General features: G+C 72.6%; 49 protein-coding genes (2 of these 49 cut by a window edge). 30 read left to right on the top strand and 19 right to left on the bottom strand.

What is annotated here, in order from left to right; genetic code table 11:
• The 6 genes from QJ852_24800 to QJ852_24775 all read left to right on the top strand — a co-directional run.
• A protein-coding gene (locus QJ852_24800; protein WGX96353.1) for an acyl-CoA dehydrogenase family protein crosses the window boundary here: on the top strand, positions 1-738 show its 3' portion. The gene continues 432 nt to the left of window position 1, outside the view; only the last 738 of its 1170 coding nucleotides appear in the window; the start codon falls outside the window, past its left edge; its stop codon occupies positions 736-738.
• Positions 738-1553 carry an SDR family NAD(P)-dependent oxidoreductase gene (locus QJ852_24795; GenBank protein WGX96352.1) on the top strand — a complete coding sequence of 272 codons (816 nt, stop codon included), beginning with the start codon at positions 738-740 and terminating at the stop codon, positions 1551-1553. The genes QJ852_24800 and QJ852_24795 overlap by 1 nt, the downstream gene beginning before the upstream one ends.
• Positions 1554-1569: 16 nt before the next feature.
• A complete protein-coding gene (locus QJ852_24790; GenBank protein ID WGX96351.1) occupies positions 1570-2751 on the top strand; it encodes a thiolase family protein in 1182 nt (393 codons plus the stop codon).
• Between the two features lie 3 nt (positions 2752-2754).
• A complete protein-coding gene (locus tag QJ852_24785) occupies positions 2755-3723 on the top strand; it encodes an amidohydrolase family protein (GenBank protein WGX96350.1) in 969 nt (322 codons plus the stop codon).
• Positions 3724-3790: 67 nt separating this feature from the next.
• Entirely contained in the window at positions 3791-5377 is a 1587-nt protein-coding gene (locus tag QJ852_24780) for an AMP-binding protein (GenBank protein WGX96349.1), read from the top strand.
• The gene (locus QJ852_24775; protein WGX96348.1) at positions 5374-6258 is read left to right on the top strand and encodes an LLM class F420-dependent oxidoreductase; all 885 of its coding nucleotides are present in this window, start codon (positions 5374-5376) and stop codon (positions 6256-6258) included. The genes QJ852_24780 and QJ852_24775 overlap by 4 nt, the downstream gene beginning before the upstream one ends.
• Positions 6259-6324: 66 nt before the next feature.
• Here the strand turns inward: QJ852_24775 and QJ852_24770 are convergent, their stop codons facing one another.
• A complete protein-coding gene (locus tag QJ852_24770) occupies positions 6325-7092 on the bottom strand; it encodes an SDR family oxidoreductase (GenBank protein WGX96347.1) in 768 nt (255 codons plus the stop codon).
• 96 nt (positions 7093-7188) lie between these two features.
• Here QJ852_24770 and QJ852_24765 point away from each other — a divergent pair, with 96 nt between their 5' ends.
• Positions 7189-7794 (top strand): hotdog fold domain-containing protein, encoded by a 606-nt coding sequence (locus QJ852_24765; protein ID WGX96346.1) that lies wholly within the window; start codon positions 7189-7191, stop codon positions 7792-7794.
• A 104-nt stretch (positions 7795-7898) separates the two neighbouring features.
• The gene (locus tag QJ852_24760) at positions 7899-9572 is read left to right on the top strand and encodes an NAD(P)/FAD-dependent oxidoreductase (GenBank protein ID WGX96345.1); all 1674 of its coding nucleotides are present in this window, start codon (positions 7899-7901) and stop codon (positions 9570-9572) included.
• 88 nt (positions 9573-9660) lie between these two features.
• Here QJ852_24760 and QJ852_24755 read toward each other — a convergent pair whose 3' ends face one another.
• The 3 genes from QJ852_24755 to QJ852_24745 are packed head-to-tail and all read right to left on the bottom strand — an operon-like array spanning position 9661 to position 12543.
• Entirely contained in the window at positions 9661-10416 is a 756-nt protein-coding gene (locus QJ852_24755; protein ID WGX96344.1) for an SDR family oxidoreductase, read from the bottom strand.
• Positions 10413-10892, bottom strand: coding sequence for an acyl-CoA thioesterase (locus tag QJ852_24750; protein WGX96343.1), 480 nt, complete (start codon positions 10890-10892; stop codon positions 10413-10415). The genes QJ852_24755 and QJ852_24750 overlap by 4 nt, the downstream gene beginning before the upstream one ends.
• Before the next feature lie 52 nt (positions 10893-10944).
• A complete protein-coding gene (locus QJ852_24745) occupies positions 10945-12543 on the bottom strand; it encodes a FadD3 family acyl-CoA ligase (GenBank protein WGX96342.1) in 1599 nt (532 codons plus the stop codon).
• 79 nt (positions 12544-12622) lie between these two features.
• On the opposite strand from QJ852_24745, the gene QJ852_24740 reads away from it, so the two are divergent.
• Positions 12623-13264, top strand: coding sequence for a TetR/AcrR family transcriptional regulator (locus tag QJ852_24740; protein WGX96341.1), 642 nt, complete (start codon positions 12623-12625; stop codon positions 13262-13264).
• Between the two features lie 497 nt (positions 13265-13761).
• Positions 13762-14979, top strand: coding sequence for a hypothetical protein (locus tag QJ852_24735; GenBank protein ID WGX96340.1), 1218 nt, complete (start codon positions 13762-13764; stop codon positions 14977-14979).
• Positions 14980-15036: 57 nt separating this feature from the next.
• Here QJ852_24735 and QJ852_24730 read toward each other — a convergent pair whose 3' ends face one another.
• Positions 15037-17526 (bottom strand): helix-turn-helix transcriptional regulator, encoded by a 2490-nt coding sequence (locus QJ852_24730; GenBank protein ID WGX96339.1) that lies wholly within the window; start codon positions 17524-17526, stop codon positions 15037-15039.
• 103 nt (positions 17527-17629) lie between these two features.
• Between QJ852_24730 and QJ852_24725 the strand changes: the two genes are divergently transcribed.
• Complete coding sequence (locus QJ852_24725; GenBank protein WGX96338.1) at positions 17630-18034, top strand: hypothetical protein; 405 nt, start codon at positions 17630-17632, stop codon at positions 18032-18034.
• A 116-nt stretch (positions 18035-18150) separates the two neighbouring features.
• Here QJ852_24725 and QJ852_24720 read toward each other — a convergent pair whose 3' ends face one another.
• Positions 18151-20760: a LuxR C-terminal-related transcriptional regulator gene (locus QJ852_24720; protein ID WGX96337.1), complete on the bottom strand. Its 2610-nt coding sequence runs from the start codon at positions 20758-20760 to the stop codon at positions 18151-18153.
• Positions 20761-20828: 68 nt separating this feature from the next.
• Positions 20829-21419 (bottom strand): helix-turn-helix domain-containing protein, encoded by a 591-nt coding sequence (locus tag QJ852_24715; protein WGX96336.1) that lies wholly within the window; start codon positions 21417-21419, stop codon positions 20829-20831.
• A gap of 96 nt (positions 21420-21515) precedes the next feature.
• On the opposite strand from QJ852_24715, the gene QJ852_24710 reads away from it, so the two are divergent.
• From QJ852_24710 to QJ852_24660, 11 genes are all read left to right on the top strand, one after another.
• Complete coding sequence (locus QJ852_24710; protein ID WGX96335.1) at positions 21516-23147, top strand: helix-turn-helix domain-containing protein; 1632 nt, start codon at positions 21516-21518, stop codon at positions 23145-23147.
• 120 nt (positions 23148-23267) lie between these two features.
• On the top strand, positions 23268-24236 hold the full coding sequence (locus QJ852_24705) for a fumarylacetoacetate hydrolase family protein (protein ID WGX96334.1): 969 nt from the start codon (positions 23268-23270) through the stop codon (positions 24234-24236).
• A 23-nt stretch (positions 24237-24259) separates the two neighbouring features.
• Entirely contained in the window at positions 24260-25060 is an 801-nt protein-coding gene (locus QJ852_24700) for a cyclase family protein (GenBank protein WGX96333.1), read from the top strand.
• 12 nt (positions 25061-25072) lie between these two features.
• On the top strand, positions 25073-26386 hold the full coding sequence (locus QJ852_24695; protein ID WGX96332.1) for an ABC transporter substrate-binding protein: 1314 nt from the start codon (positions 25073-25075) through the stop codon (positions 26384-26386).
• 88 nt (positions 26387-26474) lie between these two features.
• Positions 26475-27386 (top strand): branched-chain amino acid ABC transporter permease, encoded by a 912-nt coding sequence (locus QJ852_24690; GenBank protein ID WGX96331.1) that lies wholly within the window; start codon positions 26475-26477, stop codon positions 27384-27386.
• Positions 27383-28381 (top strand): branched-chain amino acid ABC transporter permease, encoded by a 999-nt coding sequence (locus QJ852_24685; GenBank protein WGX96330.1) that lies wholly within the window; start codon positions 27383-27385, stop codon positions 28379-28381. Before QJ852_24690 ends, QJ852_24685 begins: the two co-directional genes overlap by 4 nt.
• Entirely contained in the window at positions 28378-29106 is a 729-nt protein-coding gene (locus QJ852_24680) for an ABC transporter ATP-binding protein (GenBank protein ID WGX96329.1), read from the top strand. Before QJ852_24685 ends, QJ852_24680 begins: the two co-directional genes overlap by 4 nt.
• Entirely contained in the window at positions 29099-29806 is a 708-nt protein-coding gene (locus tag QJ852_24675) for an ABC transporter ATP-binding protein (protein ID WGX96328.1), read from the top strand. Before QJ852_24680 ends, QJ852_24675 begins: the two co-directional genes overlap by 8 nt.
• Positions 29803-30402: a carboxymuconolactone decarboxylase family protein gene (locus QJ852_24670; protein WGX96327.1), complete on the top strand. Its 600-nt coding sequence runs from the start codon at positions 29803-29805 to the stop codon at positions 30400-30402. The genes QJ852_24675 and QJ852_24670 overlap by 4 nt, the downstream gene beginning before the upstream one ends.
• Positions 30403-30407: 5 nt before the next feature.
• Complete coding sequence (locus QJ852_24665; GenBank protein WGX96326.1) at positions 30408-31949, top strand: AMP-binding protein; 1542 nt, start codon at positions 30408-30410, stop codon at positions 31947-31949.
• Entirely contained in the window at positions 31943-33115 is a 1173-nt protein-coding gene (locus QJ852_24660; GenBank protein WGX96325.1) for a thiolase domain-containing protein, read from the top strand. Before QJ852_24665 ends, QJ852_24660 begins: the two co-directional genes overlap by 7 nt.
• Positions 33116-33129: 14 nt before the next feature.
• Here QJ852_24660 and QJ852_24655 read toward each other — a convergent pair whose 3' ends face one another.
• Complete coding sequence (locus QJ852_24655; protein WGX96324.1) at positions 33130-34404, bottom strand: Glu/Leu/Phe/Val dehydrogenase dimerization domain-containing protein; 1275 nt, start codon at positions 34402-34404, stop codon at positions 33130-33132.
• Positions 34404-35609 (bottom strand): 4-hydroxyphenylpyruvate dioxygenase, encoded by a 1206-nt coding sequence (gene hppD, locus QJ852_24650; GenBank protein ID WGX96323.1) that lies wholly within the window; start codon positions 35607-35609, stop codon positions 34404-34406. Before hppD ends, QJ852_24655 begins: the two co-directional genes overlap by 1 nt.
• A gap of 119 nt (positions 35610-35728) precedes the next feature.
• Here hppD and QJ852_24645 point away from each other — a divergent pair, with 119 nt between their 5' ends.
• Positions 35729-36229: an Lrp/AsnC ligand binding domain-containing protein gene (locus tag QJ852_24645; protein WGX96322.1), complete on the top strand. Its 501-nt coding sequence runs from the start codon at positions 35729-35731 to the stop codon at positions 36227-36229.
• Positions 36230-36657: 428 nt separating this feature from the next.
• Here the strand turns inward: QJ852_24645 and QJ852_24640 are convergent, their stop codons facing one another.
• From QJ852_24640 to QJ852_24625, 4 genes are all read right to left on the bottom strand, one after another.
• Positions 36658-37500, bottom strand: coding sequence for a hypothetical protein (locus QJ852_24640; GenBank protein ID WGX96321.1), 843 nt, complete (start codon positions 37498-37500; stop codon positions 36658-36660).
• A gap of 28 nt (positions 37501-37528) precedes the next feature.
• Positions 37529-39439 carry a hypothetical protein gene (locus tag QJ852_24635; GenBank protein ID WGX96320.1) on the bottom strand — a complete coding sequence of 637 codons (1911 nt, stop codon included), beginning with the start codon at positions 39437-39439 and terminating at the stop codon, positions 37529-37531.
• Complete coding sequence (locus QJ852_24630) at positions 39436-41211, bottom strand: hypothetical protein (protein WGX96319.1); 1776 nt, start codon at positions 41209-41211, stop codon at positions 39436-39438. The genes QJ852_24635 and QJ852_24630 overlap by 4 nt, the downstream gene beginning before the upstream one ends.
• Positions 41212-41293: 82 nt before the next feature.
• Positions 41294-41989, bottom strand: a complete 696-nt coding sequence (locus tag QJ852_24625; GenBank protein WGX96318.1) for a helix-turn-helix domain-containing protein — start codon at positions 41987-41989, stop codon at positions 41294-41296.
• 59 nt (positions 41990-42048) lie between these two features.
• On the opposite strand from QJ852_24625, the gene QJ852_24620 reads away from it, so the two are divergent.
• From QJ852_24620 to QJ852_24605, 4 genes are all read left to right on the top strand, one after another.
• Positions 42049-43902 carry a hypothetical protein gene (locus QJ852_24620; protein ID WGX96317.1) on the top strand — a complete coding sequence of 618 codons (1854 nt, stop codon included), beginning with the start codon at positions 42049-42051 and terminating at the stop codon, positions 43900-43902.
• Positions 43903-44111: 209 nt separating this feature from the next.
• Entirely contained in the window at positions 44112-45935 is a 1824-nt protein-coding gene (locus QJ852_24615; protein WGX96316.1) for a phosphoenolpyruvate carboxykinase (GTP), read from the top strand.
• A 193-nt stretch (positions 45936-46128) separates the two neighbouring features.
• The gene (locus QJ852_24610; GenBank protein ID WGX96315.1) at positions 46129-46866 is read left to right on the top strand and encodes an SDR family oxidoreductase; all 738 of its coding nucleotides are present in this window, start codon (positions 46129-46131) and stop codon (positions 46864-46866) included.
• Positions 46863-47690: an SDR family NAD(P)-dependent oxidoreductase gene (locus QJ852_24605; protein WGX96314.1), complete on the top strand. Its 828-nt coding sequence runs from the start codon at positions 46863-46865 to the stop codon at positions 47688-47690. Before QJ852_24610 ends, QJ852_24605 begins: the two co-directional genes overlap by 4 nt.
• A gap of 142 nt (positions 47691-47832) precedes the next feature.
• Here the strand turns inward: QJ852_24605 and QJ852_24600 are convergent, their stop codons facing one another.
• Both QJ852_24600 and QJ852_24595 read right to left on the bottom strand, forming a co-directional pair.
• The gene (locus tag QJ852_24600) at positions 47833-50664 is read right to left on the bottom strand and encodes an FAD-binding and (Fe-S)-binding domain-containing protein (protein ID WGX96313.1); all 2832 of its coding nucleotides are present in this window, start codon (positions 50662-50664) and stop codon (positions 47833-47835) included.
• Between the two features lie 198 nt (positions 50665-50862).
• Positions 50863-51186 carry a hypothetical protein gene (locus tag QJ852_24595; protein WGX96312.1) on the bottom strand — a complete coding sequence of 108 codons (324 nt, stop codon included), beginning with the start codon at positions 51184-51186 and terminating at the stop codon, positions 50863-50865.
• Between the two features lie 418 nt (positions 51187-51604).
• Here QJ852_24595 and QJ852_24590 point away from each other — a divergent pair, with 418 nt between their 5' ends.
• Complete coding sequence (locus QJ852_24590; GenBank protein WGX96311.1) at positions 51605-52660, top strand: LLM class F420-dependent oxidoreductase; 1056 nt, start codon at positions 51605-51607, stop codon at positions 52658-52660.
• Complete coding sequence (locus QJ852_24585) at positions 52657-53472, top strand: crotonase/enoyl-CoA hydratase family protein (GenBank protein WGX96310.1); 816 nt, start codon at positions 52657-52659, stop codon at positions 53470-53472. Before QJ852_24590 ends, QJ852_24585 begins: the two co-directional genes overlap by 4 nt.
• Positions 53473-53520: 48 nt before the next feature.
• Here the strand turns inward: QJ852_24585 and QJ852_24580 are convergent, their stop codons facing one another.
• The 4 genes from QJ852_24580 to QJ852_24565 all read right to left on the bottom strand — a co-directional run bounded on the left by QJ852_24580 (position 53521) and on the right by QJ852_24565 (position 57036).
• Complete coding sequence (locus QJ852_24580) at positions 53521-53823, bottom strand: DUF4031 domain-containing protein (protein ID WGX96309.1); 303 nt, start codon at positions 53821-53823, stop codon at positions 53521-53523.
• 107 nt (positions 53824-53930) lie between these two features.
• Entirely contained in the window at positions 53931-54479 is a 549-nt protein-coding gene (locus QJ852_24575) for a C40 family peptidase (GenBank protein ID WGX96308.1), read from the bottom strand.
• Between the two features lie 334 nt (positions 54480-54813).
• Positions 54814-55485, bottom strand: a complete 672-nt coding sequence (locus tag QJ852_24570; protein ID WGX96307.1) for a hypothetical protein — start codon at positions 55483-55485, stop codon at positions 54814-54816.
• 111 nt (positions 55486-55596) lie between these two features.
• Positions 55597-57036, bottom strand: coding sequence for a glyceraldehyde-3-phosphate dehydrogenase (locus tag QJ852_24565; protein ID WGX96306.1), 1440 nt, complete (start codon positions 57034-57036; stop codon positions 55597-55599).
• 255 nt (positions 57037-57291) lie between these two features.
• Here QJ852_24565 and corA point away from each other — a divergent pair, with 255 nt between their 5' ends.
• Positions 57292-57671, top strand: the beginning of a protein-coding gene (gene corA, locus QJ852_24560) for a magnesium/cobalt transporter CorA (protein WGX96305.1). 769 nt of this gene lie beyond the right edge of the window; only the first 380 of its 1149 coding nucleotides appear in the window; its start codon is at positions 57292-57294; its stop codon lies beyond the right edge, outside the window.

Below are 57671 nucleotides of genomic sequence, written 5' to 3'. Positions count from 1 at the left end.
GACGGCGACGGCTGGCGGATCAGCGGTCAGAAGATCTGGACGAGCAAGGCCCTGGAGTCCTCGATGGCGCTGATGCTGGCGCGCACCGCCCCGGCCCCCGACACCGAGGCCGGCCGCTTCGACGGGCTCAGCCTGTTCCTGATCGACCTCGACCCCGATCACGTCGACATCCGCCCCATCCCCAAGGCCGGCCGCAACGCGGTCGCCACCTGCGAGACGTTCTACGACGACCTCCCCGTCGAGGGCTGGCGACTCGTCGGCGAGGAGGGCAAGGGCTTCAAGCACATCCTGGCCGGCCTCAACCCCGAACGGATCCTGATCGCCGCGGAGGCCACCGGCATCGGTCACGCCGCGCTGCGCCGGGCGACCGAGTACGCCAAGGTGCGCCGCGTCTTCGACCGCCCGATCGGCAGCAACCAGGCGCTCAGCCACCCGCTGGCCGACTCCTACGCGCGCTTGGAGGCCGCCTGGGAGCTGACCATGGTCGCCGCCGGTCGGTACGACGCCGGCCTGTCCTGCGGCGCCGAGGCGAACATGGCGAAGTACCTCGCCGCGGACGCGGGCTACGACGCCGCCGACCGCGCGGTGCAGACCCACGGCGGCCTCGGCTACGCCGAGGAGTACCACGTGGAGCGCTACTGGCGCGAGGCCCGGATCATGAAGCTGGCGCCGATCAGCCAGGAGATGTCCCTCAACTTCATCGCCCAGCAGGTGCTGGGCCTCCCGCGGAGCTACTGATGACCGGCGGAGAGGGTCGCCTGCAGGGCCGGATCGCCTATGTCCTGGGCGGTGGGAGCGACGGCCCGGCCCGGCCGGGCGAGGCCCTGCCGATGGGCAACGGGCGGGCCATCGCGCTGCGCCTGGCGGCCGAGGGTGCCACGGTCGTCGTCGGCGACAAGGTGCTCGACCGGGCCGAGGCGACCGTCGCGCACCTCGGCGGCCCGGGGCTCGCGGTCGAGGTCGACGCCGCCGACCCCGACTCCTGCCGGGCCGCCGTGGCGGCCGCGGTCGACCACGGCGCCGGCCGGCTCGACGTCGTCGTCTGCAATGTCGGACTGTCGGGCCGGGAGCCGCTGAAGGTGCAGAGCCTCGAGGACTGGGACCTCGCCTCCGACGTCAACGTCCGCTCCCACTGGCTGACCGCGCAGGCCGCACTCGGCCCGATGCTCGCCCAGGGCTCCGGGGCGTTCGCCTTCGTCGGGTCCACCGCCGGCGTCTACAGCAGCCGGCGCTCGCTCTCCTACGAGGCCACCAAGGCCGCCCAGCTCGCCGTCATGCGCCACGTCGCCGTCCGGTACGCCGACCGCGGGATCCGCTCCAACGCCGTCGTGCTCGGCAATATCGACTCCGCGCTGGTGCGCCGCGAGTTCGGCGACGCCCCGGGCGCGGCCCGCGCGGCCGTCGTACCGATGGGGCGTGAGGGCCGTCCCGAGGAGGCGGCGGGCGCCGTCGCCTTCCTGGTGAGTGACGACGCCGGCTATGTGACCGGCCAGAGCCTTCTCGTGGACGGCGGCGTGAGCGCGGCCTGGCCCGTCCCCCCAGTCGTGTCGTGAACAGGAGGAGCAGCAGATGAGCAAGGTCGTCGTCAGCGGTGTCGGAATGAGCCCGTTCGGGAAGTTCCTGGACCGGTCGATGAAGGACCTCGGCAAGGTCGCGGTCGACGCGGCCCTGGCCGACGCCGACATCGCGGTCAAGGACGTCCAGGCGATGTTCTTCTCCAACGCGCTGGCCGGTCTGATCACCGGCCAGGAGTGCATCCGCGGTGAGGTCGTCGGCTACCCGATGGGCCTGGCCGGGATCCCGATCCACAACGTCGAGAACGCCTGCGCGTCCGGCGGCAACGCGCTGCACCTCGCCTGGATGGCCGTCGCGTCGGGGATGTACGACACCGTGCTCGCCCTCGGCGTCGAGAAGGCCAACCACGAGGACCGGCAGCGCACCTTCAGCGCCTACGCCGCGGGCATGGACGTCGAGCAGGGCTTCGCGACCGGCGACGGCGCCGGCCAGGAGCGCAGCCCGTTCGTCGACCGCCAGGCACGGCTCGCGGCCACCCTCTTCGAGGAGCGGGGCGTGACGATGGAGGGCCTGGCCCGGGTCACGTCGCGGTCGCTGGAGAGCGCCCGGCTCAACCCCTTCGCGCACCGCCGATTCGGCGGCTCGCCCGAGGACGTCCTCAACGCCCGCGTCGTGGTCGAGCCGCTGACCGTGCTGATGAGCTCCCCGGTCAGCGACGGCGCCGCCGCGGTCGTGGTCACCAGCCGGCCCGAGGCGGTCGCCTCGGCCCGGTCGATCGACATCCTCGGCTCCCGGATGGCCACCCGGCCGCCGGCCGACCAGCCCGACGCGCCCAACGCGGTCGAGGCGTCGGCGCACGCGGCGTACGAGCAGGCCGGACTCGGCCCCTCCGACATGGACCTCGCCGAGGTGCACGACGCGTCGGTCGCCTACGAGCTGATGGCCTGGACCGACGTCGGGCTCTGCGCGCCCGGCGACGAGCAGCGCTGGGCGATGGAGGGCGTGACGGAGGCGGGCGGCGCGATGCCGGTCAACCGCTCCGGGGGCCTGGTCGGGCGGGGCCATGCGCTCGGCGCCAGCGGGCTCGCCCAGATCCACGACGTCGTCCAGCAGCTCCGGGGCGAGGCGGGCGACCTCCAGCTGGAGGACCCGCGCCGCGCGGTGGTCCAGATCGGCGGCGGCGTCGTCGACTGGCTGACCGCCGCGTCGAGCGTGCACATCCTGGCGAAGGACTGAGCGGTGGTCGACCTCGTCATCGACGCCCACATGCACGTCTGGGACGCCACCTGGCTCCCGGAGGGGCTGCGCCGGGCCTGGGCCCGGCAGGGCGCCGGGCGCCGACTGCCCGAGCGCGACCCCGAGGACATCCTCGCCCACGTCGCGGTCGGGCAGAGCGACCCCGACGCGATGCTCACGATGGCCGCCTTCGACCGGGCGGGCGTCGCCGCGGGCCTGGTGCCGGTCGTCGACTGGACGATCGTCGGCGCCCCCGGCGGCGAGCACCTGCCGATCCGTGACCTGAACGCCAGGTACGAGGACGTGTGCACCCGCCACGAGGGTCGGCTCTACTTCGCCGCCGGCCTCGACCCGCGGCACCCCGACGCCCGCGCCCTGTTCGAGGCCGCCGCGGCGCACCCGCACTGCCGCGGGTTCAAGCTGTATCCCGCCGCCGGCTGGGACCTGCGCGATCCCGCGCACGCCTGGCTGTTCGAGGCGCTGGTCGAGCGGGAGATCCCCGCCGTCATCCACTGCAGCCCGCTCGGAGGCGATCCCCTGCAGGTGATCCGCTGCCGACCGGCCGAGATCGGCGCCCTCCTGGCGTCGTACCCGGCGCTGCGGGTGTCCTTCGCCCACGCCGGCATCGAGGCGTGGTGGAGCGAGGCGCTCGACTGCGCGACCGGCTGGCAGCACGCCTACCTCGAGCTCTCGCTGTGGCAGCGGGTCGCCGCCGTCGACTACCCGGAGTTCCGGCGCCGGGTCCGTGCGATGCGCGCGCAGGTCGGCGCGCACCGGCTGGTCTTCGGCTCCGACATCATCCGCGGTCCCAAGGAGGACCCGGACGGCGCGGACCTGGAGCGCTGGGTCAGCATGGTCAGAGACCTCGCCTCGCCGTACGACGGCGATCCCGCGGTCCTCACCCACGACGAGCTCGGGCTCTTCCTCGCCGGCAACGCCATCCGGCTGTTCGACCTCAAGGAGTTCACATGAACCACCCCACCCGATTCTCCGCTCCCCCGCTTCGCTCCTCCGCGAAGAATCGACCGGGGACCCCGGCATGAGCGACACCCTCGGAGCCCTGTTCGCCAACGCCGGCCGGCGCTTCCACGACAACGTGGCGGTCACGGTCGGCGCGGAGCGCCGTACCTTCGGCGAGGTCATCGACCGCGGCTGGCGGCTGGCGCACGCCCTGCGCGAGCGCGGCGTCGCGCCCGGCGCGTTCGTCGCGGCCATGCTCGGCGCCAACCGGGTCGAGTCACTCGAGGTCTACGTCGGCCTGGCCCTGGGCGGCTACACCGCCGTCCATGTCAACGACCGGCTCACCGCGCCCGAGGTCGACTACGTCATCTCCGACTCCGGTGCCGTGGCGCTGGTGCACACCGACGGCGCCGCGGGCGTCGCCGCCGAGCTGACCACGACGAAGGCGCTCGCCGCCTGGTTCGCGATCGGCGGCGACGCGCCGGCCGGCGCGGAGTGCTTCGACGACGTCCTCGCGGCGGCGTCGAACACCCCGGCGCCGAACCCCGCGACGCCGGAGGACATCGCCCTCGTCGGCTACACCAGCGGCACGACCGGCTTCCCCAAGGGCGTCCTGGTCAGTCACCGCGCCGTCGTGAACTGCATCAAGCTGGTGCCCTACGCCTACCGCTTCCCGCTCCAGGGGCACGCCGCCTTCCCGGGCGGCTGGTCGTTCGTGTCCGGGCTGTGGGGCGTGATCTTCCCGCACTTCTACACCGGCGGCACGGTCGCCTTCATCGCCGGCGCCACTCCCGACGAGTGGGGCCGGCACATGGTCGAGAACAAGGCGACCTTCACGCTCGGCCTGACCCCGCTCATCCCCGGCCTGATGGAGGCACTGCGCCTCCACCCGGCCGCCCTCGACACCCTGCAGTCGGTCCTGCACTCCGGCGGCCCGCTGCCGCCCGAGCTCGCGTCCGACCTGGTCGGCCTCATCGACGACCGCCTGGTGGAGACCTACGGCATGACCGAGGTGGTCGGGCCGATCACCATCACCAACCGGTCCGACTGGCGAGGCCTCGGCGGCGCCGACAGCATCTTCGAGACCGTGGGCCGGCCGCTGCCGACCTCCTCGATGCGGGTCGTCGACGCCGACGGGAACCCGCTGCCCGCCGGCGAGGTCGGCGAGCTGGTGATCGAGGCCGACACCATGTTCTCCGGCTACCACAACCAGCCGGAGAAGACCGCGGCCGCGCTGCGCGACGGCTCCTACTTCACCGGCGATCTCGGCTACCGCGACGAGGCCGGCTACTACTACCTCACCGGCCGGGCGCAGGAGCTGATCATCAGCGGTGGCGCCAATGTGTACCCCGCCGAGGTCGAGCGCGTTCTCATGCTGATGGACGACGTCACCGAGGCCGCCGTCTTCGGGCTGCCGGACGAGCGCTGGGGCGAGGCCGTCTCCGCCGCCGTCGTCCTTCGGCCCGGGTCCGGCCTGACCGTCGACGAGGTGCGTGAGTTCGCCCGCTCGCAGCTGGCCGGTTACAAGAAGCCGGTCCACCTCTTCCTCCTCGACGAGCTGCCCCGCAACTCGGGGATGAAGGTCATGAAGCACGTCCTCAAGGAGCAGCTGGCCGGCACGACCGCGCCGGCCGACTCGACCGACACGACAGGAGGCCAGCCGTGAAGCTGGGCATCAGTGAGCTCTTCCCCGGGTCCGGGCCGCGCGACGGGCGCTGGTCGATGGACGCCGCGCAGCTGATCGAGGAGATCGGCTACAACTCCGTGTGGCTGCCCGAGCACGTCGTCTTCTTCCCGAGCTACAGCTCGCAGTACCCCTACGAGTCCGGCGGCGCCCAGGAGGTGCACCGGATGCTGGGCGTCCACGACCCCCTCGTGCTCGCCGGCGCCATCGCCGCTGCCACGACCACCCTGCGCATCGGCACCTATGTGTTCGTCGTACCCCAGCGCAACCCGATCATCACCGCCCGCCAGGTCGCCAGCATCGACCAGCTCAGCGGCGGCCGGTTCCAGTTCGGGGTGGGCGTCGGCTGGTCCGAGGAAGAGTACGCCGCGCTCGATGTCCCCTTCGAGCGCCGTGGCGAGCGGATGAACGAGTACCTCGCCGCCATGCGCGCCCTGTGGGACGAAGCCGAGGAGACCACCTTCTCCGGCGAGTTCGTCGAGTTCGAGCCGCTCTACTGCTTCCCCAAGCCGGCCCAGAAGCGACTGCCCGTCATCGTCGGCGGCAACAGCCGCGCCACCCTCGAGCGGATCGTGAAGTACGGCGACGGCTGGGCCGGCTACAGCCGCACCCACGAGGACATCAAGGTCTTCACCGAGAAGCTCAGCGTCCTGATGGAGGCCGCCGGCCGGGACATGTCCGAGCTCTCCCTGAAGGTCGGTCGCCGCAGCAAGGGCGCCACCGAGAAGGACTGGGAGGACGACCGCGCCTACATCGAGGAGGCCTTCCGCCTCGGCATCGACGAGGTCGTGGTGTCCCCGCGGATCGGGGACGCGAACTACGAGAAGGACATGCGGCGCTACGCCGAGATCGTCGGTCTCTGAGGACGGCCTATCGCTGCCGATCGGATCAACCAGGCTGATCCGATCGGCAGCGATGGCCTGGCGGCGCTAGATCGACCAGTGCATGCCGCCGTCGACGCTGAACAGGTCGCCGGTGATGTACGACGCCGGCCCGGAGGCGAGGAAGGCGACGAGGGCGGCGGCCTCCTCGGGGGTGCCGAAGCGGCCCGCGGGGATCCGGCTGCGGATCAGCGCGGCGCGTGACTCCTCGGTCGGGTAGCTGCGCCGGACCTGCTCGCTCTCGATCCGGCCGGGGGCGATGCAGTTGACGGTGACGCCGTCGGGGGCGACGGAGCGGGACAGGGCCTTCGACCAGAGGATGCACGCGGCGACCGCCGCCTGCGCGGCCGACACGACGCTCGGCTCCAGCAGTCCGACGAAGTTGACCACCCGGCCACTGACGCTGGACCGCAGCATCGGCAGGACGGCGTCGGTGAGGCGCCGCTTGGAGTGGAAGTTGAGCTCGAACTGCCGGTGCCACAGCTCCTCGGTGAGGACGTCGCCCGGCTGCTCGGCCGCACCGGCGACATTGGCCAGGACGTCCAGTCCGCCGCGCTCGCGGGCGACCGTGTCGGCGATCCGGGTGGCTGCCTGCGGGTCGGTGAGGTCGGCCTCGATCACGAGGGGGGACGCGGCCCCGCCCGCGTCGCCGGCCAGCTCGGTCACCTCGGCGGCGAGCTCGTCGAGGAGGCCGCGCCGACGGGCGACGAGGACGACGTCCGCCCCCTCCGCCGCGAGGGCGAGGGCGGTGGCACGCCCGATCCCGGCGCTGGCTCCGGTCACCAGGGCCACCCGTCCGTGCAGCTGCAGGTCCATCGGTTCCTCCTGTACACCTCTAGAAAATCAAGCAAGTGCTTGATACATTACTGGACGTCGACCGACGACGGAAGAGGTGCGGAGGAAGGTGGCGGCATGAAGGAGTCCCTGGCCCCGGGCGGGTGTGCGGCGACGGTCGTGGGCGACGTCGCCTACGAGACGCTGGTCGGGACGACCCGGGAGTTCCTCGACGCCTTGGCCGCTGCGGTGCCCGACGCCCCGATGGCCGACGAGCTGACCGTGGCCCTGCGGGACTGGGTGGCGCGCCTCGCCGACCGGGCTGCCGGGGTCGAGGACGAGCGGCTCTTCGGGCGATGCCCCGGAGCCGCCGCCCACGGGCAGTCGATGACGCCGGCTTACCGGGTGACGGCGGAGGACGACGCGGAGCTGCGTGGCGTCACGCGGTTCGGGGGCTACTTCCTCGGCGGCAACGGTGCCGCGCACGGGGGAGCCGTCCCGCTCCTGTTCGACGAGCTCTTCGGTCGGGTGATCAACGGGGAAGGGCGCGCGCCGGCCCGCACGGCGTACCTCCACGTCGACTTCCGCGCGGTGGTCCGGCTCGACCGCGATCTCGACGTCCGGGTCTGGCGGGACCGCCGGGAGGGTCGCAAGCAGTACGTCCGCGGGGAGATCCGCGACGACGGCGCCCTGTGTGCCGAGGCCGAGGCCCTCTTCGTCGTGCTGCGACCCGGTCAGCCGTGAACGCCTGAGCCGGACGGCGATCGCGCGCCATCCGCGGCGTTCGCCGGTGGCCGGCCCTTCGTGTAATGTGCAGCAAGCGCTTGATTCTATAAGGAGAACCGACCATGACCATCCAGACCGACCGGCAGCCGACGCCTGGTCTCGACTACCTGATCATCGGCGCCGGCGTCTGCGGGCTCTACCAGCTGCACCAGCTGCTCGAGCTCGGGGTGTCGGTGCGGGTCGTCGACGCGAACGCCGGTCTCGGCGGGACCTGGTACAACAATCGCTACCCCGGATGCCGGTTCGACTCGGAGTCGTACACCTACCAGTACTCCTTCTCCCAGGAGCTCCTCGACGAGTGGGACTGGAAGGAGCGCTTCGCGGCCCAGCCCGAGACGCTGTCCTACCTCGAGCACGTCGCGGACCGGTTCGACCTCCACCCCCACATCAGCCTCAACACCCGGGTCGAGCGCGCGGAGTGGATCGAGGACGGCCTGCACTGGCTGGTGACGATGGCCGGCGGCGAGCAGGTACGGGCCCGCTTCGTGCTCTGCGCGATGGGCCTGCTCTCGGTGCCGACCTATCCGCGGGTCGCCGGGCTCGGCACCTTCGGCGGCGTGGAGACCCACACCTTCGACTGGCCCGAGGACCTCGACGTCACCGGCAAGCGGGTGGCCGTGATCGGCACCGGCGCCAGTGGTGTGCAGGTGATCACCGACATCGCGGACAAGGTCGAGCAGCTGACGGTCCTGCAGCGCGACGCCAACTGGTGCGCACCGCTCGGCAACGAGCCGATCTCGCCGGAGGAGATGGCTCGCCTCCGCGCGTCGTACGACGAGATCTTCGCCTGGTGCCGGGAGACCCCGGCCGGCTTCGTGCACCGTCCCGACCGCACGCTCTCGACCGACGTCACCCGCGAGGAGCGGCTGCGGCACTGGAACGACCTCTACGACAACGGGCACGGGGCGGCGCTCTACATGGGCAACTACCGCGACACGATGATGGAGGCGGGGCCCAATCGCGAGCTCTCGGAGTTCGTCGCCGACCGGATCCGCCAGCGCGTCGAGGACCCCGAGGTCGCCGAGCTGCTCATCCCGAAGGACCACGGCTTCGGCAACAAGCGGGTCGCGGGAGAGTCCGGCTTCTATGAGGTCTTCAACCAGGACAACGTCGAGCTGGTCGACCTGATGGCCCACCCGATCCGCGAGGTGACCGAGACCGGGATCAGGCTCGACCTCGCCGACGGTGGCGTGCGCGACCTCGAGCTGGACGTCATCGTCTACGCGACCGGCTTCGACGCCGTGACCGGACCGTTCGACCGGATCGACTTCCGCGGCGTCGACGGCGTGCGGCTCAAGGACCAGTGGCAGGACGGCCCGGAGACCTGCGTCGGGATCCAGGTCACGAACTTCCCCAACCTCTTCATGCTGGTCGGCCCGCAGTCCGGCTCCGCGACGGCCAACTTCCCCCGCGGCATCGAGGACGTCGTCAACTGGATGACCGAGACCGCGCGCCACATCGAGGCGAACGACGTCGTGCGCTTCGAGGGGCGGCGGGAGGCGGAGATCGCCTGGGTCGAGCACGTGCGGGAGATCAACAGCCTGCTCCTGCTGGCCCATTCGAAGTCCTGGTTCAACGGACACAACATCAACCTCGACCGCGACGACAAGCCGCGTGTCATGGTCTACCTCGGGGGCGCGCCGCGCTACCGCCGGCGGCTCCAGGAGGAGATCGAGGGCGGCTATCCCAGCTTCGAGCTGCGCACGGCGCGCGAGGCGGCGCCGGCGGTCTGCTGAGGCCCGGTCGGCCGCGCAACGACCGAATTCGCTCCGCCGAGGCGGTCCGGGCGACGAATTCGGTCGTTGCGCCGCACGCAGACCCGGCTCACACCCCGTAGCCGCCGTCGACGTCCAGCTTCTGACCCGAGACGAACCCCGCGCGGTCGCTGGCGAGGAAGCCGACCGCCTCGGCGATGTCGACCGCGGTGCCGAAGCGGCGCAGTGGGATGTTGCCGCGGGCGACGTCGAGCGCATGCTCGTCGAGGTCCCCGGAGCCGATCAGCCGCTCGGCCATCCCATCGGTCAGCATGCCGGGGCCGACGCAGTTGACCCGGACGCCGAACCGGCCCTCCTCGGCCGCCAGCCCGCGGGCCAGGGCCTCGACGGCTCCCTTCGGACCGGCGGAGAGGCCGTCGCGCACCGGATAGCGCCGGGTCGCGGCCGTCGTGACGACGGTCAGGGAGCCCTGCGCCCGCCGCAGCGAGGGGAGGACGGCGTGGGCGAGGTTGAAGAAGGCGACGACGTCCTGGTCGACCTGCTCGGCGAACTGCCGGGGCGTGACCCGCGAGAGGTGGACCATCGGCACGTGCGGCCCGGCCGTGTGGACGACCGTGCGCAGGTCGCCGTGCTCGGCCACCAGCGACCCGACCAGGGTCGCGGTGGCGTCGGGGTCCGTGAGGTCGCACGCGGCGCTGGCGCACACCCGGTCGCCGAGCTCGGTGACCAGGGCGTCCGGCGCGGTACGCCGATGCAGCAGCAGGAGCGCCGCGCCGTCATCGGCCAGCCGGCGGGCGACCGCCTGTCCGATGCCGCCGCTCGCGCCGGTGACGAGAGTGAGGCCGTAGTCGGCGGAGCGGGTCATGGGTGGACCTCCGGAGTGAGCCGGACGCCGCGGGACCAGGCGTCCAGGTGGTGGCGCAGCAGGGCGGGCAGCTCGACCGAGCCGAGCTCGGGAGAGACGGTGACGATCCGGATCCGCGCCCGCGCGACCACGCCCTCGTCGGCGGTGCGCACCATCCGGTGCAGCATCTCGAACGAGCGCCGTCCCACGGCGCCGAGCCGCAGCTCGAGCCGGATCTCGTCGAACAGGCCGACGGCCGCGACGTAGTCGCACGCCGTGTGCGCGGTGACGGTCCAGAAGCCGTGTCGCCGCTTCAGCTCGTCCTGGCGCAGGCCGTTGCTCCAGAACCACTCGCTCTGCATCCGCTCCATCCACGGGAACCAGGCCGCGTAGTAGAGGATCCCGGCCGGGTCGGTGTCGGCGTAGCCCAGCCGGAAGGTGGTCGCGTGCAGGGCCGGGCCACTGCCCGCGTCCACGCCGGCCGCCGCACTCTCCACGTCAGACAACCTAGCATTTGCTTGGTTCGCGGCCGAGGGGCGCGGCCGCGGGTCAGGCGTCGGACCGCAGGTCGGTCTTGAGCACCTTCCCGCTGGCGTTGCGCGGCAGCTCGGACACGAAGACCACGTCGCGCGGCGCCTTGAAGTTGGCGAGCCGCTCGCGGGCCCACGCGACGAGGTCCTCCGCGTCGGCGTCGGCACCGGGCCGCAGGACGACGTACGCGCGTCCGACCGCCCCCATCCGCTCGTCGGGTACGCCGATGACGGCACTCTCCATCACCGCTGGATGCGCGGCCAGGGTGTTCTCGACCTCGGCCGGGTAGACGTTGAAGCCGCCGACGATGAACATGTCCTTGATCCGGTCGGTGATCTTCAGGCACCCGTGCTCGTCGAGCCGGCCGACGTCGCCGGTGTGCAGCCAGCCGTCGGGGTCGATCGCCGCAGCCGTGGCCTCGGGGTCCTCGAAGTAGCCGAGCATCACGTTGGCGCCGCGCAGCCAGATCTCGCCGTCGGTGCCCGTCGACACGTCGGCGCCGGCCTCGTCGACGACACGGACCTCGATGCCGTCGACCCCGGGTCCCGTGGTCTCGGCGATGTGGCGCGGATCCTCGCCGGCCCGGGACCGCGTGGCCACGACGCACTCGGTGAGGCCGTAGGCCTGGGCGACCTCGTCGAAGCCGAGCACCTCCTGCATCTGCTCGAAGAGCGTCTCGGGGACGCTGGCCGCGCCGGCGATGGAGAAGCGCAGGGAGGACAGGTCGAACTCGGCGCGCCGAGGGTGGTTGATCAGGGTGATGAAGATCGTCGGGGCGCCGGGGAGCACGGTGATCCCGGCGTCCTGGATGAGCTGCAGGAGCGCGTCGGGGTCGAAGGTGAGGACCGGGTGGATGGTCGCTCCCGCGGTCAGGCACGCGATCGCGCCGGCCTTGTAGCCGAAGGAGTGGAAGAACGGGTTCACGATCGCGTAGCGGTCGCGCTCGCCGAGGCTCGCGCCGCGCGCCCAGACCTCGGCCGTGCCGATCGTCTGGCGGTGCGCGCTCATCACGCCCTTGGGCAGGCCGGTCGTGCCCGAGGTGAAGAGGATGTCGGCGACGGTGTCGGGGGTGACCTCGGCGGCCAGCCGCTCGATCTCGGCCGGGGGGACCCGCTCGCCGGCGGCCAGGAAGTCGGCCCACGCCACGGTGCCGGGCCGCCCGGCGGCGTTCATGTCGACGATCGCGCGCAGGTGCGGCAGGCCGGCCACGACCGGATGTGGATCGCCGGACCCTCCGTCGTCGCTCGCCGACTCGGCCAGCAGCACGGAGTAGTCGGTGCCGAGGAAGCCGTCGCACACGACCAGCGCGACCGCCCGCGAGCGCTCCAGGACGACCCGGGCCTCGTGCCCGCGGTAGCGGGTGTTGAGGGGGACCACCGACGCCCCGAGCTGCTGGGCGCCGAGCAGCGCGAGGAGGTACTCGGCGCGGTTGGGCGCCCAGATCGCGACCCGGTCGCCCGGCTCGACGCCGAGGGCCCGGTAGCCACGGGCCGCCGCCACGACCAGGTCCCGCAGACCGGCGTAGGTGATGATGGTGTCGCCGTCGACGATGGCCGGGTGGTCGCGGTGCTCCGCGGCTGCCTGCTCCAGCAGTGCGGGCATCGTGGTGGGTGTCATCGGCGGCCTTCCGCTCGTCGCTCCATTAACCAAGTGCTTGTTAGGTATCGTAGGCGCAACCGTGGGAGAGGATCGAGGCATGGCCACCACCAAGGGGGGCGCCGCCACCGCCCGCAAGAAGAGCGCCGGCAGCGGCGCCGGCACCGGTTCGACCCGGCGCGCCCAGCTGCTCGCGATCGCCGCCGAGATGTTCGCCTCCCGCGGCTACACGCAGACCACCGTCCGCGACATCGCCGACGAGGCGGGGATCCTGTCGGGCAGTCTCTACCACCACTTCGCGTCCAAGGACGAGATGCTGACCGAGATCCTGCAGGAGTTCATGGGCAGCCTGCTGGGGCAGTTCCGCTCCATCGCCGAGGAGGCGGAGACCCCCCGCGCCGCGCTCGACGGCCTGGTGCGCAGCTCCTTCGAGACCATCCACCGCACCCCGCACGCGGTCGCGCTCTACCAGAACGAGGCGAACTTCCTCGGCAGCACGCCCGAGTTCGCGTTCGTCACCAAGGCCAGCCGCGAGGTGGAGAAGGTCTGGCTCGACGTCCTCCGTGCCGGCATCGCCTCGGGCGACTTCCGGGCCGAGCTCGAGCCGACCACGACATACCGCTTCATCCGCGACGGGGTGTGGTCGACCGTGCGCTGGTACGACCCGCGCGGACGGCTGCAGCACGGCACCCTCGCCGACCAGTACCTCGCGATCCTGGACGGCGGCCTGCTCACCTCCTGAGCAGTCCGCGCGGGCGTGGGTGCGGCAGAGATCGAAGGGCGGCGCCTCCAGCGCTTTCCGTGGACGCCGGCAAGGCGCCATCGCGACAGGCACGACGCGTTCGAGCCCCCGGCCGCGCTTCGCCAGGGCCAGGGGGCGGCTGCATCCGCAGCTCGTCGGGACGCCGTCACGACGGGTCGTCCTCGGCGGACGTCCCGGGACCGTCGTCCAGGACAGGTCCAGCCGGAGCCCGGCGGCGGCGCCGAGGCGCTCGAGTTGGGCGACGGACGGCTGCGTGCTGCCCTTGAGACAGGTGTCGATCTGGGCGCGGCTCACGCCCGAGCGGCGGGAGAGCCCGGGCTTGCTCGAACCCGATCGCTCCAGGATCCGCTCGATCGCGGAGGCGGCGGACATGGACCCGGCATACGTACCGGATGCGATACGCACCTGGGCCCGGTGAGGACCCGAGTAGTTCTTGCTCATCGCAGCCGTGCGCTCGCGCTGGAACCCTGCGCGTCATGTCTGCACGCTCACATCTCCGGCCTGGCACGATCGGTGCCGCGCTCGCGCTCGCCCTCGTTTCCGTCTCCCTGGCGGCGACACCGGCCGCGCGGGCCGTCGAGAACTCCGCGACGGTGAACTTCACCGACTGCGAGGTCCACAAGTCTCCCTACACCACGAACCAACAGATCGGCGGTGAGACGAACTGGACCACCACGTTGCGGCTCGACCACCCGGGCCCGATCCCGGTGGATGACGAGGTCACGGTCGAGGCGGAGCTCGGAGCGCTGCCGGCGGGCACCATGCCGGAGAGCATGGACGATCTGCGGGTCCAGGTCTACTACCTGGAGCTGGTGAACGGCATCGGCGGTCCCCTGCGGCTCTACAGCGACAACTGGATCGGGGACTGGGACCGGAACACCCCTCTCGTGCTCCCTGAGATCGAGCAGGAGGACACCTACTCCGTCGCGGGCCTGTGGGAGCACCGTCCCAAGAAGATCTACCTGCTCTTCACCGGCAAGGACTCAGGGGGCGAGTTCGTCGAGTACTCCTTCGGATGTGACAACGTCGTCAACCCCCAGCCGATCCTGACCACCGCTGTCTACGACCTGTCCGCCACGCCCGCGCTCCTCCTCGATCGGGGCGGCGCCCAGTCCGGACAGACGGTGTCCTACACCGGTTCGCACCTGCTGGCCGGCGCACCGGCCATGCCGCGAGCACGAGCGAGTGTGACCGTGGCGGGCATCTCCGCGGGAACGGTCGAAGTCGACGACTCCGGGGCGGTCCAGGGATCGTTCGTGGTGCCCGCCGGCCTCAGCGGCACCGTCGAGGTCCGAGTGACGAATGGCGCGAGGTCGGCTGGGGCGGCGCTCACGATCTCGTCGTCGGGTCCGGGCGGTATCGACCTCAACAACCCGGCGACCTGGCATCCGAATGCCCAGACGGGAGTGGTCGACGGCCAGGCGAAGGTGAAGCTGGCGGCCAAGAGGGTGCGGTCGGGCAGCGCCGTCAAGCTCGGTGGGTCCGGCTATGCCTCGGGCGAAGCGGTCGTCATCCGGGTCAAGGGTGGCAAGGGCGCAGGCAAGAAGCTCTTCACGAAGGTGGTCTACGCCAATGCGGCGGGAGCCATCAAGGGCAAGGTCAAGCTCAAGAGAGCTGCCAAGGGGAAGTGGCGCATCACCGCGATCGGTGTCGCGAGCGGCCGGGGCGGTACAGCGAAGCTCACGGTGCGCTGACGGCAGAGGCCGGATGGGGAGCTGACCGACCCTCATCCGGCCGGCCGGTTTCCGGTGCTACGTCGTCAGGAGGACGGCGAGCTCATCGCGGCCCGAGACGCCGAGCTTGCGATAGACGCGCGCCAGGTGGTTGTCGACCGTACGGACCGAGAGGCCGAGCTGTTGACCGATCTCGCGGCTGCGAACGCGACGAGCCGCGAGATGGGCGATCTCCGACTCGCGCGGGCTCAGGACCACCGCCCCCGTGGGCCAGGTGCCGAGCCCGTACGTCGAGCGCAGCAGGACTCCGCGACGCAGCGAACGGTCCGCCGACTGATGGCGTCCGGCCTCGCGATGCGCGCGAGCGCTCAACTCCCAGGCATCGGCGGCGCGCCCGACGAGGCCGGTCCCCTCGAGCTGCTCGGCTGCCCGCTCGAGGGCCTGCGCGGAGCCCGACTCGTGTGCTTCGATCCGATGCGCCAGCAGCGCCGCGATCCCGCCTCGATCGGCGTGCGCGATCAGTTCGCCGGCCAGGGGCGACGAGCGGGTGAGCATCCAGGCGTCGTCGAGGGCGAGGATGCCGAGGTGCCCGTGCATCTCCCCCAGCGCCCGGTGGGCAACGGCCACCAGCGCGGCGACGTCCCGATGCCTGTCCGCATGGGCCCGCGCCCGGTGCAGTCCGACCTTCACGTCGGCCTCGGCAGTGCCGTCCGTGGTGCCGTCCGCCGGCCGACCTCGGCCCCGGCGGACGGCCACCGCCTCCACCAGGGCGTCCGCGGTGTCGCGCAGTCCGGTGAAGTCACGCCAAGCGAGGTGGCGCGCCGCGCGGTGCGCCAGCATGGCCGCGTCGTCCAGCCGACCGGTGTGGAAGGCCAGCTCGGCCGCGGCGTACTCCCACATGCCGAGCTCCGGGTCCGCGGATCGGGCCGCCGCATCCCGCCGCGCGGTGGCGAGTTCCTGGGCGGCGGTCAGGTCGGCGTCGAACACGAGGGCGAGGAAGCGGGAGAGCTCGAGGAGGCTCGCGGCATGGGCTGGGGCGATCCGCGTCGTGGCCAGCGCGGCCAGGCCGGCGTCGACCTCGGCGTGGGCCTCGGCGCGGCCTCCGTCCATGCTCGCGATCATCGCGCCGATCACGGCCTTTCCGACGGCCCTGGCGGCGTCCACGTCGTTGACGTCGGTGAGGGGCGCGGACACCTCGCCCCCCGCACCGGCCATCAGGCGCCACTTGACGAGCTCGGCATGCAGCAACTCCTGGGCGTCGGGGTCGTGCAGCGCCGCCGCCACCGTCGTCACCTCCACGACAGCCCGCGCCGCGTCCCCACGCCGGACCGCGTGCAGCAGACCGAGCTCCTGGCCCACGCGAAGCAGCCAGGCGTCGCGCTCCGGGGTCGGAGGAGCGGACGTGAGGGCGGCCTGTGCCGCGCCCAGGTGTCTCTCGGCGTCGAGCACCTGATCGTCCGCGGACGCGCTCGCGCCGCGCAGGACGAGACCTGCGGGGTGATCGCCCGGCACCGCCTCCAGCACCTCGCGACGCTCGGCGTCGGTGAGCAGCGGATCCTGGGCCGCTGCGAGCGTCGGGTCGACCGCCACTCGGTGTCCGGCCCGTACCGCGAGGAGCGTGGCTCGTGTGGACCAGTCCTCGCCGCTCGCGCTCAACAGATCGTGGGCCTGCGCCGCCCGGAGGCGCCACAGTGCCGAGGGCATCGCGTCCAGCACCACGACGCGGTCCAGCTCGCGCGCGAACCTCAGCGCGCCCGCGTCCTCGGCGATGAGGCCGACGGACAGCGCTGTGTCCATGCCGGACAGCGCCGCGGCGCACGCGGGCAGTCGCTCGGAGACGGCAGCGACCTCCGCGGCTCGCCGTACCTCGGGCGTCCAGGTGGCTGGATCGATGCTCCAGCGGCGGACCTCCGCCGTGATCGGGAAGGGGCGGTCGATCGCGAGACCGCCCGGCGTCATCCGAGGCTGGAGCCCGGAGCCGAGCAGTGCCGCCGCCACTGCCGGGCGGCCGTCCGAGCAGGCGAGGAGGTGGGCGCCAGCGGCGGCCGTGAGCTCGCCGCCGAGGAGCTCGGTCGCCATGGCGAGGATCTCGTCGGGCGCCGCCGGCGGCATCTTCCGCTGCACCCATCCGAAGGTGTCGGTCCGGTCGCGCAGCGGCGGGGGAAGGGCCGACGGAGCTTCCGTGACCAGCACCAGCGGCACGCCGGCGCGGCTGAGGTGGCTCACCAGCACCCCGGAGCCGGTATCGAGCAGGTGGGCGTCGTCCACCACCACGATCGAGGCCGTCTCCGAGGCCAGATAGGGAGGCAGCCGGGTATAGGCGCTCAACGCCGGGTCGTCGCCGGGGCGCACGCCGGCCTCCAGCAGCAGCGGTGCGAAGGGGGCGAGCGGCACCGCCGTGCCATCGCTCCCACTCACCTCGGCGACTCGACGTCCCTCGGAGCGCAGACCGTCGGCGATGCCCCGGGCCAGCCGGCTGCGTCCGGCCCCGCGCGGGCCGTGCAGCACCACCGAGTGACCCTCGCGCATCCGGTCGAGTACGTCGGCGATGAGACTGTGCTGGCTCACGCGGCGATTCTGGAGGCAACCTGGCGTGGTCGGCACGGACGGACGAGCAGATGAGTAGGTCCTACTCATCCCGGACCCGGCGCCGGCCCACGATGCTCAGCGCATGGATCCTCGCCGCCGTTCCCGTGGGTTGCTGGCCACCACCGCACTGCTCGTCGTCGGTGCCCTCTCGGCCTGTGGCGACGACTCTCCTGGAGTCTCCGATGCCGGGGGCGGACATGCGAGTGCGCCCCCGGCCGACGCCCGGGCAGGTGAGTCGCGGGCCGATGGAGCCGGTGTCGCGAACAAGCTCGAGGGGCTCGGCAGCGTCCTGGAGATCTCGCTCCCGGAGGCCGGGTCGTATGAGCTCGAGGGAGACACGTTGCTCATCCGGTTCAGCTCGGGAAGCAAGGACGACGTGACGGCGCACTGCTTGATCGCTCGAAGCGCGGCGCAGGGCCTCGGGCTCCCCGAGGACCACCGGCTGGTGATGGGCTACCCCGACGGCGAGAGGGAGTGCGCGTCCTGACGGCGGCGGGCCGTGGGCCCGTCGTGACGGTGGATGCCGACTCCGATGAGGTGCCGGCGATCGTGCGCCCTGCCTCGTCGGGAGATCGCTGTCGTGAGGCGCGTCGCCCGGCGCCTTCAGGGGCCGAGAAGCGCACGTACCTCTGCTCGGCTGGAGACGCCGAGTTTCCGGTAGACCTTGGCCAGATGGTTGTCCACGGTCCGCACGGAGACCACCAGCCGGGTCGCTATCTCGGGGCTGCTCAACCGCTGGCGCACCAGGTCGACGATCTCCTGCTCGCGGGCGGTCAGAGGGACCGCCTCATCGGGCTCAGTCCACCTGCTGGGCGCGTCACCGGCCTGCTGGAGGGATCGCCGCAGCCGGCGGTGGGCCAGCAGCTCTGCTTCGTCGCCGCGGGTCGCGGGCCAGCGCTCCGCCTGGTGGAGTGCGTCGATCGCCGCCGCGTTCATCCCGGCGGTGGCGAGGCGCCGCGCGGCGTCCCTGACCAGCGCGGGACGCCGCTCGGTCAACGCGAGCGCAACATCCCGGAGGGCGGCGTAGAGCCCCAGGTCCGGGCCCACCCGGTCCTGGATCTCCTGTAGCAACGGCACCGCGTCACTCGCCCGACCGACGCGGACGCACACCGCCAATGAGATGGCGGCCACCAGGTCGTGCCCGGCCTCGCTCGCGCCTCGGCAGGCGCCGACGGCCAGCCTGGAGGCGGTCTCGGCGTCACCGGCGTGGACCGCGAGGTAGGCCCGGGCCTCCAACACCTGAAGCGCCGTCTTCGGGTCGCCGAGCTGGGCCGGCAGCAGGTCGTCCAGCAGCGACCGGGCGGCCTCGGCCTCACCGCGCTGTGCCTCCACGTTGGCGCGCAGGGCGAGTGCGAATCCGAGGAATCCCAACGGATCGCGCCAGCGGAGCTGTTCGGCGGCGAGCTCCGCCAGGTCCAACGCCTCCGTCAGGCGGCCGTTGTACATCCGGTGGATGCCGAGGGTGAGGGACCACATACCGGCTGCGTCGGGCGTGCTGACCACCCGCTGCTCCTCGCAGACCGCGGCGGCTGCATCGCCCTGGCCGAGGGAGAGCAGCATGAAGTACCGCTGCAGGTGCACCATCGCAGAGGCGGACGGATCGAGGATGCCTTGCTCTCGCTCGATGCGAGCGAGTACGTCGGCAGCCTCGCCCGTCACCCGGCCGCTCATCGAGTCCAGCATGACCGCGGAGATCGCGCCCCGCAGCGCGACCTCGGGGGAGATGTCGGCGGCGGTCGCGGTGTCGTTCGTGCCGCCGTCCTCCTGATCCGGAGGCGAGCCGTGGCTGGCGATCTGGCCGGTGAGGATGCGCCAGGTCCTGATCTCTGGCCCGAGGAGTGCCCGGTCCCGGGCGGTGAGCTCACCCGATGCCGCCTCGGCCAGGGCGAGTGCACCCGGCACATCGAATCGGCGGTAGGCCAGGTGGGTGCCGCAGCGCGACACGAGGAGCGCCCGTTCGGCCGAGGTCGTCGCGGCGGCGCGCGCGGCGTCGAATGCGGTGTCGGCGTCGTCGAGGCGGCCCAATGCGGAGAGGGCACTCGCGTCGTCGATCAGTACGCCGAACGGCGGCGGACTCGCGCCGAGGTCACGACGCAGCCGCCCACTCAGGTCGTGGGCGATCGCGTGCTCGCCGATCGCGAAGGCCCGGCGCACCGCCCACTCGAGGTCGGGAATCGCGGGGCCGGCGGCCGAGTCGCAGCGCAGTCGTACCGCCGTGAAGCGCAGGTCGTCGTCGGCGCTGGCCCCCAGCCGGTCGGCCACGACGCAGGTGAATCGTTCGCGCTCCTGCGCGGAGAGGCCCTCTCTGACCACCTCTCCGACCGAGGGGTGGGACGGGCTCAGGACGTTCCCCGGCCGCAGGTCCACCAGCCCCCGGGCGACCAGCTCGTCCACGTGCCTGTCTTCCTCGGGCCGGATCAGCGCCGAGCGTGGAGCCGAGGCTCCGAAGGTGACCAGGCGCAGCACGGCCAAGGACTCCGGGTCGAGCCCGACCAGGCGGTCGCCGATCGAGGAGTGCACGCCGCGGGGCAGGTCGACGGCGCCGATCTCGACGCCGGGATCCACGTGGCGGATCAGTCCACGACGCTCGGCGAGCGTCACGACCTCCCGTAGGTAGAGCGGATTGCCCCCTGTCTGCTCATGGAGCCGACTGACGTCGTCGGGGCGTGCCGTCGTGTCGAAGTGACGGCGCAGGAGATCGTCGGTCTGGGCGCGGGTGAGTCCGCCGACCTCGAGGGTGTGCACGGCGTTCTCGACGGCGAGGCGAGCGAGTGGGCCGCTCAGCTCGTGTTCGGTGCGTGCCGTCATGATCGTGGGTACCGCGAACGCCCGGACCAGCTGATAGGCCACGGCAGCCGAGGTGTCGTCGAGGAGGGGCGCGTCATCGATGACCAGGATGACGGCGCGAGCTCGGGCGCCGAGGGCCGCGATGAGGTCGCGCGCGGTCAGGCCGGCGGGTGCGTGCCGCCGTACGCCGAGCATCGGCAGGGCCGGCAGGAAGGGGGCGAGCGGGGCATCTCGCAGCTCGGCGAGTCCCACGATCGCCACCGTGGCCACCTCGGGGTCGGCGCACTGCTCGGCGACGCGCCGGGCGATGGTGGTCTTGCCGACTCCGGACGCTCCGCGCAGCAGAACGGCTCGAGGCGGGCGAGCGAGAAGCGCGTCGCCCGCCGCGGTCTCGATGGCGGGTCGCGCCAGGATCGGCCACGTCATGCGCGCCAGGGTAGTGACGGCGCTGCCTGACCGGGGCCACTTCTCGCCGGCTCGACCGGCGGCGCTGCTCAGCGACCGGACCGGCTGGCGCCGTCGAGGAGCAGGTCGAGCAGTGCCAGCAGGCGCGGCCCCAGGTCGAAGGGCGGCGGCCCGTCGCCGATCCAGGCCCGGAGTACGGCGAAGTAGCCGGTCGCGAGGGTCAGGCCCATCAGCTGCTGGTCGATGTCGTCGCGCAGGTCCTCCGGGTGGCGCCGGATGACCGCGAGGAACTCGTGGCTGAGCGGGTGGTCGTCGAGCAGGTCGAGCTCGCGCAGCGCCGCGCCGATGATCGCCGTCGTCGCGACCCGGGAGGTGTCGCTGATCGCGGCCAGTTCCCGGGTGATCGCGGCCAACTCCTCGCGGAGCGTGCCCGAGCCGTCGCGGGGCGTGCCGTGGAAGGCGCGCGCCCGGCGCCGGGCCGACCACTCGTCGAGGAAGGCGGTCTTGCGCTCGAAGTAGTTGAAGACGGAGGTGCGCGCGACGTCGGCGCGCACGGCGATGTCGTCCATCGTCGTCGCGTCGTAGCCCTGCTCGACGAACAGCTCGATCGCGGCGTCGAAGACGCGGTCGCGCCGCTGGCCGACCCGGCGGGCGCGGGCGGTGACGGGCTCGGATCCCATCGGATGCCTTTCGTGACAGGTGCGGCTCCCGCTGCGTACACTGCCAGAGGTTGAACTCGGGTACAACTTTGTATGCTGATGCGAGGAGGAGCCGTCGTGAGCGTGGACCTGCTGTCGCCGCCGTCCTCCGCCCAGTACCTGCGCTGGCTGCTCGCCGCGAAAGACCCGACCCAGGCCCTGCAGCTCGCGGCCGACCACGTCGCCGCCGTCCTCGACTGCCCGGTGTCCTGGGCCGGGCTGGTCGAGGGGGAGTACCTCGTGATGGGGGCGCACCACGGGGTCGCGTCCACCGAGATGGCGGCCGCCTGGCGGCTCAAGATCGGCGAGGGCATCGGCGGTCGGGTCGCGCTCGAGCGCCGGCCCCAGATGAGCCGCGACTACCGTCATGACTCGCGACGGGTGCCGTTGCTCAAGCGCCTCATCGACAACGAGGGCATCCAGGCCACCCTGATCGTCCCGCTCCTGGTGGCCGACTCCCTGCTCGGCGTCCTCTACGCCGCCCACCGGAATCCCTACCCGTGGACCGACGCCGAGGTCGAGATGCTGGAGGAGATCGCCCACGACCTCGGCGTGCGGCTCCACCAGCTCGATGTCGACGGCCGTCGCGGACAGCTCGCCGAGGCCGCCGAGCGGCGGGCCGAGCGGGCGACCCGGGAGCAGCGCGCCTGCGCCGACCTGGCCAACGGCTTCGCGACCCACACCGACCCGGTCGGCTCGCTGGATCTGCTGGCCCGCGAGATCGGCGGCCGGGTCGAGCTGCGCCAGGCCGACGGGACCCTGGTCCGCGCGGCCGGCGAGCTGCGCCAGGGCAATGCGCGGGTGATCCGGCGCACCGAGCTCGTCGACTGCGGCGGCCTCACGGTCGTGGTCATCGACACCCGCGACCCCGACGAGCAGCGCCAGGCCTTCGTCGACCTGTGCATCAGCCTGTTCCGGCTGCAGGTCCTGCGAGTGGGGGAGCGGGAGCGGACGGCGGAGCGGCTGAACGGTGAGCTCTTCGACGGCCTCCTCAGCGGCCGGATCGGCGACCCCGAGGAGCTCCGGGCCCGGGTCTCGATGATGGGCATCGATCTGGGCCCCGGCGCGCAGGTCCTCGTCGCCGGCGGGCGCGACCACGAGCCCGTGGGCCGCGCGGAGCTCGACTCGCTGCTGCGGGCGGTCTTCCCGGGGGTGGTCACCTTGGAGCGCGCCGGGCGCGCGGTCGCCGTCCTGCCACCCACCGGCCGCCCGGCGGCGCGGGTGCGGGCGCAGCTCACCGACGTGCTGAGCCGCTCGCGTCGCGGCTGGACCGTCGGGCTCGGACGCAGCTGCGCCGACCTCCGCGACTTCTCGACGTCGTACGACGAGGCGCGGGCCGCCTGCGAGCTGGCCGTCCGCGGCGCGGCGGGCGGCTCCGTGGTCACCGCCCACGAGCTGGGGATCCTCGGCATGGCCAGCCTGCCCGCCACCCATCTGGAGACCACGGTGCGCGACGTGCTGGGGCCGTTGCTCGACCTCGACCAGCGCCGCGGGACCGACTTCGTGCCGACCCTGCGGACCTACCTCGCCCACGACCGACACCTGCCGGACACCGCCGCGGCGCTGCACGTGCACTACAACACGGTGCGCAACCGGATCGCGCGGATCGAGGACGTGCTCGGGGTCGACATGCGCGACGTCGACCACCGCTTCCGGCTCGAGACGGCCTTGCGGATGCACGCCCTGAGCACCGCGCTCGCCGGCGCCTGAGCCCCGCGCGGCGGCTGGCACGGCGTGACACCCGAGCCGCCGGACTCTGTCAGGCGACGCTCTAGGTGACGGCCGTCACGGCCGTGAAGGTGATCCCACCCGATGGAAGGAAGGGTCACCTTGAGGCTCATCACATTCACCACGACGGACGGGGCGACGCACGTCGGCGCCCTCGCCGGCGACACCGCGATCAGCCTGACCCGGGCGTCGGAGGGCGATCCGCGGTTCGCGTCGATGCTCGACCTGATCCGGGCCGGCGCTGCGGGCGTCGAGGACGCGCGCGAGCTCTGCGACTCGCACCCGGCGCACGCGGTCCACGCGCTCGACGACGTGACGCTGCGGGCCCCGCTCCCGAACCCGCCGCGCCTGCGCGACTGCTCGCTGTTCATCGCCCACCTCCAGCCGGCCTTCCGGGGGATGGCCCGCTCGATCGCGGCCGAGGCCGCTGACCCCGAGGCGGAGTACGAGCGGCTGGTGGCGACCGGCAAGTTCGACACCCCGGAGGTGTTCTCCCGCGAGGTCATCTACTACAACGCCGACCACACGGCCGTGAGCGGGCCGGGCGACCTGATCGTCGCCCCCGCCGAGACCCGGCAGCTGGACTACGAGCTGGAGTTCGCCGCCGTGCTGGGCCGCACCGCCCGCGACGTCGCGGAGGCGGACGCCGCCGGCGTGGTCTTCGGCTACACGATCTTCAACGACTGGAGCTGCCGCGACCTGCAGAGCGTCGTCATGGAGTCGCAGCTCGGGCCGTCCCGCGGCAAGGACTTCGACGGCTCCAACACGCTCGGCCCCTGCATCGTCACGCCGGACGAGCTCGGCTCGCCGTACGACCTCGAGATGACGGCGCGCGTCAACGGCGAGGTCTGGTCGCACGGCTCGACCTCGACGATGCACCACTCCTTCGAGAAGGCCATCGCGCACTTCTCCCGCAACCGCACGGTCCACGCCGGTGACGTGCTCGGCACCGGCACCGTGATGTCGGGCAGCCCGGTCGAGATCGGCAAGCGCCTCAAGGACGGCGACGAGGTCGAGCTCGAGGTCCAGGGCATCGGCGTCCTCCGCAACCGCGTCCAGCTCCCCTACTGACCCCTCCCGAAAGGCATGCCGACATGACCACGATCGTCGATCTCTCCCGCACCCTCGATCCCGCCTACCGCGACATGGTGCCGCCGGCCTACGAGCCGCTGGCCGCCGTGCTCGCCCCCAAGATCCACTACCTCGCCCCGGGGGGCGAGGGACTCCAGCGCACCATGGACATCTTCGGCTGCCCGGCCGAGCACCTCCCCAACGGCGAGGGCTGGGGCGAGGACTGGCTGACCGAGATGAACACCCATTGCGGCACCCACGTCGACGCGCCGCTGCACAGCGGCAGCCTGATCGAGGGCAAGCCCGCCCGCACGATCAGCGACATCGACCTGTCCGAGCTGTACCGGCCGGGCATGGTGCTCGACGTACGCCCCTGGGCCGCGCCCGGCGAGGCGATCACCATCGAGGCGCTGGAGGGGGCGATCGCGGCCACCGGCCGCGAGGTGCAGCAGGGCGACGCCCTCCTGCTCCGCACCGGGCAGGAGCGCTACACGCCGGCCGACCCGGAGTTCTTCAACTACCCGGGCATGAACGGCGACGGCACCCGCTATCTCACCGGTCTGGGAGCCACCATCCTCGGCACCGACGCCATGGCCTGGGACCGCCCGTTCCCCGTGATGAAGGCGGCCTACGAGGCGACCGGCGACCCCAAGGAGCTGTGGGACGGCCACTTCGCCATCGCCGACAAGGAGGCCTTCATCATCCAGCAGCTCGACAACCTGCAGGCGCTGCCGCTGACCGGCTTCCACGTCGGCTTCTTCCCGATCAAGCTCCCGAAGACCAGCGCGTCGCCGTGCCGGGTCGTCGGCTTCCTCGACAACTGACTGGAGACCACGATGTTCCACGCCCCGAGGCCCGCCGTGCGCGGGCTCGCCCTCAGCGCCGCCGCGGCACTGATGCTCACCGCCTGCGGCGGCGTCGTGAAGGACGAGAAGTCGGCCGACGACCGGGTCGCCGACATCCCCGACGCCGAGCTGGTCGCGCCGATCGCCGGGATGGAGTGCACGGAGGGCGCGCCGCCCGCCGGCGACCCCATCGTCGTCGGTGGCTCGCTCAGCCTCACCGGGCCGCTCGCGCCGACCGGCACCCTGCATGACGAGGTGGCCGACCTGGTGGTCGACTGGGTCAACGACTGCGGCGGGATCGACGGCCGCCCGCTGGAGTGGAAGGTGATCGACGACCAGTCGACGCCGGCCACCGTGACCTCCAACTACGAGCGCCTGATCGGCGACAAGGTCGACTTCGTGATGGGCCCGTACGGCGGCGCGGCGACACTCGCCGGCGCCGGCCCGGTCACCCGCGCCGGATATGCCTATCCGACCGCCACGAACGGCGCGCCCGACAAGCTCATCGGCGAGAACCACTTCCCGGCCTGGCAGATGGGCGGCGTCGACGACCCGGCGCAGATGTTCGACGCGCAGGCGCAGACCCTCCTCGACGCGCTGGAGTCCAGCGGCAACCCGCCGCAGTCGGCGTTCTTCGCGACCGCGAAGTTCCCGACCACGCTGAGCTATCGCGGCTCGGTGGTCGCGGCGCTCGAGGACGCGGGCACGACGATCGAGGGCGACGTGGAGTACGACCTCGGCACCACCGACTTCAGCTCGATCGCGATCCGGATCCAGAACGCCGATCCCGACCTGGTCTACCTGGGCGGCATCGGCGCCGACGTCACGAACCTCTACCAGGCGTTCGACGCCATCGGCTACGAGCCGCGGTCGATCTACGTCTCGCTGCCGGCGCCGGCCGCCGTCGCCGCACTCGGGGACAAGGCCGACGGCATGATGATCTCCTCGATCTACGAGGACAACCCGCCGCTCGGGGACACCCCGATCGCCCGGTACTTCACCAAGGCCTACAGCGAGGTCGCCCAGAAGGACGACCTGTTCCCCTTCGTCGAGACCCAGGCGGCGGCCAGCCTCGCGGCCTGGCAGATCCTGCTCACCGGCATGACCGAGGGCGGCATCGACAACGCGGCCGTCATCGCCTGGCTGAACGCCCACGAGGTCGAGACCGTCGTCGGGACGCTCAACTTCGACGGCTTCAACAACTACGGCATCGACATCAACCGGGTGGCCCAGGTGCAGGACGGCAGGCGCGTCCTGGTCTGGCCCGAGGACGTCGCCGGCGCCGAGCTCGACTACAACCCCTGATCCCTCCGCGCCGTCGTGGTGGGCCCCGTCCGGGGCCCACCACCGGACCGACCACCGGACCGACCACCGGATCGACTGGGAGACCTCCATGTCCGTTTCCTCGCTCGCGCTCGCCCAGACCCTCCTCAACGGAGCGCTGCTCGGCTGCCTGTTCGGCAGCATCGCGCTGGGCCTCAGCGTCAAGTGGGGCCACCTCGGGGTGGCCGACTTCTTCCACCTCTCGCTCACCCTGCTCGGCGCCTACCTGACCTACAGCCTGGTGACCGAGCTGCTGTGGGACCCCTTCCTCACCCTCGCGGTCACCGTGCCGGCGTTCTTCGCGGTGGGGGTGGGCGTGCAGTGGCTCTTCCACCTCATCGACGCCCAGCCGTTCACGACCCTGCTCATCACCTTCGCGCTGTTCATCGTCACCGAGAGCGTGGTCTCGATGATCTGGAGCCCTGACCTGCTGAACCTCCGCCCGCTCCTCTCGGACGGCTTCACCACGAGCATCCGGCTCCCCGAGCCACTCCCGCAGCTGGCCGTCCAGCCCATCGACCTGGTCGCGCTCGTCTGCGCGGCGCTCATGGTCGGCCTGGCGGCGTACGCGCTGCGGAGCACCCGCGCCGGGCGGGCCGTCCAGGCGATGCGCCAGGACGCCGCGATCGCCGAGACCCTCGGTGTGCGCGTGCTCCCGCTGACCCTCGCCGTCTCGGGTCTGGCCGCGGCCACCGCGGCCGTCGCGGGGATGGTGGTCAGCCTGCGGATGCCGTTGACGCCGACCCTGCCGCTGCAGTGGATCGGCATCGTCGTGGTCGCCACCATGCTCGGCGGCCTCGGCCGCCCGCTCGGCGCACTCGTCGCCGCGGTCGTGCTGATGATGATCCAGAACGCCTGGTCGCTCTGGTTCCCGCCCCAATGGGCGCCCGCCGTCACCTTCGGTGTGCTCTTCCTCTTCCTCGCCCTCCAGCCGCTCACCCGCGTCGCGCGGGAGCGCATCACCTCCGGGAGGACCGCATGAACGACCTGCGCGACCTCGCCCTGTGGCGTCAGTTCGCCGCGGTGGCCGGCTGTGCCGTCGTCGCCGCCGTCGTCGTCCCCGCCGTCGGATCCAACTTCGTCATCGCGTTCGGGTTCCAGTTCGTCACCTGGATCGTGCTCGCCCTCAGCTGGGGCCTGTTCTCGGGCAACACCGGCTACGCGAGCTTCGGTCACGGTGTCTTCTTCGGCATCGGGACGTACGCCGCCGCGGCCGTCTTCCGACACACCGACGCGCCCTTCGTCGTGGCGCTCGTCGTGGCCGGCCTGGCGGCCGGGGCACTGGCTCTCGTGGTCGGCCTGGCCGTCTTCGCATCGTCCCGGTTCTCCGGCGACCTCTTCGGCCTGATCACCCTGGCCATGGCGTTCATCGTGGTGACGGTGGTGTCCAACGTGTCCTTCCTCGACGGCGGCACGGGAGTCTTCGTCCGTGAGCACGTGATCGGGTCGTGGGCCGGCTCGTCGACCGCTCACCTGCTGGTGATCGCTCTCGGGCTCGCCGTCCTCACCGCGGGCATCGCCATCGCCACCTCGAGCACCCGCTGGGGGGCCGCGCTGCGGTCGATCCGCGACGACGAGCAGGTCGCCGAGTCGCTCGGCGTACCGACCTACCGCTACAAGGTGCTCACCTTCGTCGTCAGCGCGATGCTCGCGGGACTGGCCGGCGCGCCGCAGGCGATCTATCTGGGGTACGTCGAGGTCGGGGCGGTGTTCAGCCTGAACATCCCGCTGCTGGTCATCATGATGACCATCCTCGGCGGCATCACCCGCTGGTGGGGGCCACTCATCGGCGCGGCCTCCGTCGTGATCCTGCGCGAGGCCCTGCTCGACCTCGGCTCCCCGGAGCTCTCGCAGATCATCCTGGGCGGCGCGCTCGTCGTCGTCATCGCCCTGCTGCCGCACGGCGTGTCCGGCGCGATCCCGCGCCGGCGCGGCGCCCGGCGGCGGACACCGGCCCTGGAAGGAGGGACACGATGAGCCTGCTGCGTTGTCGTGGCATCACCAAGCGCTTCGGCGGGGTGAAGGCCCTCAGCGAGGTCGACCTCGAGGTCGCCGCCGGCGAGATCGTCGGCCTGGTCGGGCCGAACGGCTCGGGCAAGACGACCCTGCTGAGCACGATCGCCGGCTCCCTGCCGGTGACGGCCGGCACCATCGAGTTCGACGGACGCGACGTCACCCGCGCGAGTGCGCACCGCCGGGCGCACGCCGGCATCGCCCGGACCTTCCAGGTCCCGCGTCCCCTCGGCTCGTTCACGGTCGAGGAGAACGTCGCCACCGCGTCGATGTTCGGGCGCCATGCCACCGGCCGGTCCGCGGCCCTCGACCGGGCCCGGGACGTCCTTGACGCGGTCGGCCTGGCGGCCCATGCCGGTCAGCCGGTCGACGCCCTCACCCTGCACGAGCGCAAGTTCCTCGAGATCGCCCGCGCGGTCGCGCTCGACCCGTCCCTCATCCTCCTGGACGAGGTGCTCGGCGGGCTCAACCCCAGCGAGGCCGCGCTCGGGATGGAGCTGATCGCGAGCCTGCGCGAGCGCGGCATGGCGGTGATCTACATCGAGCACAACGTGCGTGCCGTCTCCACCCTCGCCGACCGGATGTACGTGCTCAACCAGGGACAGAACCTGGCGGACGGCGCGCCGGCCGACGTGCTCGACGACCCTCGTGTGATCGAGGCCTACCTGGGAGGACCGGTCGATGCTTGAGGTACGGGACCTGGTCGTCAACTACGGCGAGGCGGCGGCCCTGCGCGGCGTGAGCCTGCGGGTGGCGGCGGGGACGACGGCGTCACTGATCGGCTCGAACGGCGCCGGCAAGAGCACTCTCGTCAAGGCGCTGTTGGGCATGCAGCCGGTCGCGTCCGGGCAGATCCTGCTCGACGGCGAGGACATCACCCGGCGCTCGGCGGCGGACCGTCCCGCGCTCGGGATGGCGATCGTCCCCGAGGGCCGGCGGCTGTTCAAGGAGATGACGGTCCGCGACAACCTCCGGCTCGGGCTGCACCATCCGGCCGCGCGCGGGCGGTCGGACAACGGCATCGACCTCGCGCTCGACCTGTTCCCGATCCTGCGCAAGCGCTCCCGCCAGCTGTGCGGGACGATGTCGGGCGGCGAGCAGCAGATGGTCGCCCTCGGGCGTGCCCTGGTCTCGCGTCCCCGGCTGCTCGTCCTGGACGAGCCGTCACTCGGCCTCGCGCCGATCGTCGTGGCGCAGGTCTTCGACGTCATCGAGACCATCGCGGCCCAGGACGTGACGGTGCTGTTGGCCGAGCAGAACATGCATCGCGCCCTCGGGCTCTCCGAGCACGGCTACGTCCTCGCCGACGGACGGATCGTGCTCGAGGGGACCGGCGAGGAGCTGCTCCGCTCGGACCGGGTCCGCTCGGCGTACCTGGGGGAGCAGTGACCGGTACGCCGCCCAGCCCGGCGCTGCTCGGCCGCGCACCGTGGACGACGGCCGGCGCCCTGTCCCGCGACCAGCGGGACTTCGCCGCCCGGGTCCGGGACGACTGGGCCGACGCGGGACTCGGCATCGATCCCGTCGACGCCGAGGGGCGGCTGAGCGGGCCCTTCGACCTGATGGCGGCGAGCCCGCGGGTCGGGGAGGCGGTCCTCGCCCTCGCCGCGCGGTTCCGGGAGGGCGAGCTCAGCGACGTCGAGCGCGAGCTGGTCATCCTGGTCGTCGCCGCCCTCGACGACTGCGCCTACATGTGGGCCGGACACGAGCCGCTCGCCCGGCAGGCCGGCGCGCCTGCGGACGTCATCGCCGCGATCCACGACGGGAGCCCGTGCGCGTCGGGCGCGCACCTGGTGGTGCGCACCGTCGCCCACGACCTCTGCGCCCACGGCGACCTCGCGCCGCACGCGTTCGACGACGCCCTCACCCAGCTCGGCTGGCCGCGGCTGCAGGAGGTCGTCTGGCTCGTCGGCCTCTACCGCGCCCTCGCCACCGCGATGCGGGTCGCCCAGGTCGGGCCCGACCCGGCGCTCTCGGAAGGATGATGCAGATGCCCACCGATCCCGTGCTGCGGGACTACCTGCTGCCCGCGCTCGCCCGGTACGGCGAGCGCCGGGCCGTCGTCGCGGGCGGGCGCGCCTGGAGCTATCGCGAGCTCGACGACCGGGTGCGCCGGCTGGCGGGACGCCTGCGAGCGTGGGGCGTCGGGCCCGGCTCCCCGGTGGCGCTCGCCCTGCCCAATGCTGTCGAGTACGTCATCGCGGACCTCGCGCTCGCGCTGCTCGGCGCGGCCAAGGTGCCGATGAACATGATGCTGTCCGACGAGGAGCAGGCCCATATCCTGGCCGACTCCGGTGCCGTGCTGTGCGTCGTGGACCACCGCCGGGCCGACGCCCTCCTCGCCGTCGTCCGCGACGGCGGGGGCCGCGCGCCGCGGCTGCTGGTCGTCGGGGGCGCCGCGGACGGCTGGGCGGACGCGCTCGACCATCCGCCGCTCACCGACCTGCCCGACGTCCCCGCTCCGGCGCGGGCACTGCTGATGTACACCGGCGGCACCACCGGCCGCCCCAAGGGCGTGGTGCACACCCAGCGCGGGATCGCGATGAACCTGCTCTCCCACCTCGTGGAGATGGAGCTGGCCGCCGACGACGTGCTGCTGCTGACCTCGCCGCTGCCCCACAGCGCGGGCTTCCTGCTCCAGGCGGCGCTCGCCAAGGGGGCGACGGTGCTCCTTGAGGAGGGGTTCGACGTCGGCGCGGTCGTCGACCGGATCGAGCGCGACCGGGTCACCTATCTCTTCCTCGTCCCCACGATGATCTACCGGCTGCTCGACGCGGTGGTCGAACGTGGTGACGTCGACACCTCCTCGCTGCGCACCATCCTGTACGGCGCCGCGCCGATCACCTCCGACCGGCTGGAGCAGGGCCTGCGGCTGTTCGGCCCGGTGTTCATGCAGCTCTACGCCCAGTCGGAGGCGCCGAACTTCCTGACCCGGCTGCGCCGCGACGACCACCGGCTGGACCCGGCCGGCGCCTCCCGACTCACCAGCTGCGGCCAGGCGGTCGTGATGGCCGAGGTCCGGGTCGTGGGCGAGGACGGCTCTCCCTGCGGGCCCGGCGAGGTCGGCGAGGTGACCGCCCGCTCGCCGTACACGATGGAGGGCTACCTGGCCCGTCCTGACGAGACCGCCGCGGCGCTGCGGGACGGCTGGCTGCACACCGGCGACCTCGGCTACCTGACCGACGACGGATACCTCCATCTCGTGGACCGCAAGAAGGACATGATCATCACCGGCGGTCTCAACGTGTACTCCAGCGAGGTCGAGCAGGTGCTCGCGCGGATCCCCGGCGTGCGCGAGGTCGCGGTGGCCGGCGTCCCGCACCCCGACTGGGGGGAGGCCGTCGTCGCCTTCGTGGTGCCCGACGACCCGGGGGCCCCCGGCGTCACCGAGGAGACGATCGCGTCCGCGGCCCGCCAGGGGCTGACGACGTACAAGCGGCCGAAGGCGGTCGTGCTGGTGGACACGCTCCCGACGACCGCCGTCGGGAAGATCGACAAGAAGCAGCTGCGAGGAGGCTGGCAAGGATGGTGAGCAGGGACGAGGCGCTGATCCTCGGTTGGGGCCACACGGTGTTCGGCAAGCACGAGGAGGCGACGCTGGAGTCGCTCGTCGTGGAGGCGGGCCGGGCCGCACTGCTCGACGCCGGCATCGAGCCGGGGCAGGTCGACCTGGTCGTGCTCGGCCAGTTCAACTCCGGTCTGCAGGCGCTCGGGTTCCCCTCGTCGCTGCCGCTCCAGATCGACGACGCGCTCTTCGGCGTCCCCGCACTGCGCGTCGAGAACGCCTGCGCGTCAGGATCGGCCGCCGTGCACACCGGCCTGGGCCACCTGCTGTCGGGACGGGCCGAGCACGTGCTGGTCATCGGCGCGGAGAAGATGACCGGCGTCCCGGCGCAGACCGTCGGCGCGGCCCTGCTCGGCGCCGACTACGACGCGGCCGGGACCACGTCGACGACGGGCTTCGCCGGGCTCTTCGCGGACGTGACCCGCGCCTACGAGGAGCGGCACGGCCCGGTCGGCGACACGCTCGGCGCGATCGCCGCCAAGAGCCACCGGCTCGCCGCGGCCAACCCGTTCGCGCACCTGCGCAAGGACCTGGGGGTCGAGTTCTGCTCGACCACCTCGGACCGCAACCCGATGGTCGCGGAGCCGTTGCGACGTACCGACTGCTCGCCGGTGTCCGACGGCGCCGCGGCCCTGGTGCTCGGCCGGCGCCCCACCTCCCGTCGACACGACGCGGTCCGCGTCGCCGGCTGGGCGTTCGCCAACGACCACCTCCCGACTGCTCGTCGGGACCCGCTCGCCTTCGCCGCCACCGAGATCGCCTGGCAGCGGGCGCTCGCGGACGCCGGGATGACCCGCTCCGACCTGGACCTGGTCGAGCTGCACGACTGCTTCACGATCGCGGAGCTCCAGCTCTACGAGGTGCTCGGCCTCGCGCCCCGCGGCGAGGGGCGCCGCGTCCTCGACGACGGCACGGTGCTCCCCGGCGGCGCGCTCCCGGTGAACCCGTCGGGCGGCCTGAAGTCCAAGGGCCACCCGGTCGGCGCGACCGGGGTGTCCCAGCACGTGTCCGTCGCGATGCAGCTGACCGGCACCTTCCCGGGCGTCCAGGTGGAGGGCGCCCGGGTCGGTGCGGTGCACAACATGGGCGGCCTCGCGGTGGCCAACCACGTGTCGGTGCTCGCCGCGCTGTAGCTGCCCGGGCGGGCTCAGACCAGCTGGTCGAGCGCGATCTCGAACGCGGTCGCCGCCACCGAGGTCGGGTACGCCGAGCGCGCGTGGCACCGCTCCAGCGCCGCGCGGATGGTCCGGGAGACGTCGCCGAAGACGGCCTCGTCGGACACCTCCGGAATGCCCTCCATGAGCAGGGTGAAGGTCCGGGCCATCCCGCAGTTCGCGATGAAGTCCGGGATCACCGCGACGTGCTGGTCGGCGAACTCGTAGGTCGGCCCGTAGAAGATCTCCGGGTCGGCGAAGGGCACGTTGGCGCCGGCGGAGATCAGCTCGAGGCCGCCGGAGACCAGGCGCTTGACGTGCTCGGCGGTCACCAGGCGCGAGGCGGCGCAAGGTAGGAAGATCTCCGCGCCGAGGTCCCAGATCGCGTCGTCCAGCGCGTCGAACGGGACGAGATCGTCGGCGCGCAGCGCGTTGCCCTCCTTGGCGAGGAAGAGCGCGCGGACCTCGTCGGCGGTGAGACCCTCGGCGTTCATCAGGCCGCCGTCGCGGTCGATGATGCCGACGATGCGGGCGCCCGCCTGGGCGAGGTAGTAGGCAGCGGCCGACCCGACGTTGCCCCAGCCCTGGACGATCACCCGCTTGCCGGCGAGCTGCTGGCCGCGGTCGCTGCCGTACGTCGCGTAGTAGTGGACGACCGACTCCGCCACGCCCCAGCCGGTCACCAGGTCGGCGACGGTGTACTTCCGGTCCCGGTCGGGCGTGTAGCGCGGATCCTCGACGACCTTGGAGACGCCGAGCCGCAGCATGCCCACGCGCTGCACCAGCTCGCGCTCGTCGGCGGCGAAGTGGCCGTTGACGATGCCCTCCTGCGGGTGCCAGAGGCCGTAGCGCTCCGTGAGCGGGATGACGTCGTGCAGCTCGTCGACGTTGAGGTCGCCGCCGGTGCCGTAGTAGGTCTTCAGCAGCGGGGAGACGGCCTTGAACCAGCGGGCCAGGACGCCCTCGCGGCGCGGGTCGGCCGGGTCGAAGTCGATGCCCGACTTGGCCCCGCCGATGGCGGGGCCGGAGACGGTGAACTTCACCTCCATGGTCTTGGCGAGCGCCTCGACCTCGCTGCGGTCCAGGCCGGCGCGCATCCGGGTGCCGCCGCCGGCGGCGCCGCCGCGCAGCGAGTTGATGACCGCCCAGCCCTTCGCCTCGGTCTCGGCGTCGTGCCACTCGAAGACGATCTCGGGGGCCTTGGACTCGAAGCGGCCGAGCAGCTCCAGCATGCCGGCGCCGGTCGTCGTCCCCGCGGTCGTCGTCATCAGAAGTTCCCCCGTCGTTCCTGCTCGCGCTCGATGGCCTCGAACAGCGCCTTGAAGTTGCCCTTGCCGAAGCCCAGCGAGCCGTGCCGCTCGATGAACTCGAAGAAGACGGTCGGCCGGTCGCCGAGCGGCTTGGTGAAGATCTGCAGCAGGTAGCCGTCCTCGTCGCGGTCGACCAGGATGCCGCGCTGCTGCAGCTCCTCGACGGGCACCCGGACCTCGCCGATCCGGGCCCGCAGCTCGGGGTCCTCGTAGTAGGAGTCCGGCGTCGCCAGGAACTCGATGCCCTCGGCGCGCAGCCGGTCGACCGTGTCGAGGATGTCGTTGGTGGCCAGCGCGAGGTGCTGGGCGCCGGGGCCGTCGTAGAACTCGAGGTACTCGTCGATCTGCGACTTCTTCTTCGCGATCGCTGGCTCGTTGAGCGGGAACTTCACCCGGTGGTTGCCGTTGGCGACGACCTTGGACATCAGCGCGGAGTAATCGGTGGCGATGTCGTCGCCGATGAACTCGGCCATGTTCGTGAAGCCCATGACCTTGCGGTAGAACTCCACCCAGTCGTCCATCCTGCCGAGCTCGACGTTGCCGACGATGTGGTCGAGCGCCTGGAACAGCCGCTTCGGGGCGCCCTCGCGCTTCCGGAAGGACGACGTCCGCGCGACGTAGCCGGGCAGGTACGGGCCGTCGTACCGGCTGCGGTCGACGAGGGTGTGCCGGGTGTCGCCGTACGTCGCGATGGCGGCGATCCGGACGGTGCCGTGCTCGTCGGTGAGGTCGTGCGGCTCCTCGACGATCGTGGCGCCGACGGACCGGGCGTGGGCGATGCACTTGTCGACGTCGGGCACCTCCAGTGCGATGTCGACGATGCCGTCGCCGTGCTTGCGGTGGTGGTCGTGCAGCGGGCTGCGCGGGTCGACGCCGCCCTTGAGCACGAACCGCACCGCGCCGCTCTTCAGGACGAAGGCCACGTGGTCGCGGTTGCCGGTCTCCGGTCCCGCGTAGGCCACGAGCTCCATCCCGAAGGCGGAGACGAAGAAGTGGGCGGACTGGGTGGCGTTGCCGACCACCCACACGGCCGCGTCCCAGCCGGTCACCGGGAAGGGATCCTCGTGGTCGTCGTACTCGACGAGGCCGACGAGCTGCTTGAGCGTGTCGAGGTCCAGCTCAGCGAGCCGCTCCTCGCTGGTCAGGGTCTCCTGGAGGGACATGCGAGGAGCACAGCAGAGCGCCGATCGGCCCCACAACCTGTCCAGCAGAAGATAGGCAGAGTGGCCCCGTCTGCTCCATCTGCGGGTCCACAGGTGGGCAGAATGGCTAGATTGGACGCATGCTCGCCCTGGATCGGATCGACCTCGCGCTGCTCGCCGCCCTCACCGAGCACCCCCGTGCCGGCGATCTCGAGCTGTCCCGCCGGACCCAGGTCGCCCGGGCCACGGTGCAGAGCCGGCTGCGGCGGATGACCGAGGCCGGTGTGATCGCCGACTGGGACCCGACCCTCGACGTCGCCGCGGCCGGCTTCGAGGTGCAGGCCTATGTCACCCTCGAGATCTCCCAGGGCGCGCTCGACGAGGTCTCCCGCGACCTCGAGGCGATCCCGCAGGTGCTCGAGGCCTACGTGACGACCGGCTCGTACGACGTCCTGTGCCGGGTCGCGACCCGGTCCCACCCGGAGCTGCAGGCGACGCTGGTGCGCATCGACCAGTCGTCGTCGGTCGTGCGCTCCACGAGTGTGATGGTGCTGTCGGTGCTGATCCCGCCGCGGGTGCTGCCGCTGCTGGCGAGTGCCGATCCGGGGCCGAACCGCCGGGCGCCGGCGTACCGCCGCTGACGTGGCCGGGCCCGGCGCGCCCGAGGTGACAGCGCCCGCGACGCCCTGACCGGGTCCGTCCCGGCCAGCGGCCGGCAGCGTGGCGCACGGCCGCGAAGCGGCACGGGGCCGGCAGCGTGTCGGACGGCGGCGGAGCCGCATCGGGCGTGGCACGTGGTCCGAGCGGGTCGGCCGGCAGCGTGGCGCACGGCCGCGAAGCGGCACGGGGCCGGCAGCGTGTCGGACGGCGGCGGAGCCGCATCGGGCGTGGCACGTGGTCCGAGCGGAGCGAGGACCGGGTGCGAGCTCGATATCCGACACGCTCGGCCCATAAAAAATGGAAGCCGCCGCAGGCGTCTCGGGTCACCTGCGGCGGCGAGAGCAGCATGTCAGATACCGCCGGGCATTGTCATCAGGTTCGCGGAAAAAACTTCGCGACGCTCGGCCCATCAAGAGCGAAACAGGAGCGCGGACCGGTAGTCACTGTTCATCGAGTTGACCAGGGAGGTCAGCCGCTTCTCGGGCACCTTCGTCCGCGACGTGCCGATGGTGACCGCGACGATATTGCCGTAGACGCCGGAGTTCCACTTGCCCTGCACGAACGACGGCAGGATGCTGCCGTCGGGCAGATCGAAGTCCTGGTCCTTCATGGTGCTCTGCGCGGCCTTGGCGTGGCGCTCGGTGTCGAAGACCAGGAACAGGTGGGTGAGCCGGACCTTCCCGCCGAGGGCGTCGAACACCCACTGGGCGGCGTACCGGCAGCGCTGCCGGGTGAGCACGTTGCCCTCCTCGACCGGAGCGCAGCTCGGATGGTCCACCGAGCGCAGCAGCTTCGCATGGTGCTCGACGTCGCCGAGCTTGAAGTCCCAGTCGCCCGGGAAGTCGGCGGTCGCGACGTCGTTGTGGATGTCGTCGTCGGTGTCGTCCGAGGGGGTGTACGGCGTCGACGGGCCCGAGGTCGGGGCGTCGGTCGGAACGCTGGGACTGCCGGGGGATCCGGTGGGGGTGGATCCGGAGGAGGATCCGGAGGAGGAGCCGGAGGCGGTGGTGCTCCGATCGTCGGCCGTGCGATCTCCGTCGTCGTCGCCACCGCCCGCGATCAGGAAGGCCCCGACGCCGACGGCGGCGAGCAGGACGACCGCCAGGACCACCACCCCGACCACGAGGCCGACCCGGCGCCGGCGCGGCGGCGGGCCGAACGGCGGGTACCCGGGCGGACCCCAGCCGGGAGGCGGTCCCTGCGGCGGTCCCGAGGGCGGCGGTCCCGGTGGCGGCGGGGGCGGGGGGCTCATGGCCGCCTCCTACCCGCGCGGGGGCGCCTCAACCGGTACGGATCGCGAGCCCGTCCACCCGCACCGCCCGCCCCGAGGAGGCGACGACGACGCGGACCTTGCCGGTCCGGGTGGCGAAGGCGGGGAGCAGACGCAGCTGCTGGTGGGCCCGAGCGCCCTTGAGCGAGACCCGGCCGATCCGCGTGCGCCCGACGAACACGTCCACCTTGCCGCACCGGCGACAGGTGCTGACCACGACGCCGACCTGGCTGAGTGTCGCCCGGCGCAGGGTGAGTGTCGCGCCGCGGCGCTTCGACAGCACGGCGGTGCCGCCGGCGTACGACGACCCGCGGGTCCGCTTCCATCCGGCCGAGCGGGTCAGGGCACCGTCGTCGACGGTCGTGAGCGCCGCCGGGCCGGCCGGCGGCGGCTGGGGCGAGGGTGGTGGGGTCGGTGGCGTCGGTGGCGTCACCGCCCCGGGAAGCCCGTTGCTGGCGCCGGTCTGCAGGCGGTCCACCCCGTCGTCCGCGGAGAGCCAGCCGGCGAGGAGCCGCCCGTCCGGCGCGACGTGGAGCGACTGCACGACGGTCGCCGGACCGGACAGGTCGAGCGCGCCGCTGAAGGGGATGCTCGACCAGCCGCTCCCCGCCGGGGCGAGCACCCGGCCCCGGTCCGTGCTCGCGTGCGCGTAGCCGACGACCGGCACCCCTGCCGGGGTGAGCACGGCGCGACCGCCGATGCCGAAGACGTCGGCACCGTCCTCGCTCATCGCCGTGACCGGGCCCCAGGATCCACCGGGGGGACGCAGGGCGGAGTGGAGGCCGCGGCTGCCGTCGATCCCGGCGGGCGGGACGCCGACGACCACGAGGGCCCGGCCGCCGACCACGGCGATCGAGCGCACCGCCGCGTCGACGGGCGCGGGCGTGATCAGTCCGGTCGCGCCCGCGACGTCGCCGCCGGCATGCGCCCACGTCTCGGTGCCGGCCGGCACCTCGCGGTGCCAGGCGAGTGCGACGCCGCCGGCCGGGTCGGCGTCGATGCCGGCGAGGGCGAAGGAGCGCGGCTCGAGCTCGGAGCCGGTGGCCAGCTGCGTGGTGATCGCGCCGCGCAGGAAGACGCCCGCCTCCTCCGCGGGCTCGTCGGCCGCCTCGCGATGGACCCAGCCGATCCACTCCTGGCCGGATCCGTCGAACACGACCGCCGGCTGGCCCGAGGGCCCCTCCCGGTCGGGGCAGTCGTCGGGGTCGGGCTCCACGCAGTTGACCGGGATCGCAGGAGTCTCGACGGTGACCTCCTCCGGCGTCGTCCAGGTGGAGCCCGACCCGTGGGTGCGGAAGACCTCCAGGTCGGCGCTGCTCTCGCCGGGACCCCGCTGTGCCTCCCGGGCCTCGAAGGCCACCGTGGCGTCGCCGTCGGGGGCGACGGCGACGGCCTTGCTGCCGCCGAGGCTGATCGAGCCCACGGCGCCGGTGTCCTCGACGGCGACGGTGTGCGGCGCCGCCCACGCCCCGGACGAGGACCGGGAGACGGCACGGTAGGTCCACGACGACGTGCCGGGGTCGTACTGGGTCCAGGCGACGATCGCGGCACCGGCGGCGGTCACGTCCCAGCTGAAGTTCGGGTACGACGTGAAGTACTGCTGATAGTCGCTCACCTGCTCCGGCGGCCCCCACAGCCCGTCGGATGTCCGGGTGCGCGACCAGACCTGGGCCGGCCCGTCGCCGGCAGCGGTGGGGTCGTCGGCGACCGACCAGAGCGCCAGCAGGGAGCCGTCGGCCAGCGGCCACACCCCGCCCGCCGCCACGTCGACCCCGGCCGGGGAGACGGCGACGGGGGTGGTCCAGCCGACGCCGTCCCACGGGTCGACGTCGGCGGCGCGGACCGGCGGGGCGGCCACCGTCGCGGCCATCGTCGCCGCGGCGAGCGCGAGGACCGCGGCGCCGGCCACGCCGGCCCTCACCGCAGGACCTGGACGTACACGTCGTAGTCGCCCGTGGCACCCGGGACGATCGCCGCCGCCGAGCCGAACACCAGCACCGAGCCGTCGGGGGAGAGCCGGTCGTCCCCGCTCGCGCCGGCGCCCGCCCGGGTGATCAGGGTGCTGGTGCCCGTGGCCCGCTCCCACACCACGATGTCGGCCTGGCCGCCGTTGGTGTCGCCGGGCAGCACGTTCTTGGTGCCCATGGACACGAACCGGCCGTCGTCGGACAGGGTGCCGCCGGGGTTGCCGGCCGCGCCGTACGGCCCGACGAGGGCGAAGGACCCGGCCGGCGTGCGGAGATAGGTGTCGCGGACGCCGTTGAGATCGGCCAGCGACAATGCGGCCTCGGTGGTCACCGCGATCTCGTCGCCGGTGCCGCTCAGCGAGGGGCTGTCGGCGTCGATGTCGGGCGTGAGGTTGACGCGGTTCGAGATCGCGCCGTTCGCGGCGATGTCCCAGGCGAAGACGGCCGAGCCGTCGACGTTCCCGGGGTCGAGGTCGGTGTCGCTGCTGGTGAACGCGACCCGGGAGCCGTCGGCGCTGAGGTCGAGGCCGAAGATGTTGGCGTCCGACCAGCCGAGGCCGACCCGATCGAGCGGCCGGGTCGTGTCCGTGCCGCGGTCGCGGAGATAGGCGTGCCGCACGCTGGTGTTCGGCGGCGGGGACAGCGTCACCAGGTCGCTGGCCGTCGAGGTGAAGGCGACCACGCGACCGTCGTCGCTCAGGTCGTAGAGGTAGGAGTCGTTGTTGCCGGGTGCCGAGCCGCCCGTGGCCGTGGAGACCAGGTCGAGGCTGCCGTCCTGGCGGTCCAGCACGAACACGTCGTAGTCGTAGTCGCCCTCGCCCGCCAGGTTGGATGCGGTCGACTGGAACGCGAGAAAGCGCCCGTCGGCCGACAGCACACCGGAGTTGACGTGGCTGTCGGCGCTCGGGACGGCCAGGCTCAGCCCGCCGGTGACGCGGTCGAAGAGGTAGACGTCGTCGTGGCCGTCGGAGTCGGCCGGCAGCAGTGGAGCGCCGGAGGTGAAGGCGACCCAACGACCGTCGGCCGACACCGACGGGTCGAAGGACTCCTCGCCGGGTGCGGTACCCGGGCTGGCCAGCTCGGGCGAGGCGGCGGTCCGCACCGACCGGGATGCCGAGACCACCCCCGCCGCGCCCTGGTGGGCGTCGCCGACGACACGGTACGAGGTGGTACCGGCCGGCCCTCCGGCGTACCCGAACCGCGCCTGGCCGGTGCTGTCGGTGCTGACGGTCCCCACGGTCGTCCAGGCGGCGCCGTCGAGGCGTTCGAGCCGGACGGTCCGACCCGCCCGCGCAGGCGTCACCGTGGCGGTGACCGTGCGGGGCAGGCCGACGACGAAGAGCGCTCCCGTGCTCAGCTGTGCCGCCTGCGGGGCGAGCCGGACCTCGACCCTCTTGCTCGTGAACCTGCCGGCGCGGACCCGGTAGCTGCCGGCCTTGCGTACCCTCGTGTCGAGCTTGTACCTGCCCTTCTTCACCTTGCCGCGGGCCACGGCGACCCAGCGCTTCCCCTTCTTCCGCTCCAGCGTGGCGCGCCCGGTGACGGCACCGACCCGTCCGCTGAACCGGGCCCGCTCCCCGGCCATCGGCTGCGCGGGAGTGACGGCCACGGCCCTGCCGCGGTCCGACGGCCCGGGCTCGGCCCGGGACGGGACCGCGCCGAGGGGCGCGAGGGCCAGGGCGAGGACGAGGAGCAGGCCGGCGAGGAGGCGCGAGCGAGGGATCACCCGGCGATCGTCGGCTGTGCGGGACGCGTGACCGAGAGGTTTCCGGCGGTGTGAGACCAGCGTGAGACTCCGGCCGGCGCGCTCAGGACCCGACCGCGTCGCGCAGGGCCTGGCGCACCGCCTCGGCGTCGCGGCCGACGTCGCCGGCGGGGCCCAGTGCGAGCACGGCGTACGGCGGTCCGGGCTCCACGACCGGCCACGGCAGCGCGATGCAGCCGGCGCCGGCGATCGTCCAGGAGAGCTCCTCGGCCGGCGCGCCCGCCCGCACCGCGCGGACCAGCTCGCGGACCGCCGCGGCGTCCCGGGGTGCGGCCGGGGAGGGGCGGGCCCACGGGGTGACGTCGAGCCGGCGGTCGAGCTCGGGATCGGGGAGCTGGGCCAGCAGTACGATCCCGCCCGCGGTCAGCCACAGGTGCTCGTAGGGCGCCTCCGGGTCGAGGAAGTCGGCCGGCCCGGCCACCGCCACCGGCCGGGCGCCGTCACCGGCCAGCCGGACCACGACGGCGGTCAGGCCGGTGCGCTCGTGCAGCCGCTCGGCGACCCGGCCGGCCCGGCGGCGTACGGCGGCCGGGTCGGTGGCGACCATCGCCACCGCGCGCTCGCCGAGCACGTAGCGGGCACCGGTGCGCAGCACCCAGCCCTCGGCGTGCAGCTGTCCCAGCATCCGCGAGACCCCGGCCTTGTCGACGCCGAGGCGTCGGGCGATCTCGGAGACGCCGAGAGCCTCCCCGCCCAGCATCTCGAGGGCCCGCAGGCCACGGAGGAGGCTGGTGGTCACCTCGACGAGCCTACGCGAACTCGTTGACCTCTCGTCAACAGCCCTCCTACCCTTCGGCCATGGGGATCGTGCAGCTCCGGCCGGGCCGACCGGCCCCACCCACCTTGGCGACGTACGCCGAGGGACTGGATGCGCGGCGCTACGCCTGCCCCGCGGACCTGGCGCACCGCCTCGACCTGCTGCTGGACCCCGGCGGGACGGTCCGGGTGCTGGAGGTGACCGGCCGAGGCGGCGTCGGGAAGAGCGCTGCGCTGCGCGAGGCGGGTCGCCGGGCTGAGCGCTCCGGGCACCGTGTCGTCGCCCTCGACGCGCGCGACGACCGCGCGCTCGGGGTGCTGGGCGGTCTCGACGCGGTCGACGGTGCCGGCGTGGTCCTCCTGATCGACGAGGTGGACGCCCTCGGGCCCGCGCTGGGCGGCGTCGGTGCCGCCGTGGCCCGGCTGCCGGAGGACACCCGTCTCCTCGTCGCGGCCCGGACCCTGCCCGCGCGCTGGCTGCCCGAGCCGGTCGCCGCGCTGGCGGTCCGGGCCCGGATGGGCGGCCTCGGAGCGCGGGACGCCGACGCCCTGCTCCAGCGGTACGACGTCGACGATCCCGCCGTGCGGTCCGCGCTCGCGGCCCGGGCCGGTGGGCTCCCCCTCGCCCTCGTCCTCGGCGCCCGGGCCTGGGCGGTGGCCGGCGAGCGCGACGCCGCGGCGCTGACCCGGGCCGCAGGTGAGGACCTGGCCGCCCATCTCGCCGACGCCGCGCTCGACCGGCTCGATCCGGACCTGCTCGCCGTGGTCGTGCTGGCAGCGGGAGTCGACGGGCCGCTGTTGGCCGACCTCTTCCCCGGTCGGGTCGCCGAGCTGGTCGAGGCGCTGCGCGAGACCAGCGTCGTCGAGCCGGTCGGCAACCGGCTCGTGCTGCACCCCTCACTCGCCGACCAGCTCGCGGAGCGGCTGCGGGCCGAGGAGCCGGACCGCGCGGCCGCCACGGTGCTGCGGGTCGCGGAGCACGAGCATGCGCGCGCGGCCGCCGGGGAGTCGGGCGCGCTGCCGCGGCTGGCGGCGCTGGTCCGCGACCCCGGTCTGCGCGCGGGCCTGGGGCCGACGACCTTGAGCAGCCACTACGCCGACCGCTGGCGCACGACCGACGCGCCCGTCGTACGCCGGGAGCTGGAGGGGCTCCGCCCCGGCCTGTGGCAGGTAGTGGCCCCCTGGCTGGGCGAGGGCGCGCGGGTGGTGCGTCGCTCCGACGGCCGGGCGGTCGCCGTCGTCGTCGCGCTGGCGATGGAGGCCGCGTCCGGACTGCGCGGCCCGCGCTCGCGGCTGGTGGCGCCGGTCCTCGAGCACGCCCGCCGGCAGGGCACCTCCGACCGGGCGGTGCTCAGTGCGGTGCAGCTGACCTTCGGCGACGCCGACGAGCCCGAGGTCGTCTGGGTGCGCAATGCGGCCGGGCTGGCCCAGTGCGGCATCGGCAACCCGCGCAGCGACCACGTCAACCTGGTCGGGGACCTGCCGGAGGAGCGCGCGGTCCTCGAGGCCTATGGCTACGCCGAGGTGCCGGAGCTGCGCCGCGACGTCGACGGCGTGCCCGTCACGAGCTGGGTCGCCGACGTCGGCCCGGGTGGCCTCGCCGGCCTGCTGCACGCGGCCGTGGTCGCCGAGCAGGGCCGCCCGGACGGCCGGCCCGACGACCTGGTCGCGGCGCTCGAGACCTTCGGCGTCGCCGGCGCGCAGGAGCGGGCCTGGCTGCGGGCCCGGGTCGACGCGACGCTCGCGGGCGAGCCGACCCTGCACGACCTCGTGCGACGTCGCTATCTCACGGCCGGTGCCACCCACGAGGCCGTGATGCGGGCGACCTACCTCAGCCGCGCGACGTACTTCCGCCGGTTGCGCCGGGCCCGCGAGCTGCTCGCCGCGGCTCGTTGACATTCGATCGATCAAAAGCGGAACGGGGCCCACGCCTGCGTCCGGCGGAGGTACGCGCCGATGTGCGTCATCGCAAAACGGGTGTCATGGTGACTGTCACGCGGACGACGGTGTCCCCGGATCGGACGATTCGAACCCCGGTAAGAACCGGGTGGGCTGTGGGGTAGCGTCCCCACACCTGGACAAGGACCGAAAGGCTGGCGAAAGCGATGGTTGATGTGGAGCGGGCACTCGACGAGGGGGGTCTCACCAACCCCCACGTTCGTGAGTACGTCGCACACTGGGCCAACATCACGGGAGCAGACCGGATCGAGGTCGTGTCCGCGGCCGACGACGCCCGGCTGGTCCAGGAGTCCCTGGAGGCCGGTGAGCTCCTCCCGGCCGGCGAGGGCCTCTACTACTCGCGCTCCTACTTCAAGGACACCGCTCGCGCCGAGGAGCGCACCATCGTCGCGACCTCCAACGAGGCCGACAAGGGCGTCTACAACAACTGGAAGCCCGCCGCCGAGATGAAGCCGAAGCTCGTCGAGCTGATGACCGGCGCCTCGGCGGGCAAGACGATGTACGTCATTCCCTACCTCATGTCGCCCAAGGGCTCGCCGGTCGAGAACTTCGCCGCCGGCGTCGAGCTCACCGACAACCGCAACGTCGTGCTCCAGATGATCCGCATGGCGCGGGTCGGCGTCGAGTACATCAACGACCTCGGCGACTCCTTCGTCAAGGCCGTGCACGTGACCGGCGACCTGGAGAACCTCGGCCAGGGCACCCCCGACGACAAGCGCTACTTCGTGACCGTCGCCGACGAGCGCACGATCCTGCACTTCGGTTCGTCCTACGGCGGCAACGCGCTGCTCGGCAAGATCGCCCACGGCCTGCGCCAGGGCTCCTACGACGGCTGGAAGAACGGCTTCCTGGTGGAGCAGTTCATGCTGCTCGGCATCACCGACAAGCAGACCGGCAAGAAGTACAACATCTGCGGTGGCTTCCCGTCGGCCTCGGGCAAGACCAACCTCGCGATGACGCTGGCCCCCGACGCCCTCGGCGACCGCTACTACGTCGAGTTCTACGGCGACGACATCGCGTGGATCTGGGTCGGCGACGACGGCAAGCTCTACGGCATGAACCCGGAGAACGGCGTCTTCGGTGTCGCGAAGGACACCAACGAGAAGACCAACCCGACGGCGATCGACTCGATCGTCCCGGGCACCGGGGCCATCTTCACCAACGTCGCCTACAACCCCAAGACCCAGGAGGTCTGGTGGGAGGGCAAGGGCGACAAGCCGACCGATCTCGATGGCTGGGAGGACTGGAAGGGCGAGATCATCGCCGACCGGGCCCCCGAGCACGCCGACGACCCGTGGGCGCACCCGAACAGCCGCTTCACGACCACCCTGGCCAACGTCCCGAACGTCGCGAAGGACTTCGAGGACCCGAAGGGCGTCGAGATCCACGGCATCATCTTCGGTGGTCGCACCCGTGACCGCGAGCCGCTGATCCGCGCGATCACCGACATCGCCGAGGGCGTCTACGACGGCCTCACGCTGGGTGCCGAGGCGACCGCCGCGGCCGACGGTCTCGAGGGCGTGCTGCGCTACGACCCGATGTCGATGCGTCCGTTCATGTCGTACTCCGAGGCCGACTACGCCGCGCACTGGCTCGAGGTCATCGGCCGGGCGACGACGAAGCCGATCTTCGCGCACGTCAACTGGTTCCAGCGCGGCGACGACGGCCGCTTCCTGTGGCCGGGCTACCGCGAGAACCTCCGGCCGCTGAACTGGCTGATGGAGTTCTTGAACGGCGAGGTCGAGGGCGTCCAGACCGCCGTCGGCGTCCTGCCGAAGCGTGAGGAGCTCAACCTCGAGGGACTCGACGAGCAGGCGCTCGCCGATCTCGACACGCTCCTCACGATCGACGTCGCGCGCTGGCGGCAGGAGATGGACTTCCGCGAGAAGCACCTCGCGCAGTTCGACGGCCTGCCCGAGGCGATCTGGGAGGCGCACCGCCGCGTCGCCCAGGCGCTCGACAACGCCTGACCCGTTCGAGCGTTCACCGTGCCCCGGCTCCTCAGAGCCGGGGCACGGTGCTTTTCCAGCGTCCTGTCGGGCTCCTCGCGGAGGGTGCGGACGCCGGGGCGGGGCGTGGCGGCCGACTCGGCTCCGATGAGATAGAACAGGTTCTATTCTTCTCCGGAACGCCGCGCCGCGGCGCCACGAGCCAGGAGGAACCATGACCGACCAGCCCGCTCCTCGCGCCCAGCGCTTCACCGACCGCCGGGTCGTCGTCACGGGCGCCGCCGGCGGACTCGGCCAGGTCGTCGCCGAGCTGTTCCGGGCCGAAGGCGCCACCGTGGTGGCCACCGACGTGGTCGCGGCCGACGGGGTCGTGGCCTGCGACCTGGCCGACGACGCGGCCCGCGATGCCTTCGTGGCGGGTGTGCTCGCTGAGCTGGGCGGTCTCGACGTGCTGTGCAATGTCGCCGGCATCCAGAAGTTCGCCGAGCTCGGCGCCATCACCGCGGACCTGCTCCGCAGGCACTTCGACGTCAACGCCCTCGCGCCTCTCATGCTTGCCCAGGCCTTCGCCGACGCCCTCGTCGAGAGCAAGGGCAATGTCGTCTCGGTCGCCTCGATCTCCGCCGTGATGGGCCAGCCGTACAACGCGCCCTACTGTGCCTCGAAGGCCGCGCTGCTGTTGGGGATGCGTGCCCTGGCCGTGGAGTTCGGCACCCGGGGGGTACGGGTCAACTGCGTGTCGCCGGGCGGGATCGCGACCCCGATGGTCGAGGCTGCTGCGGCCGGCCTGCCCGCCGACACCAACTGGGACCTGGTCGCCCGCAGCACCTCCGTCATCCCCGGCTTCATGCCGCCCGCCGACGTCGCCGAGGCGCTGCTCTACCTCGCCTCCGACGCAGCCGCGTCGGTCACCGGCGCCAACCTGGTGGTCGACCGCGGCGTCGTCTGGTGAGCGCCCCACGCGCGGTCGTGACCGGTGCCGGCCGCGACTCGATCGGACGGGCCGTCGCCGACGCACTGGCCGCCGAGGGCTGGGAGGTCGTCGTCACGACCCGTGGCGCCCCCGTCGATGGCCACGCCTGGCACCCCCTCGACCTCGCCGACCGGTCCTCGGTCGCCGCCTTCGCCGGCTGGTACGCCGACCGCGCGGACCGCCTCGACCTGCTGGTCAACAGTGCGGGCATCCACCTCGACCTCGGCTCCCGCTGGACCGAGCCGCACCTGGTCGACGGCCACGAGATCCACTGGCGCACCAACTACCTCGGCACCGTCGACCTCACGACGGCCCTGCTGCCCGCACTCCTGGTGCCACCGGCATCCTGCGTGCTGCACGTCGTCTCCCAGCTGCACGAGCGGGGGAGCACCGACCAGCTGCTCGGCCGGCCGGTGCCCTACGACTCCTGGGCGTCGTACGGGACCTCGAAGCTGGGCCTGGTCCACCACGCCGCGCTGCTCGCCGAGCGGTACGGCGACCGCGGGCTGCGTGCCCTCGCCGTCCACCCCGGCGCGGTGTCGACCAGTATCGCCGACCGCGGCCTGGAGACCCGACCCCTGCTGCGTCGGCTGCGCAACCTGGCCCGCCCGCTGGAGCGGCGGATGCTCATGTCGCCCGCGGAGTCGGCGGCCCACCTCGTCCGCCTCGCGACCGATCCCGACGCCGGCTCCGGCTACTACCGCAAGGGCCGGCCCGCCGAGCCGTCCGCGCCGGCCCTCGACCCGACCGCGCGCGCCCTGCTCGATGCGCGTACGCAGGAGTGGCTCGCCGCCACGCCGTGAGCGCGGGCTCGGCCTGTCCGCCGCAGTCTCATCACGGTATGTCGATGAGTGGTCACTTCTGTAGCGGAGTCCCGCTACAGAAGCTCCGGTTCACCTACAGACCGTGATGAAACCGAGTCTGCGGGCCCGTGGAGCGGACCGATCAGCCCAGGCCGCGGGCCAGTAGCTCGGCCAGGTGCAGCGGCCGCGCGTCGGGAGCGAGCTCGTCGAGCTGCGTGCGGCACGAGAAGCCGTCGGCGAGCACGACCCGGGCGGCGTCGCCCGCGGAGGACCGTACGGCGGGGAGCAGGTGCTGCTCCGCGACGGCCACGGACACCTCGTAGTGCCCCTGCTCGACCCCGAAGTTGCCCGCCATGCCGCAGCAACCGGGCAGCGCCTCGACCTTGGCGCCGGCCTTCTCGAGCAGCGTGCGGTCGGCGTTCCAGCCCATGACGGCGTGGTGGTGACAGTGCGGCTGCGCCACGATGCGGGTGCCGGTGAGGTCGGGCGCGGTCCAGCCGGGGGTGCGGGACAGCAGCTCGGCCAGCGTGGTCGTCGCACCGGCGACGGCGTCGGCGTCCGGTCCGGGGACCAGCTCGCGCAGCTCGTGGCGCAGGACGGCCGTGCAGGACGGCTCCAGGCCGACGATCGGCGTACCGGCACGGGCGTCTCCGGCGAGCGCGTCGACCATGCCGCGCATCCGGCGCGCCGCGCCGTCGAGCTGGCCGGTGCTGATCCAGGGCAGGCCGCAGCACTCCTGCTGCCGGGTGATCCGCGGGTCGTATCCGGCGGCGCGCAGCACTGTGACCGCCGCGTCGGCGACCTGCGGGGCGAAGTGATTGGTGAACGAGTCGACGAAGAGCACGACCGGCGTGCCCGTCCCGACCGCTCCGGCGAAGGCCCGCCGGAAGGTACGGCGCGCGAAGGCCGGCATCCGCCGCCGGGTGTCGACGCCGGCGGCCTTGAGGGCGACCTTGCGCAGCGGCCCGACGGCCATGGTCCGGTTGGCCAGGCGCGGCATCGCCGAGCCCGCCTTGGCCCAGCGCGGCAGCCAGCCGACCGAGTAGTGCGAGCGCGGCCGGATCTTGTTCTTGTAGGTCTGGTGCAGCACCTCGGCCTTGTACGACGCCATGTCGGTGCCGGTCGGGCAGTCGGAGGCGCAGCCCTTGCAGGCCAGGCAGAGGTCGAGCGCGTCGTGCACGGCGGGGGAGCCCCAGGACACGTCGCTGTCGCCGTTGACGATCTCCTGGAGCAGTCGCGCCCGGCCCCGCGTCGAGTGGATCTCCTCCTTCGTCGCCTGGTACGACGGGCACATCACGCCGCCCGAGCCGCTGTTGTCGGCGCGGCACTTGCCCACGCCGGTGCAGCGGTGCACCGCCTGGCCGAAGTCGCCCCCGTCGTCGGTGTAGGCGAAGGCGAGGCCGCCCGACTGCTGGGTGAGCCGCGACGTCGAGGAGTAGCGCAGGTCGTCGGTGCTCGACGCGGCGTCGACGAGGATGCCGGGGTTGAGCACGCCGGTCGGGTCGAAGAGGTCCTTGACCGAGGCCATCAGGCCGAGCGCGCGCGGGGAGTACATCCGCGGCAGCAGATCGCTGCGGGCCCGGCCGTCGCCGTGCTCGCCGGACAGCGAGCCGCCGAGCGAGGTGACCAGGTCGGCCGCCTCCTCCAGGAAGGCCCGGAACCGGTCGGCCCCGTCGGGACGGGCGAACGGGAAGTCCATCCGCACGTGGAGGCAGCCCTCGCCGAAGTGGCCGAACGGCATCGCGGTCAGCTCGTGCGTGGCGAGCAGGCCCTCGAAAGCGGTGAGGTATTCGCCGAGCCGCTCCGGCGGCACGGCGGAGTCTTCCCAGCCGGCCCAGGCCGGCAGTCCGGACGGCGCCCGCCCGGCGAGTCCGGCGCCGTCGGCGCGGATCTTCCAGAGCCGGTCGGCCGTGCGGGGGTCGTCGACGACCAGCGCGGAGACGCCGAGACCGGCGGCGGCGAGCAGCTCGGCGCGTCGTCGTACCTCGTCGGGGTCGTCGCCGGAGAGCTCCACGAACATCCAGGCGTCGCCGGCCGGCAGGGGCGGCACGGCATCCGGGCCGCGGCGCTCGCGGATCACCTCGACGATGCGGCGGTCCAGGCCCTCGCAGGCGGACGGCTCGAAGGCGAGCACCTCCGGCGTCGCGAAGCCAGCAGTCGGGAAGTCGGGGAAGCCGAGCACGATCATCAGCGCCGCCTTCGGCGCCCGGACCAGCCGGACGGTGGCCTCGGTGACCACGGCGAGGGTGCCCTCGGAGCCGACCAGCGCGCGGGTGAGGTCGAAGCCGCGCTCGGGCGCGAGGTGGTCGAGCGCGAGGCCCGAGACGTGCCGGCCGAAGGTGCCGAACTCGGTGCGCACGGTGCCCAGGTCGTCGGCGACCAGGCCGCGCAGCCGGTCGAGTACGTCGGTGTCCTCGGCCGTCGCGATCGGCCGGCCGTCGGCGTCGTACCCGGTGCTGAGAGAGGTCCCGTCGGCCAGCAGCCCCCGCAGGCCGCGCACGTTGTGCGACGTCCGGCCGTAGGCCAGCGACCGCGCCCCGCACGCGTCGTTGCCGATCATCCCGCCGATCGTGCAGCGGGTGCTGGTCGACGGGTCGGGCCCGAACCTCAGGCCGTGCGGCGCGACGGCCTGCTGCAGCACCGCCTGGACGACGCCCGGCTGGACCACCGCGGTCTCGCTGTCGGGGTCGACCGCGAGGACCTGGTTCAGGTGCCGGCTGAAGTCGACGATCACGCCGGTCCCGATCGCGTTGCCCGCGACCGACGTCCCCGCGCCGCGGGCGGTGAGCGTCAGTCCCTCCGCGCGGGCGGCGGCCAGGATCGCGGCCACCTCGTCGGCCGAGCGCGGGAATGCGACGGCGGCGGGCGGCACGCGGTAGAGCGAGGCGTCGGAGGAGTAGGCGCCGAGGACCGCGGCGTCGTCGCTGACGTCGCCCGCTCCGTGGCGCTGGAGCTGCTGAGCGATGCCGGACACGAGTCGAAATCTATCGGTCAGTCACCCGGGCCGCGGCCCCGGTCCTGCCGGTGAGAAGAGCGAATCAGCCCGCCACGGATCACGGCCGGTCGGGCAGTTCCATCGACCCGGCGCGTTCAAACGCGCCGGGTCGGCGCCTCTACGACGTTCAGATGCGCCGGGTCGGTGTCTGTACGAGACCGCGGCCTCGCCCGACCGCTATCCGACGGGCGAGCCGAGCACCGCGTTCGGATGGGGGGCCTTGACCGGTTCTCCGGTCTCGCGCTCGACGAGGTTCAGCTCGAACGGTCCCAGTTGGTTGCTGCCGGTCAGCCGCAGGATGAGCGGCTTCCCGGTCGTGGCGACATGCAGGGTGACCACCCCGGCCACGGTGAAACAGGTGAAGGCCAGGGTCGAGGTCTCGTCGACCGTCCGCTCCGTGCCGGCCTCGCAGCCGCGGGGGATCTCCTGCCCGCCGACGAACAGCCAGCTGTCGCAGGCAGACCGGGTCACTTCCTCGACGGGCAGTCTGATCCAGTCCATCGCCACCAGCTTGGCGCTGTTCTCGTCGAGCTCGGCGACCCCGGTCCAGACCTTCCGGCTCGCGCGGAGATAGGTCGTGTCCCCGATATTGCGGGCATCGAGCCGGCCGTGCCCTCGTACTGCGCGTCGGACAGCCTGCGCGTGGCCTTCCGGGCCCGCTGGACGGCCTTGGCCGGCTTCAGGTCGGGGATCCGGTTGGCTACCGGCCCGGGCGCCGAGCGGGGCTCGGCCTCGGCGTCCTCGGCGCTGCAGGCGGTGAGCCCGCCCAGTACTCCCGCCACGACGAGCATCGCGGCCAGTCTCGTCACGATTCGGTTCCCCACGCGGGTTGAACGAGGGGGCGATGGTCGGCTCACGAGCGCCGCGACGGCTACGCTCCCGACCAGGCCACGACCACCACGACCGCCAGGGGGCGCACATGCGACTCGGCATGATCATCGACTACTCGGGCGGGTTCGCCGAGACCGTGGAGCTGCTCCAGGAGTACGAGCGCAACGGGCTCGACCTGGTCGCGATGCCGGAGGCGTACTCCTTCGACGCGGTCAGCCAGCTCGGCTACATCGCCGCCAAGACCGACCGGCTGGAGCTGATGTCGGCGATCTTCCAGATCTACACGCGCACGCCGTCGCTGACCGCGATGACCGCCGCGGGACTGGACTTCGTCTCCGACGGCCGGTTCACGCTGGGCCTCGGCGCGAGCGGGCCGCAGGTGATCGAGGGCTTCCACGGCGTCAGGTACGACGCCCCGCTGGGTCGCACCCGTGAGGTCATCGAGATCTGCCGCCAGGTGTGGAAGCGGCAGCCGGTCGAGTACGAAGGGAAGTACTACGACGTCCCGCTGACCGAGGAGAAGGGCGGCTCCGGGCTCGGCAAGCCGCTCAAGCTCATCAACCATCCGGTGCGCAGCGAGATCCCGATCTCGGTGGCCGCGCTCGGGCCCAAGAATGTCGCCCTCGTCGCCGAGCTCGCCAACGGCTGGCAGCCGCTGTTCTTCCACCCGGGCAAGGTCGAACTGGCCTGGGGCCCGTCGCTCGAGGAGGGCTTCGCCAAGCGCGACGCCGCGCTCGGTGAGCTCGACATCCAGCTCCAGATCGCCTTCCACCTCGGGGAGCCCTCGCCCGAGGCCGTGCAGGCGGTCCGCAACCAGCTGGCGCTCTACGTCGGAGGGATGGGCGCGCGCGACAAGAACTTCTACAACCAGCTGGCCTGTCGCTACGGCTACGAGACCGAGGCGAAGGAGATCCAGGACCACTATCTGTCCGGCCGGAAGGCGGAGGCCGCGGCCGCCGTACCCCAGGAGCTGGTGGACGCCGTGACCCTGCTCGGTGACGAGGACGCGATCCGTCGTCAGGTGGCCGAGTTCCACGCCGCGGGCGTCCGGACGTTCCTGCTCAACCCGCTGGCCGCGAGCGACGAGGAGAAGGTCGCGCAGGTGCGCCGGCTCTCCGAGATCGTCAAGGAGGTCACCGCATGACCGAGTCGCGCTTCACCGTCTCCCGGGACGGCGCCGTCGCGACCGTCGGCCTGGCCGGGCCGGGCGGCAAGGCCGTCATGGACGACGCCTTCTTCGGCGAGCTTGCGGCCACCTTCGCCGGGCTCGACGCCGACGATGCCGTCCGGGCGGTCGTGCTGGCCGGCGCCGGGAAGCACTTCTCCTACGGCCTCGACCTGGCCGCCGCGGCGCAGACCTTCGCCCCGCTGCGGGCGGCCACCCACGCCGGCGCCCGGCAGGAGCTGCTGGCGCTGATCCGGCGCTGGCAGGCGGCGCTCGACGTCGTGGCCAACCTCCGCAAGCCGACGGTCGCCGCGGTCACCGGCTGGTGCATCGGGGGTGGTGTCGACCTCGCGGTGGCCTGCGACGTCCGGGTCGCCTCGGCCGACGCCGTGTTCAGCGTGCGCGAGGCCAAGGTCGGGATCGTCGCCGACCTCGGCAGCCTGCAGCGTCTGGTCGGCGTGATCGGCGACGGGCACCTGCGCGAGCTCGCACTCACCGGCGACGACATCGACGCCGACCGCGCCGCGCGGATCGGCCTGGTCAACCACGTCCACCCGAGCGCCGACGAGGCCCGTACGGCGGCCGCCGGGATCGCCGCGCGGATGGCGGCGAACTCGCCCCTGGTGCTGCGCGGCGTCAAGGACGTCCTCGAGGCCGAGCGCGGCCCGCGGGTGGAGGCGGGCCTGCGCTACACCGCCGTGTGGAACGCGGCCTTCCTGCTCAGCGACGACCTGGACGAGGCGATGCTGGCGTTCCTCGAGCGGCGTCCGCCGGAGTTCACGGGCCGCTAGCACCGACCCGGCGCGTCTGAACGCGAAAAAGGCGCCGACCCGGCGCGTTCAAACGCGCCGGGTCGGCGACTCCCGCTTCGCGCGGGTGATCGCGGCCACCGCGCGGCCGTATCGGATCGGGGCGGCGCCGAGCGCCAGCGCCCGCTGGCGGGTCGGCTCGGTGACGTCGAAGTGCTCGGTGGCCGTGCCCGGGTTCTGGATCCAGCGGGCCTCGATGCCGAGCCGCTCGGCGAAGGCCAGCAGCTCGCGGCGCCCGGCCTCGCCGGGGAGGTCGGAGAGCAGGTGCGACCAGACGCCGTCGACCGGGCCCACGATCGCGGGCCGCTGCATGTCGTCGACGTAGACGGTCATGGGGAGAACCTAGTCGACCTGGGGGCCCGCCCCGCGGGCGCACGGCGCTGGGCATGCGGACGCCGGCACTCCCTCATACGGAGTGCCGGCGTCCGGGGTGTGGAGGCTCAGCGGACCCGGCCGTAGAAGACCGAGCCGGACCAGATCCGGTCCTTACGCACCGGGACGCCGGGCCGCGAGGCGTGCCAGATCATGCGCGCGCCGGCGTAGATGCCGACGTGGTAGACGCGGCCGCCACTGGTGAAGAACACCAGGTCGCCGACCTGCGGGCTGCGCACCCGCTGTGTGGCGCCGGCCTGGGCGGAGGAGGTGCGGGGCAGGTTCTCGCCGACATGGCGGTAGACCCACTGCACGAGGCCCGAGCAGTCGAAGGCGTTCGGCCCGGCCGCGCCGTACGCATAGGGCTTGCCGGCACGCGAGCGGACGGTGGCCATGACCTTGTCGATGCGCTTCTCGGCGCGCTCCTCGGCCTTCTCCTTCTTGGACTTCTTGCCGTCGGCCGGGTCGTCGGCGGCGTGCTCCTTGTTCTGCTCCGCGAGGGTGGAGATGACGTCGTCGTCGGCGTGGGCCTGCGGTGCCGGCGTGAGCAGGCACGCGGTCGCAAGGACGGGGACGACGAGCAGGCGCGCGGCAGCGCGCGACGCGATGGTGGACATCAGAAAAAGAACTCCGTCAGCGGCGCCTGCGAGAGATGACCTGTCGGGCTTGGGCTGCTGGTGCCCAGGGATGTCGTGTCCCTTCGCCCCGAGCCGGATCTCGTTCCGGCGTACTGCCTGGGTCCCCCGTGCCCGCGCTTACTTCATCGTGGTCGATGTCTCCCCACCGTCGAGCGCGGGCCTCGGCGCGACGCGGGCGGCCTCCCCGGGTCGGGCAGGTCTCGACCGACCATTCGACCCACTTGCCAGGGCCGGCGCAGTGGTCGAGATCACGTTCGCGGCGTGGTGATCCTCACCCGGTTCGATGTAACAGCCGCGGTGCTGGGACGTCCGGTCAGCCCGGGAGGTGCGGGTCGGCCAACAGGTACTGGGCGACCCGCCCGTCGCGCGAGCGGCGCGGCCGCACCGGCTCGGGGATCATCCGGCCCTCGGCGGTGTCCCAGAAGCGGTCCACCCGCAGCGCGACCCGGCGGGCCAGCCGACCGGACACACCGCGATGGGGGAGGTAGGGGTGCGGCCGGGTCGGCACGCGCCGCTCGGTGCGGAACAGGCGGTCGGCGAGCCGCCCGCACTCGTCGGCGGAGGTGGCATCGCCCAGGTCGTCCACCAGCCGGAGCTCCAGCTCGCGCGTGGCGGCCAGCTCGCGCTCGACCTCCTCCCAGATCGAGGTCCACGGCCGTCGTACGGCGAAGGTGGAGCCGTAGAGCTTGGCCTTGAGCTCGGCCAGGGCCACCTCGAGTCGCCGGCTCTGGCGGGCGAAGTCGTGGGCGCGCCGGGGGCCCTGCTCCAGGTGCCGGCGGGCGGCCGGCACGAGGACGGCGTTCGCCGCGGCCACATGGCGGCTGGTGCCGGCCAGGAACGGGTCGGCGGCGCTGTACGCCGCCCGCGGCCGGTCCCGCGTCGGACGGCAGGCCTCGGCGCTGCGCATCCGGGCGTGGAGCACCGCGTGGGTCTGCGTGACGGTGTCGGCGAGGACGTCGACGCCGGACTCCGGGCTGTCGTTCATGGTTCCACCTCCACGAGTGAACCCCCCTCAATTGCAGTGTGCGCCGGTCCCGGGCCCCTCGCAAGGGGCGGGACCGGCGCACACCGGGCGGTCGGTGGCGACCGCGTGGGGTCAGGCTCGGGGCAGCGTCGTGTACTCCACGCCGCAGATGTACTGCACCGTGCGCAGCACCTGGCAGGAGTAGCCGAACTCGTTGTCGTACCAGACGTAGAGGATGGCCGAGTCGCCGTCGACGATCGAGGCGCCGCCGTCGACGATCGAGGCCGCGCGGGCGCCGATGAAGTCGGTCGACACGGCGTCGGAGGCGGTCGTGTAGTCGAGGTTGCGGGCCAGGGGGCCGACCAGGGACGCCTTGCGCAGGTGGTCGTTGACCTCCTCGCGCGTCGTCTCCCGCTTGAGCTGCAGGCTCAGGATGGCGATCGAGACGTCGGGCGTGGGGACCCGGATCGAGTTGCCGGTGATCCGGGCCTGGAGGTCGGGGAGGACCTTCGCCACGGCCGAGGCGGCGCCGGTCTCGGTGATGACCAGGTTGAGCGGCGCGGAGCGGCCGCGACGGTCGGCCTTGTGGTAGTTGTCGAGCAGGTTCTGGTCGTTGGTGAACGAGTGCACCGTCTCGACGTGGCCGCGGACGATGCCGAACTCGTCCTCCATCGCCTTGAGCGGCGGGACGATCGCGTTCGTCGTACACGAGGCGCAGGAGAGCACCTTCTCGTCGAGGTCGACGTCGAGGTGGTTGACGCCGTGGACGATATTGGGGACGTCGCCCTTGCCGGGCGCGGTCAGCAGCACCTTGGCGATGCCGGGGCGCAGGTGGTTCGACAGGCCCTCGCGATCGCGCCAGATGCCGGTGTTGTCGATGAGGATCGCGTCGTCGATGCCGTACTCGGTGTAGTCGATCTCGTCGGGCGAGTTCGAGTAGATCACCTGGATCACGTTGCCGTTGGCGATGATCTGGCTCTTCTCCTCGTCGACCGTGATCGACCCGTTGAAGGCACCGTGGATCGAGTCGCGGCGCAGCAGCGAGGCACGCTTCTTCAGGTCGTCGCCCTTGCCCTTGCGGACGACGACGGCGCGCAGCCGCAGGCCGTTGCCGGAGCCGGACTTCTCGACCAGGAGGCGCGCGACGAGGCGGCCGATCCGGCCGAAGCCGTAGAGGACCACGTCCTGCGGGCACGGCGCCGGGCTCTTGTTCTCGCCGGTGGCCTCGGCCAGCGCGGCGGCGGTGAAGTCGGCGATCGACGGCGCGCCGTCGGTGGCCCGGTAGGCCCGGATCAGCAGCGCGAGGTCGACCTTGGCGGCGCCGAGGTCGAGCGCGGCGATCGCCTCGAGAAAGGGGAAGGTGTCGCGCACCGACAGCTCGACGCCGTCGATCTGGCGTGCGTAGCGGTGGGTCTTGAGGATGTCGATGACCGACTTGTTCACCAGCGAGCGGCTGTGCAGAAGGATCGTCACATCCTTCTCGCGGTGGAGCTTGCCGACGATGGGGATCATCGCCTCGGCCAGCTCTTCGTGGTGCTTCCAGCGGGTGAACTTGTCTTCGGTGGTGCTCAACGCTTCCCCTTGTAACAGTCGGCCAAAGCGGCTCGATCGTAGGCCCCGGGTGTAGCGGCGCCCTCATCGGGCCGCTCGGTGGGACGCGTGCGTTGGGTCACAGTGCGCGGCACGCGAGCCGGCCGAGGGTTGGCCGCCGGTCGACCGGGGTCCCTATGCTGGACACGACCTGTGGATTCCCGGAGCGAGGAGGTGACCGGCGATGGATGGCCAACCTCCCAGTCCCACCCCCGCTCACCACCCCGAGGATCTCGCATGTCCCAGCACCGGTCCGCGAGGACCATCCGCACGCCCATCCGCAGCCTGACCGGCCGGAGCCGCCGTCCGCCGCAAGTCGTCCCGACCGGCGCCGCCGTCCCGTCCGGCGCCGGCCGGCCACCCAGCGCCAGCCTGGTCGACAGCGCGGTGTACGTCGACGGTGACCGGGTCGCGTCGCCGACCACGCTCGCCGAGAGCTACCGCGCCCTCAACGACAACGACCAGGCCGTCGCCTGGATCGGGCTGTACCGGCCCGAGCACCACGAGCTCGCCTCGCTGGCCGAGGAGTTCGGCCTCCACGAGCTCGCGGTCGAGGACGCGATCGTCGCCCACCAGCGCCCCAAGCTGGAGCGGTACGACGACACCCTGTTTGTCGT

Source organism: Nocardioides sp. L-11A, assembly GCA_029961745.1.
Lineage (GTDB): Bacteria > Actinomycetota > Actinomycetes > Propionibacteriales > Nocardioidaceae > Nocardioides.
Note: the sequence above shows the minus strand (reverse complement) of the source record. Positions and strands in the feature narration are given on the sequence as shown.

What these genes read in the sequence shown, in the direction of transcription:
- QJ852_24795 (WGX96352.1), top strand. Translation starts at nt 738, where the DNA reads ATGACCGGCGGAGAGGGTCGCCTGCAGGGCCGGATCGCCTATGTCCTG.
- QJ852_24790 (WGX96351.1), top strand. Translation starts at nt 1,570, where the DNA reads ATGAGCAAGGTCGTCGTCAGCGGTGTCGGAATGAGCCCGTTCGGGAAG.
- QJ852_24780 (WGX96349.1), top strand. Translation starts at nt 3,791, where the DNA reads ATGAGCGACACCCTCGGAGCCCTGTTCGCCAACGCCGGCCGGCGCTTC.
- QJ852_24770 (WGX96347.1), bottom strand. Translation starts at nt 7,092, where the DNA reads ATGGACCTGCAGCTGCACGGACGGGTGGCCCTGGTGACCGGAGCCAGC.
- QJ852_24765 (WGX96346.1), top strand. Translation starts at nt 7,189, where the DNA reads ATGAAGGAGTCCCTGGCCCCGGGCGGGTGTGCGGCGACGGTCGTGGGC.
- QJ852_24760 (WGX96345.1), top strand. Translation starts at nt 7,899, where the DNA reads ATGACCATCCAGACCGACCGGCAGCCGACGCCTGGTCTCGACTACCTG.
- QJ852_24755 (WGX96344.1), bottom strand. Translation starts at nt 10,416, where the DNA reads ATGACCCGCTCCGCCGACTACGGCCTCACTCTCGTCACCGGCGCGAGC.
- QJ852_24745 (WGX96342.1), bottom strand. Translation starts at nt 12,543, where the DNA reads ATGACACCCACCACGATGCCCGCACTGCTGGAGCAGGCAGCCGCGGAG.
- QJ852_24740 (WGX96341.1), top strand. Translation starts at nt 12,623, where the DNA reads ATGGCCACCACCAAGGGGGGCGCCGCCACCGCCCGCAAGAAGAGCGCC.
- QJ852_24735 (WGX96340.1), top strand. Translation starts at nt 13,762, where the DNA reads ATGTCTGCACGCTCACATCTCCGGCCTGGCACGATCGGTGCCGCGCTC.
- QJ852_24725 (WGX96338.1), top strand. Translation starts at nt 17,630, where the DNA reads ATGGATCCTCGCCGCCGTTCCCGTGGGTTGCTGGCCACCACCGCACTG.
- QJ852_24720 (WGX96337.1), bottom strand. Translation starts at nt 20,760, where the DNA reads ATGACGTGGCCGATCCTGGCGCGACCCGCCATCGAGACCGCGGCGGGC.
- QJ852_24715 (WGX96336.1), bottom strand. Translation starts at nt 21,419, where the DNA reads ATGGGATCCGAGCCCGTCACCGCCCGCGCCCGCCGGGTCGGCCAGCGG.
- QJ852_24700 (WGX96333.1), top strand. Translation starts at nt 24,260, where the DNA reads ATGACCACGATCGTCGATCTCTCCCGCACCCTCGATCCCGCCTACCGC.
- QJ852_24695 (WGX96332.1), top strand. Translation starts at nt 25,073, where the DNA reads ATGTTCCACGCCCCGAGGCCCGCCGTGCGCGGGCTCGCCCTCAGCGCC.
- QJ852_24690 (WGX96331.1), top strand. Translation starts at nt 26,475, where the DNA reads ATGTCCGTTTCCTCGCTCGCGCTCGCCCAGACCCTCCTCAACGGAGCG.
- QJ852_24685 (WGX96330.1), top strand. Translation starts at nt 27,383, where the DNA reads ATGAACGACCTGCGCGACCTCGCCCTGTGGCGTCAGTTCGCCGCGGTG.
- QJ852_24680 (WGX96329.1), top strand. Translation starts at nt 28,378, where the DNA reads ATGAGCCTGCTGCGTTGTCGTGGCATCACCAAGCGCTTCGGCGGGGTG.
- QJ852_24675 (WGX96328.1), top strand. Translation starts at nt 29,099, where the DNA reads ATGCTTGAGGTACGGGACCTGGTCGTCAACTACGGCGAGGCGGCGGCC.
- QJ852_24665 (WGX96326.1), top strand. Translation starts at nt 30,408, where the DNA reads ATGCCCACCGATCCCGTGCTGCGGGACTACCTGCTGCCCGCGCTCGCC.
- QJ852_24660 (WGX96325.1), top strand. Translation starts at nt 31,943, where the DNA reads ATGGTGAGCAGGGACGAGGCGCTGATCCTCGGTTGGGGCCACACGGTG.
- QJ852_24655 (WGX96324.1), bottom strand. Translation starts at nt 34,404, where the DNA reads ATGACGACGACCGCGGGGACGACGACCGGCGCCGGCATGCTGGAGCTG.
- hppD (WGX96323.1), bottom strand. Translation starts at nt 35,609, where the DNA reads ATGTCCCTCCAGGAGACCCTGACCAGCGAGGAGCGGCTCGCTGAGCTG.
- QJ852_24645 (WGX96322.1), top strand. Translation starts at nt 35,729, where the DNA reads ATGCTCGCCCTGGATCGGATCGACCTCGCGCTGCTCGCCGCCCTCACC.
- QJ852_24640 (WGX96321.1), bottom strand. Translation starts at nt 37,500, where the DNA reads ATGAGCCCCCCGCCCCCGCCGCCACCGGGACCGCCGCCCTCGGGACCG.
- QJ852_24620 (WGX96317.1), top strand. Translation starts at nt 42,049, where the DNA reads ATGGGGATCGTGCAGCTCCGGCCGGGCCGACCGGCCCCACCCACCTTG.
- QJ852_24615 (WGX96316.1), top strand. Translation starts at nt 44,112, where the DNA reads ATGGTTGATGTGGAGCGGGCACTCGACGAGGGGGGTCTCACCAACCCC.
- QJ852_24610 (WGX96315.1), top strand. Translation starts at nt 46,129, where the DNA reads ATGACCGACCAGCCCGCTCCTCGCGCCCAGCGCTTCACCGACCGCCGG.
- QJ852_24595 (WGX96312.1), bottom strand. Translation starts at nt 51,186, where the DNA reads ATGGACTGGATCAGACTGCCCGTCGAGGAAGTGACCCGGTCTGCCTGC.
- QJ852_24590 (WGX96311.1), top strand. Translation starts at nt 51,605, where the DNA reads ATGCGACTCGGCATGATCATCGACTACTCGGGCGGGTTCGCCGAGACC.
- QJ852_24585 (WGX96310.1), top strand. Translation starts at nt 52,657, where the DNA reads ATGACCGAGTCGCGCTTCACCGTCTCCCGGGACGGCGCCGTCGCGACC.
- QJ852_24580 (WGX96309.1), bottom strand. Translation starts at nt 53,823, where the DNA reads ATGACCGTCTACGTCGACGACATGCAGCGGCCCGCGATCGTGGGCCCG.
- QJ852_24575 (WGX96308.1), bottom strand. Translation starts at nt 54,479, where the DNA reads ATGTCCACCATCGCGTCGCGCGCTGCCGCGCGCCTGCTCGTCGTCCCC.
- QJ852_24570 (WGX96307.1), bottom strand. Translation starts at nt 55,485, where the DNA reads ATGAACGACAGCCCGGAGTCCGGCGTCGACGTCCTCGCCGACACCGTC.